Origin of the sequence: Gillisia hiemivivida (assembly GCF_007997295.1) — a bacterium.
Classification (GTDB): domain Bacteria; phylum Bacteroidota; class Bacteroidia; order Flavobacteriales; family Flavobacteriaceae; genus Gillisia; species Gillisia hiemivivida.
In genome coordinates, this window is sequence record NZ_VORY01000004.1 from 1 (window position 1) to 57,671 (window position 57,671).

Sequence of the window (57,671 nt, forward strand, 5' to 3'; positions counted from 1 at the left end):
TCAGCAGAATCATTCAACGCAAAAATAAAAGCCTTTAGAGCACAGTTCAGAGGAGTAAAAAATGTAGAATTCTTCCTCTACAGATTAACCACAATTTTTGCATAAACACAACAATTAGTCATGATCCTGGTTTATACCATTCCTCATTTAATTTTTACTGTTTTTTATTCATTAAAAAACCCGAGACTAAAAGTTTCGGGTTTTAAAAAATCATTTATTTTAAATGTCCTTCAAATAATACAAGATTAAAAAAGAAAGCATTTAAAATTTTTAATAATCAATATGGGGAGATGCTGTAGTAGTTATCTCTCAATTTTATTAATCGAAAAAATAAGGGTGTAATAGAAAAGGCTGTGAATTGTAATCGGCGGTGAGTTTAATATGAGAAGTTATTCTACAATTGTTACACACTTCTACATAATAAATTACAACCTGAACATTTAAAGCTGCTCAGGTTGTAATTATTGTTCTTATTTATAATACCAAATGCCATTTACAAGTTTTACAGCTCGCATACCGTAAGGACCGCTGTAATACCATCCATTGTAGAAACGAAGAACTGTCAAACCTTCAATGGTGTAATATTCTCCGTTAATATAAGTTGGTGCAACGGGTTCAGTACCTCCTGAAGGATACATAGCATTAATACCAGTTTTATCTCCGGAAGAAAGTGCATTTCTCTGCGTACTATATGTACTTCCGTCTACTTTTACTATAGTAGGTTGACCATTGTTTGAGAAGGAATAAGAACTATATAACATGATAGATCCAAAATCTAGATTTGAAGTGAATTCGTCTCCATCAGATCCGTTTTCTGCATACGTTTTAAAATTATGCTCTCTCCCACTTTGAATGTTAGAGTAATTGATCTTGATGTGGCTGTCACGATCTACTCTACTCTGCTCATGCCATAGACCAACTGCGTGACCAATTTCGTGAATAGTGTTCCCTGTGGAACATGCACTGGCTAAGGTAATATTCTGTCTACCCCCAACCATTCCAACATATGAAGAACATCCAGATCCTGGTGTAAAGTAAATATAATTGGATTGACTTGATCTTTGAACAAATTTAAGATTTGTATTTGCTTCCCAGTGCTTAATAGCGTCTGTCGCTCTATTTTTATCTGGAAGATTACTATCTATGGAGTAGTAAACAGTGTTATCCGTCCATCTTGCTGAAGTTCTCCCTACACTCTTTTGGGCAGGAATCTCCTCCCCTTTCTCAAAAACTAATTTTACATCTTTTGATGTAATCATATCATTTGAGAAGATAATATCTCCTTCGTAAATATAATCGCCATCTATTTCTTCTACCGTAATTTTCTGGCCGGCAAAATAAACTTCAGATAGCATCCCGAAGTCCTCTGGATATGCCATTTCAACGTTTGCAGATAATTCTTTAATTTCATTTAATTGCTCTTCTGTGTTTGGGGTGATTTCATCTTTACTACAAGACAGAATAGCTAAAGCCGGCAGTAAATACAATAAATTTGATCTCTTCATAAATCGGGGTTTTAAAATTTAAATGAACAAGTTCTTTTTATTAAATAATTCTTGTTCTGGTTATTAACAAATTATTATGAGTTTGTTTTTATTCAAAGTTCGTTCCAAAAAAAACATCATCACTTCATAAATATTTAAACATCAGATATTTATAATTACAAATTATTTTATTATTTATATCTCTTAATGATATTAATTATTTATTTCCAATAAATATTAGTAAAAATTTATGGATTCAATTCCTTTTTTAGAACCGAACTCCAAACAACAGCTCATGAGGGGGAGATATGAGTGTTTCCTATTAACAATCGCTAAAATACATAAATAAACGTTAAACGGTATCTTTTTTTAACTTTTTTTTAACTTTAACATTTTAAGCAAAAGAAAAGCTGTCCGAAATAAATCGGACAGCCCCTTCTATTAACACCTCTAATTATTATTAAAATAACTACTGGTGTAACAAAACTAACTCAGTGAACAAGTCATCCCCCCGGTTGACAAAGCCACTAGAGCTAATTTTTAAGGAAAACTAATTACAAATATTTGCAGAAACTTCTACTTCTAGAGGATAATCTATTCCTCCTTCACTTACAACAACTACATTGATAGAAAAATCATTTGCATTTATATCAGTTTGACATTTTTGAGCACCAAGAACTGGCAAAGAAACTTCAGCATCTGAAGCTATCAAACCTTCAAAGAGATCTATAGAAACCGTGATATTATTAGCATTTGAAGTTTCTAAGTCAAAATTTATTGTTCCTACCTGTAGACCATCAATCATTAAAGGATAAAACGGATCCTGTCCTACAGGAAAGCCTACTAATGATACCGTTTCTGTAAAAGATAGTTTATCACATCCAGCACCTGGAGCAGGAATACAATCTGTTGGATCTACACCACAATTAGGGTCTGTATTTAATCTACACCCTGTATTTTCATCAGCATCAAGAATTCCATCACCATCATCATCAGTATCACAAGCATCTCCTAAACCATCTTCATCAAAATCTGCCTGACTTGGGTTTGAAGTACTTGGACAATTATCCACACCATTCAAAAATCCATCATTGTCACAATCATCACCGGGATTAGCTGGATCACATTCTCCATTTCCTCCACCAGGGATTGTTCCATCACCATCAAGTGCATTTTCACATTCCCCAACTAATAGGTGTAAATATTCATTTGTAGTTCCATCATCATTTAATAGTTCATTAACCATATTCCAAGATAGAGCAACTGGTACTGGTGTATTATCTATATCACCATAATTACCTGTTCCGCCCCAATCTTGTGGATAAATAACTAAATATAAATACGGAGCATCATTTCCTAAGTTTGCTGGTGGTCCAGGAATTACTAAACATAATGGATCTGCAAAATATCCGCCATCACCGGTTCCTGTTGTTGCCATTGCATTAGGATTATTATGATTGTATATCTGAATTCCAGTAGCATCCAGACCAAAATAAAGATCAATTGCGTAATCTGCTACCCAGTGTCTTCCATCCTCGTTACAATAATTAACAAATAAGCACAACGGATAAATTGTTTTAGGAACAATATCAAAGAATACATATCCATATTCATTTACCACTCTTCTATCAAAACATAATACTTCAATGTCAAAATATGGTTTTGTGCCTGGGAATACTTCAAACATTTTAGGTAAAGCATCCTCTACATATCCATCAAATTCTGCATCATCTCCTTTAGGAGCAATCCATATTAAATTTCCATTAACCGCGCTGTAAAAAGCGTCACTAGCAACAGAAGTATCTCCATCGTATACCATAAAACTAGTTACGGTAACCATTGTAGAACCATCAGACGGAACAGGAATTTTCAAATCTTCAGAGTAGTCTGTAAAATAACCAGAATCATCTGAAAAGATATCTACCGTGGTCGAGTAGTCTGAACCTCCATAAGAAAATTCAATAACGGCAACCGCAGGTTCTGCATCTGCACATGTAGGAACTTGATCAAAATGGCCTTTTTGCATGGATCTATTAGCAAGATCATTAAGCAGTGCACCAAAAGTTATAGTAGTAAATTGAGAATCTGCATCGTCAATAGGACCTTCTACTTTCTCTGTACTACAGCTGGCAAACAATAGCATTAATATCGCTACCATCGCGTATATATTCGTATATTTTTTCATCTTTAAAATTTTAAATTAATGTGTTGCGTAATATTTCAATTAAATAAACCACTCGATTAAAATTAACCGAGTGGTTATTTATTAAAATTTAATTACACGTATCACCTGCATGAACTATTACCCAGAAACTATCATCATCACTTGTTCTAGTTAAAGTAAAGCTAGTTTCGCTATCTCCAACCTCATCATTTCGGTTGTATTTACCAGGACTCTTAGCTGTATTTCCAGGTTGTTCTTCGCTTAAATAAACGTGAAGATCTGAGATGCTAAATCCTGAGGCTAAATTTATTGTGAACTGAACTTGGTCTCCTGTAGCTGTAATTGTTACAGTTCCGGCTTTTACACCTTTAGAAGTATCATTCTGTCCTGCACCTCTCCAGAAGTCAAAAGTCTGTGTTGCACCATCGTCAGTATTGAAATTTTCTGCCCAGCCCCATCTATTGGAATTAGAGATATCATTAATTTCTGTGTCTCCAAACATAAATGCTGTTCCACAACCACTAGGTGGAGTTGTTTCTGGACATCCATTATTGGTTAAGCTATACTCTGATGGACATCCATCAATACAGTCGTTCAATCCATCACCATCGGAGTCTGCGATACAAGCATCTACTGGACATCCATTATTGGTTAAGCTATACTCTTCTGGACAATTATCACAAAGACCAAAGAATCCATCTCCATCGGGATCGCTTCCTATACATGGTTCATTTTGCGGACATCCATTTGCTTCTGTTCCAGCTCTAGTTGGGCATTCATCACATACATCTCCAACTCCATCATCATCGCCATCAGCTTGACCTGGATTGTACGTAGTTGGGCAATTATCATCATCATTAGGAATACAATCTCCGTCTAAATCTCCAGCCGTTGAAACTCCTGGAATACATCCGGGTATTACATCACATCCTATAAAAACATGGATATATTCATTTGTTTCTCCATCTGCATTCAATAATGCGTTTACATCATTCCAACTTAAACCTTCTTCGGCTAATGGAGTATTATCTACATCTCCGTAATTTCCAGTCCAATCTTTTGGTGTAATCACATAAAATAAATAATCTTGAGAATCTAAGAAACCTTCTGGTTTATCCGGAACCTCCAAACATAAAGGATCGGCAAAATAATTATTGTTTGCAAGAACTCCTGTATTTGGCATTGCATTAGCATCACCGCTAGTATATAATTGGATTCTACCTGTACCATCATCGTAATAAAGATCTAAAGTATAATTCCCAACAAAATGTCTATCTCCTACACATAAGTTAGCAAAGAAACATAGTGGATAAATTTTACCTGGTACAAGATCAAAGAATGGATAACCGTATTCGTTTACATCTCTTCTATCAAAACATAAAACTTCTACATCTATATATGGCTTTGAATTAGCATATACATCAACATCAAATGGTAGTGGCTTAGTTATATAACCAGCAAAATCTCCTGGTGCTATTGGTGCTACCCAGATTAAATTGTCACTTGAATCGTAAACTCTAAATCCCTTTAAAGTAACTTTTGTAAAGGCTGCACCTTGTGCAATAGGAATTTTTAATAGCTCACTATATTCTGTGAAATAACCATCAGAATCTTCTGAAATTCCAACTTCTACAACTTTATCCCCACCACTTCCAGGATAGGAAAAAGTTACCATAGCCATATCAGGCTCAGCATCTGAACAAGTTGGTACTTGACTAAAATGATCTTTGTTCATTGACCTATTTGCCAAATTATCTAGCAATGCTCCAAATGTGAGCTCTGCAGAATTTTTAGCCTCTGGTGATGTATCCACAGCAGTTTCTTCTGTGGTACATGAGGTAAAGAGCAAAGCGACAAACGCAAAAATGCTCCAATAATAATTAATAGTTTTCATAATTAAATAGTTTAGATTAATAATATATTTAGAATGGTTAATAAAATTTGTGTAAGAAAAAACTGCATGATATTATCATGCAGTTTCTTTAGATTTAATTTAATTCCAGCTGTCCACATGCAATAGGAAGCGTGGCTATGTAATCACTACCTACATCCTTCCCGTGAAGAACAATGGTCTTTTTATCTAATGGTGTCATATCTGCCATTGATGGGAACCCAGAAGCCCCTAGAGTTACTGTTCTCTCATACATTAAAACACCTGTTGTGGTTACTGGGAAATTAGAATTGGTACCATCTCCCGCACCGGCTAGGGTAAGGAATAATTGCGGACCTCCATAGGCACTCAAACCTTCACCAATTTCTAACAGACCATTACCATTTCCACCGTTTATAACAAGATCTGCGCTCATATCTGGACAGGTAGAATCAAAGGAATCATCTGTTTTACCATGAATATGTTGTGGATGTAAACCGTTATCTAGACCGAATCCGGCAATTTGAGTTTTTATCGTATTCCCATCTAAGGTTACATAAGCTACAGCAGCAACTTTAGAGTTATTAAGTTCTCTTAAACAAGCGTAATACGTTGTAGTATTGCTTGTTGGATCATTAAAAACTGGAGGCGTATCGTCATCATCACAACCTTCCATAAAGTGATAGTATTCTAATTTATCATCACCCACAAATAAGGTTTTAGCTTCAAATTCAGTTAAAACTCCAGATCTAATTATTGTTCCCACGCGATCTGAATCATATTCAGGAGAGTCCAATAATGTGATTTCAAAATAATAGGCGTCATCATCAGAATCTGGATCATCTGGAAGAGCTACACATAAAGGAGATTCCTGATACACACCATTATTTAAAGTCGCGATTGACGTTGAATTTGCTTCATTCTTAGTATATAATCGGGTTCCACGGGTCTCAGTAGATGTATCATAAGTCCAAACGTCAATAGTATAATTAGCAACATAGTGTCTACCCTCTGGAGTACAAAAGTTACCAAATAAACAGAAGTTGAAGATTTCTTTTTGATCTATATCAAAGAATACATAACCGTACTCATTAACCATACGTCTATCAAAACATAGAACTTCTATATCTATATATGGTTTTGTACCTGCATAAACATCAACATCAAAAGGTAGCGGCTTATCCACATATCCAGAGAAGTCTCCAGGAGCTACAGGAGCTATCCAAATTAAATTGTCACCAGCATCAAAAACTTTAAATCCTTTTAAAGTAATTTTTGTAAAATCTGTTCCTTGTACAATTGGAATTTTTAATAGTTCACTATATTCTGTAAAATATCCACTGGCATCTTGAGAGATACCTACTTCGACAACTTTATCCCCACCACTTCCTGGATAGGAAAAAGTAACTTCAGCCATATCAGGTTCTGCAGCTGAACAGTCTGGGACTTGATCAAAATGACCTTTTTCCATTGCTCGGTTTGCCAAGTTATCCAGCATTGCTCCAAACGTAAGCACTGCAGATTCCGTGGATGCATCATCTATAGGAGATGATGTTTCCTCTTTACTACAGGAGGTGAAAAGCATTGCAATTATCGCAATGAAACTTAAAGAGTAATTTAACTTTTTCATGATTAAATAATTTAGATTAATAATATATTTAGAATGGTTAATAAAAGATTTCACACGAACAGCCCTAAAGGGGCTATGATATTTTCAATTTAATTTGATTTTTTGTGGGGAAGTATTATTCAACAAGAAAGGCGCAGTTGGGGGTGACATTCTTGATTAAAGTAAAGATATCGAGATATCTAGGTTTGTACCTATGGGGAATTTCCCCCATATTTGGACACTATAGCTTATACCTTATTATGCTGTAAATCGATTAAATTATGATTTATAGCGTATATGATACTTTCCAAGATGGTATCAGAATTTGTACGCTTAACGATATTTGCCCTATGCTTTTCTATGGTCTTAGGTGATATAAACAAGGTGTCAGAAATTTCTTTCGTCTTGTAACCTTTACACAATAATTGAATAATTTCTTTTTCTCTTTTTGTAAAGCTAAATTCTGCTAGATTGGAGTTTTGTTCGAAACAATTCTGTACGTTTTCAGAATTACTCCCTACTTTATCTTTTATCATAGGAGCTTCATCATAAAAGTGAATCATCATAATGAATTGGCCGTGTAGCATTTTATCAAGTTTACTAAAGCTTATCTTAGCATTCCTAGTTTTATTATTTTTCAACTGTAAGGAAGTTTTAGTTACAGCCTTCATATGCTTTCCTCTGGCAAAATTCCTTAAACTAGCCCTCACTTTTGTTTTATTTTCACAATTCACAAAATCTGTCAGTTTTAAGTCTTCTATATCTTCCACGTCGAATTTAAATGTTTCTTTAAATGAATCATTCATGGCAATTATAGTATCCTGCTGCAATAGAACCACAGGGTTTACCAATAAATTAAATAAGCCTAGAAAAGAGTCTTTCCAATAATTTGTGATAGAAAATTTTGAATGTACCTGCTGTAAAATTCTACTATAAAGAATTGATTCCGTGCAGGAGTTATAAATGACTTCATTAACCTCATTTTTGTATTTCTCTTCTATAATGCTTCTAAAATTTTTATCTGCATACATCACCAACCAGCACTTATTAAGGAAATGTGTAGATTTAAAATTTGAAATATTCTTTAAGCTTTTTGAACTCATTGAAGTTTGATCTACCAAAATAATATCTGGAAGTAGGTCTAAGGCTATGTTATAGCCTGTATGAAGTGAATTCACCGTACTTATTTCACAATGAACACTTAGATTTTCTTTAATTTGTGTAATAAACTTAAGTTGATTACTAATAATTAATAGTAGTTTTTTTTCCGTCTTCATTCCTCTTATTTTGTATTAACATATAACTCACGTAGGTAAAAAATGAGATTTTGGGCAATACGAAATCATATCGATAGTTCGATTGGATTTCTAGGGGGAATGGGATAATAGGATTGTAAAAAAATGGGGTATTCAACTAAATAAATAATGGGGGGGAATCTAATATTAAATATAAGGGAATACCCCCATATAAAATAAAATAAATAGGTACTATTACGCTTACATTCAGCGATTTAAACTATCGTCAAAAAGTGACTTTTTAAAGTTGAAATCCGTTTTATTGGCAAAAAATTATGTGATTCATATATTTAACTTAAGCAAATGTTAATTTTGATTATTTCTCAAAAAAAGGATAATTTGAGTCTAATCCATGAATTTATCTCTTAGTTTTACATTTAAATTAACATGCCATATTTGATGCTTACTTTTTAGTTTGCAACAGTTTAAGTACCTTTGCCAACTTGACAAAAAATATGGCTAAAGCTGAAGAAAACATTGAGGTATTAGGGGCTCGCGTTCATAATTTAAAGAATATAGATGTTACGATTCCCCGCGAAAAATTAGTAGTTATAACCGGTCTCTCCGGATCTGGAAAATCATCCTTAGCATTCGATACCATTTATGCTGAAGGACAGCGCCGTTATATTGAAACTTTTTCATCTTACGCAAGGCAATTCCTAGGCGGAATGGAGCGCCCAGATGTAGATAAAATTGAGGGCTTATCTCCCGTTATTGCTATAGAGCAAAAAACAACCAGTAAAAATCCAAGAAGTACTGTTGGTACTATTACCGAAATATATGATTTCCTAAGGCTGCTATTTGCCAGAACCGGGGATGCGTTTAGTTACAATACTGGAGAAAAAATGGTGAGTTATAATGATGAGCAAATCAAAGAGCTTATCATTAAAAACTTCATCGGTAAAAAAATAAGTATTCTAGCCCCAGTTGTACGATCCAGAAAAGGACATTATAGAGAATTATTTGAGCAAATAGCAAAACAAGGTTTTGTAAAAGTAAGAACCGATGGAGAAGTTCGGGATCTTATTAAGGGAATGAAACTCGATAGATACAAGATCCACGAAGTGGAAATTGTTATTGATAGGCTTCAAATAGACGAAAATGCAGAATCTGATAAGCGCCTAGAAGAAAGTATAAAAACGGCCATGTATCATGGTGATGACGTACTAATGGTCTTAGAGCAAGATTCTAATGAAATTAGATATTTTAGTAGAAATCTAATGTGTCCTACTTCTGGAATCTCCTATCCTAATCCAGAACCAAATAATTTCTCATTCAACTCTCCAAAAGGAGCATGTCCTAATTGCAACGGAATTGGAACTCTGCATAAAATTAATGTAGACAAGGTTATTCCGAAGAAAAACCTTTCCATTAAAAATGGAGCTTTGGCACCACATGGTCCGCAAAAAAAGAACTGGATTTTCTCTCAACTGGAACTTATTGCTGAACGATTTGAATTTAAATTAAGTGATCCTATAGAGAAAATACCAGAAGCTGCGTTGGAAATGATCCTTTTTGGAGGTAAAGAAAAATTTTCTAAGCAATCTACTACTTTAGGTATCACCCGCGATTTTAAAATTGATTTTGAAGGAGTTGCAACATTTATAGAGAACACTTATAATAATAACGAATCTACCTCTCTAAGACGTTGGGCAAAAGAATATATGGATAAAATAGACTGTCCAGTATGTCACGGCAGTAGATTGCGTCAAGAATCGCTGTATTTTAAGATCAATAATAAAAATATTGCAGAATTAGCTAATAAGGATATTACTGATCTTGCCAGCTGGTTTGCGAATTTAGAATCAAGCCTTTCAGAAAAACAATTAAAAATAGCTTCCGAAGTTATAAAAGAGATCCGGACTCGTTTACAATTCTTGATAGATGTTGGGCTTACCTATTTATCGCTGAATAGAAGTTCCAAATCCCTTTCTGGAGGAGAAGCTCAAAGAATTAGACTGGCCACACAAATTGGATCTCAGTTGGTTGGAGTGCTTTATATTCTAGATGAACCTAGTATTGGCCTACACCAACGTGACAATGATAAGCTGATTAATTCCTTAGAAGCGCTTAGAGATATTGGAAACTCTGTAATTGTTGTAGAGCATGATAAGGATATGATAGAGCGAGCAGATCATGTAATAGATATTGGTCCTAAAGCCGGAAAACATGGGGGAGAAATTATAAGCCAAGGGACTCCTGCACAAATAAAAGAGAGCAACACCATTACCGCTGCCTATCTTAATGGTACTATGGAGATCGAAGTTCCCAAAAAGCGAAGAAAAGGAAATGGGAAAAATATTACACTTAGCGGGGCTACAGGTAATAACTTAAAGGATGTCACTGTAAAGATCCCTTTAAGTAAAATGATTGCAGTTACAGGGGTTTCAGGAAGTGGAAAATCTACTTTGATCAACGAAACCTTGTACCCTATCATGAATGCCTTTTACTTTAATGGCGTTAAGGTTCCTATGCCTTATAAAAGCATTAAAGGTCTAGACCATATAGATAAAGTAATAGATATTAACCAATCTCCTATTGGAAGAACACCTCGATCTAACCCTGCAACCTATACCGGGTTATTTTCTGAAGTGAGAAATTTGTTCGCTAAAACTCCTGAAGCTTTAATTAGAGGTTACAAACCTGGAAGATTCAGTTTTAATGTAAAAGGGGGAAGATGTGAAACTTGCAGAGGTGGAGGCCTTCGGGTTATAGAGATGAATTTTCTACCAGATGTTTATGTAGAATGTGAAACCTGCCAAGGAAAAAGATTCAATAGAGAAACCTTGGAAATTCGTTACAAAGGGAAATCTATTTCAGATGTATTGGAAATGACGATTGAAGAGGCTACAGATTTCTTTGAATTGATTCCGAAGATATATAGAAAATTAAAAACAATGAGAGACGTAGGTTTAGGTTATATTACACTTGGCCAACAAAGTACTACGCTCTCTGGTGGGGAAGCCCAGCGAATTAAACTATCGACAGAACTTTCTAAGCGCGATACCGGGAATACTTTTTATATATTAGACGAACCTACCACAGGTTTACATTTTGAAGACGTTCGAGTACTAATGGACGTTCTCAATAAATTAGCAAACAAAGGAAATACGGTTCTTATCATTGAACACAATCTGGATGTTATTAAATTAGCCGACCATATTATTGATATAGGCTACGAAGGTGGGAAAAATGGAGGTGAAGTAATTGTTACAGGAACTCCAGAAGTAGTTGCAAAACATAAGACAAGTTATACTGCACAGTATTTAAAAAAGGAATTAAAAATTAAATAAGATTTTGAACGATACAGAAATGAGAGCTAAGCAAGGTAATAAAGCATGGAACGGAATTAAAACAAACGATTCTTGGGCTATTTTTAAAATAATGGGTGAATTCGTAAAAGGATATGAAAAGCTCAGTCAAATTGGACCTTGCGTCTCTATTTTTGGGTCTGCACGTACAAAACCAGATCAAAAATATTATAAATTAACTGAAAGGATCGCTCAAAAAATTGTGGATCATGGTTATGGTGTTATTACCGGGGGTGGACCTGGAATTATGGAAGCTGGAAATAAAGGAGCACATCTTGCCGGAGGAACTTCTGTAGGTTTGAATATTGAATTGCCTTTTGAACAACATGACAATCCTTATATAGATCATGATAAAAGTTTAGATTTCGATTATTTCTTTGTTAGAAAAGTGATGTTCGTAAAATATTCTCAAGGTTTTGTAGTTATGCCTGGTGGTTTTGGAACATTAGATGAGCTTTTTGAAGCAATCACGCTAATACAAACAAATAAGATAGATAAATTCCCAATTATACTAGTTGGAACAGAATACTGGGGAGGATTAATTGATTGGATAAAGTCTACTTTATTGGCTGGCTTTCAGAATATTAGTGATGGCGATATAGATTTAGTTCAAGTTGTAGATACTGAAGATGAAGTAATAGCTATCCTTGATGATTTCTATGACGAATATAATCTGAGCCCTAACTTTTAGGTTTAGGAAACTTAGAAATTCTTGTATTAATTTTTTAATTTATTTTGACCCTTGAAAATTAAATTAATTTCCTTTTTTATTATTGGTTTGTGCATAACTCATTTTAGTTTTGGGCAAACCAATATGGATATTATTGCGGTTTTGAATGATTCTACCCATACTTTTAATATTCAACATAAAATTGAATATGAGAACTCTAGTCCAGACACCTTAATTTCAATTTATTTAAATGATTGGGCCAATAGTTATAAGGATAAGTCTACTCCTTTGGCAAAACGTTTTGCTGAAGATTATATAAGAAGGTTTCATTTTGCTAAGACAGAAGAACGCGGAAACACTAGAATGTACAGTGTGTCTAATGCAAACCTGATGCCTTATAATTGGGAAAGGCCAGTTGATGCAGCAGATATTATAAGAATAGATCTAGACAAGCCTTTATTGCCTGGAGAAAAACAAATAATAAATCTCTTATACTCTGTAAAAGTACCTTCAGATAAATTCACCAGGTATGGTTATGATGATGAAGGAAACTTCAAATTAAATTATTGGTATGTAACTCCTGCAGTTTACAAAAAGGGATGGCAAATATACAGTGATAAAAACTTAGGAAATCAATATACTCCTCCTGTAAACATTTCAATTAAGCTGTCTACCCGGCCATACTTATATATTGCATCTCCATTAAAAACAGACAGATTAGTAACAGAAGACCTCTATAAGACCACCTATTTATCTGGAAAAAATAGTGTCTCTTCTCAACTATACTTAACCAAATCCTACAGGTTTGAATCTATACAAGCCAATAAAACAGAAATTATTTCAAATTTAGATGATGAAGGTTTAAGTAAGGAGATTAAAGCCACGCTTCTCTCCAGAATTATGAAGTTCTTGGAAATTAGACTAGGAGAATATCCTCAAAGTTCTCTAATGGTTACTAGGGATGAATATTTAAATAACCCTGTTTATGGTCTCAACCAACTTCCAAGTTTTTTAAGACCTTTTCCTGATGGTTTTCAATATGACATTAAGCAGTTAAAAACCATAACCAATCAATTTGTAAAGAATACCATCCTTGTGAACCCTAGAAATGAACAATGGGTCTATGATGCATTGGTGGTCTCGCTAATGATGGATTATGTAGACGAATATTATCCTAACACGAAACTGCTAGGGAGTTTAAGTGATTTTCTTATTATTGAATGGTTTCACGCTTCAGATCTTGAATTCAATGATCAATATCCATTTATGTATTTACATATGGCTAGGAAGAATATAGATCAGTCATTATCTACAGCTCAAGATTCTCTGGTAAAATTCAACAAGAATATTGGTAATGCATACAAGGCTGGAGCAGGATTAAAATACCTGGATGAATATCTTCAATCTAATACCGTAAAAAAATCGATTTCAGAATACTATAAAAATTATGTTCTAAAACCATCTAGCGAGGAGGATTTCCTTAATATTCTTCAAAAGAACACAGAAAAAGATATTTCCTGGTTTAAGCAAGATTATGTTCGGACTAATGAAAAGATAGACTTTAAAATAAGCAAGCTAAAGAAAACCCCAGATTCTTTAAGGGTCACCATTAAAAATAAGAGAGATAATAATATGCCTATTTCTCTTTATGGCCTGAATGATGGAAAAGTTGTTTATAAAACTTGGGTAGGAAATATCCAAGAAAGTAAGCAAGTGACCATTCCAAAAGATAGTATAGATAGACTTGCATTAAATTACGAAGGAGTTGTCCCAGAAGTTAATCAAAGAAATAATTATAGAAGGGTAACTACCCTGCTTAATAAACCGGTACAATTTAGATTGTTTCAGGACATTGAAGATCCTAGATATAACCAATTCTTCTTTATGCCAGAATTTAATTATAACCTATATGATGGGATTTCTATTGGTCCTAAACTGTATAACAAAACATTTTTGGATAAAAATTTTGAATGGAAGGTTTCTCCAAAATATGGTTTTACAAGCCAGACAATCGTTGGATCTGTTTCAGCAAATTATACGAACTATCTAGATGATGAAAACCTATTTGCCATGAAATTTGGGTTTGGAGGAAATCGTTTTTCTTATGGCTACAACTTGTTTTACGAAAAATTCACTCCTTTTGTGGGGCTTTATTTTAGAAATTCATACCTAAGAGATAATCAGCGGCAATCATTAACTTTTAGAAATGTTAATGTAAAACAAGATATAGATCCTCTTGATCCGGTAGAGCAACCTAAATATAATGTGGTTAATTTGAGTTATAATTTTAGCGACACCAACCTAATAGATTATTTTAGAGGAGGTGTAGATTATCAGATAGCCAAAAATTTCAGCAAGGTTTCTTTAACTTTGGAATACAGAAAATTATTTAAAAACAATCAGCAATTAAATCTTAGATTCTTTGCAGGAACCTTTTTATTTAATGATGAAACAGATAACGACTACTTTAGTTTCGCATTAGATAGACCTTCAGATTATTTATTTGATTATAACTACTACGGAAGAAGTCAAGATAGCGGATTATTCAGTCAGCAAATAATTGTTGCAGAAGGAGGTTTTAAATCTCAGTTAGAACCAGAATTTGCAAACCAATGGATCACTACTGCCAACGCTAGTACAAATCTTTGGAAATGGATCTATGCTTACGGTGATGTTGGTCTTGTGAAAAATGAAGGTTTTAAACCGAAATTTGTTTATGACTCGGGAATTCGAATGAGTTTTGTAGCCGATTATTTTGAGGTTTTCTTACCCGTTTATTCTAATCTTGGTTGGGAAATAGGTCAAAAAGATTATGACCAAAAAATAAGGTTTATTGTAACTTTAGATATAAATACTCTTATAAGATTATTTACAAGAGAATGGTACTAAGGCAATAATTGAAAAAATAATTTCAATTATATTTTAAAGAACAAATAGAACACAGATTATTAGATTCATAATTAATCTTTAATTACAACTTAATAATTATCAATAGTTTAACTAATTCAATATTTTCTGCATTTTTATATTAATTATGCCAATTTCATTGAATTGTTTTTACCCCTAGTTTTAGCTATATTTGTAACAATTCAAACTTTATTTCATGCAAAGCGAAACACAATCCAAAGAATCTATATCCTTCGAAGATTTTAAAACTCAGGTTTTAGAAGATTATAAAATTGCTGTTACTAGTAGAGAATGTAGTCTATTGGGAAGAAGGGAAGTTTTAACAGGAAAAGCAAAATTCGGGATCTTTGGGGATGGAAAGGAGATTCCGCAGCTTGCAATGGCTAAAGTTTTCAAAAATGGAGATTTCCGCTCTGGTTATTATAGAGATCAAACCTTTATGATGGCTATTGGCGAACTTAATATAGAGCAGTTCTTTGCAGGATTGTATGGAAATACCAATATTGAGGACGAGCCAATGTCTGCAGGTAGACAAATGGGAGGACATTTTGCAACACACAGTTTGGAAGTAGATGGAAGCTGGAAAAACTTAATGCAACAAAAGAATTCCAGTGCAGATATCTCTCCTACTGCTGGGCAGATGCCAAGACTTCTTGGATTGGCTCAAGCTTCAAAAATATATAGAAATGTTGAAGGAATAGATGCCGAAAAATTTTCGGATAACGGAAATGAAATAGCTTGGGGAACCATAGGAAATGCAAGTACCAGTGAAGGTCATTTTTGGGAAACTATAAATGCAGCCGGAGTTTTACAAGTACCAATGGTAATGAGTGTTTGGGATGATGAATATGGAATATCTGTTCACGCCAAACATCAAACTACTAAAGAGAACATCTCAGAGATCCTTAAAGGTTTCCAAAGAGATGAAGAGAAAAAAGGATACGAAATTATTGTAGTGAATGGCTGGAATTATGTAGCGCTTGTAGAAGCTTATGACAGAGCTTCAAAAATAGCAAGAACTACCCACTCCCCTGTTCTTATTCATGTAAACGAACTTACGCAACCACAAGGTCACTCTACATCCGGTTCTCACGAGCGTTATAAAGATGAAGATAGATTGGCTTGGGAAAGAGAGTTCGATTGTAATGTAAAGTTTAAAGAATGGGTTCTTGAGAATAATTTTTCTACTGAAGAAGAATTAGATAATATAGATAAGGACATTAAAAAACAGGTAAGGGACGGGAAAAAAGCGGCTTGGACTGCTTATAGCCAACCCGTGAAAGATAAATTTTCAGACCTGCTGCCTTTTCTAGAAAATGCAGCTTCTCACAGTGAAAATAAGGATGCTATCGAATCTTTGATAAAAGAACTTTCCGAAATAAAAGATCCTCTCAAAAAAGATCTTCTGGTAGTTGCTAGAAAGAGTTTACGATATATGATCGGTTTAGAAAATACTGCGAAATCTGATCTAATAGAATGGATTGAAACTTATACTTCTACTTCTCAACCAGAATATAGCAGTCATCTATATAGTGACTCTGCAAATAATGCACTTTCTATTCAGGAAGTTGAAGCAACCTATGATGAGGATGCTAAAGATGTAGATGCCAGAATTATTTTAAGAGATAACTTCGATAAGATCTTCGCTAATAAACCTGAGACACTGATCTTTGGAGAAGATAGTGGAGCCATTGGAGATGTTAATCAGGGTCTGGAAGGACTTCAGGAAAAATATGGAGAGCTAAGGGTTGCAGATGTTGGAATTCGTGAAGCAACTATCTTAGGCCAAGGTTTAGGAATGGCTATGAGAGGCTTACGTCCAATTGCTGAAATTCAATATTTAGATTATATTCTCTATGCCTTGCAAATAATGAGCGATGATCTTGCAACTGTTCAATATAGAACTAAAGGAAAACAAAAAGCACCGCTAATTGTTAGAACCAGAGGTCATAGATTAGAAGGAATCTGGCATAGTGGATCCCCAATGGGAGCATTAGTACATTTATTAAGAGGTATTCATGTTTTGGTGCCTAGAAACATGACCAAAGCTGCTGGGTTTTACAATACTTTATTAGAAGCAGATGAACCTGCATTGGTAGTAGAATGCTTAAACGGATACAGACTTAAAGAGAAACTACCAAACAATTTTGGCGAGTTTAGAACTCCGTTAGGCGTTGTAGAAACAATCAAAGAAGGAAAAGATATCACCTTGGTTTCTTATGGCTCTACCTTAAGATTGGTGGAAGAAGCCGCGAAAGAATTAGAATTGGTTGGAATAAATGCTGAAGTGATTGATGTTCAATCGCTTTTACCTTTCGATCTAAATAAGGACATTGTAAAAAGTGTGGCTAAAACCAACAGGCTTTTAGTTATAGATGAAGATGTTCCTGGTGGAGCTTCTGCCTACATTATGCAGGAAATTCTTGAGAATCAGAATGCATATATACACTTGGATAGCAAGCCGCAAACTTTAACTGCTAAAGAACATAGACCTGCTTACGGAACCGATGGCGATTATTTCTCTAAACCTTCTACGGAAGATATTTATGAAAAAGTTTATGAGATCATGAACGAAGCGAATCCTTCTAAGTTTCCAAAGCTGAGATAGACTTCAAAAAATCATACTTATAAAAAGCCCCGTTCTATAAATTAGAACGGGGCTTTTTAATTCTTAAGAGTTTTCCCGTTTTTGTACCCCTAAGCGGAGTCGAAGGGTCTAAAAATAACATCTCGACTGCGCTCGATATGACATTTATTTGAAAACAAGCTTGGTAAGAAGACGGATATAAATAATTAGAAACATAATTCCTCAAGCTGTCTAATAAATAGAAGCATAGTTTAAATTTCCAAATTGAATTTGATGACTACTTAAAAATAAAATTGTACCAAGAAATAACCCCAAGCCTACATCCAACTTCGTGAATTTGATTCAATTTTATAAAACATATAATTTATATACGGGAGGATATTCTTGCTTACAGCTCTAAATGAAATATCTCCCCCAGCAGTATGAAAAATAATATTAACCAAGTTCCTTTTTTTATACCACAAAGGCTGAAATATACTTATGGATTGAGTTTTGTAGATCTCAAAACGCTTTTCTGTTTTATTCCAGACCCCTGATTTTTTATAAATAAAATCTTCAGAAATAATCAAGCTTAAGGATCTGAACATCAAAATCTGCCAGATTACAGCAATTACGGTATATAAGCCGACCAGCAAAAGCCAGGATGAAAAAGATAAAGCATCCACAAAAAACACTACAAAATAACTTACCAGGGCAGGAATCAGCGCAATAATTAAGTGTCTCATCAGCAAGATCCTATCCGGCACAAAGGTTTCCTCAAAACCGCTGAGCTGGTCTGTATACAGGAATGAATTCACCTTCGCAACTGTAGCTTGATCCAGACCAGGAATTTTAATTTTACTTTTCTGAAGTTCATCTTCACTGTTTGCAAGTGAAATACGAACTTCATATAAATTCAGCCATTTTTGGACAGGATTTGTGATCACCTGCAATAATTGCACACGCCTTGGCTGTAAAGAAATTTTCGTATTGGTTTTTAGGCCCATTTCCAATTCAAGACTCTCCTTAGTTTGAGTTAATTTTAAGTTGAAATATTTTATAAAAACTTCAGCGACAGTTATTAAAACACTCAGGAAGAGCACAATGACAGCAATGAACAAGAAAATGGAAACCGATTCCATAGGACCGGGCAATTCGTTTAAATATTCCTGAATGGTTTCAGAATGTTCCTCAGATACTGTTCTTACTTCATTGTAGATAGTAGAGAAAAATGCGACAATCAATATCAATCCCCGCAAATAATTAGTGCTTATTCCTATTTTTAGTAAAGTTAAAAAACTCAATTCGTGAGTCCAGAATTGCTTGTTAGGTGTTTCTCCGGTAGTTTCTGTATTGGTTATTTCTTCGGAATATTTGTCCTTTACCTTTATTAGAATAGCCAAAAGCTGGTTTGCATTTTCGTTGGAAATAGCCTTAATGCTAATTTCCTCCTTCTTGCTTCCAGCTGTTTCAATTACAAAACTGTTAACATTCAGAAGGCGCTGCAGAATGGAGCGTTTAATATATACCTGCTGAATTCTATCAAAAGGGATCGCAATATCTTCTGTATTGAAGACTCCTTCCTGGAGCACAAATTCCTGATTTTCATAATCTATATGAAAAAGGAATCTGCGATAATACACATAGCTGTATATTAGAACCAGAACTGAAATCACTCCCGAACCTGTCACTATGTAAACTAGGCTTTCCACACTTGGTCCGGTGAATAAAAAATATACGATAATTGCCCAAAACCCTTTTAATAAATTAAAAATTCTGGTGAGAAAAATTAGAAGGATCCCAATTTCAGATTGCCTTTGCGGAACTCCAAACAAATTAGAATTCATTTGCAGTGAGCTTTGCGGCCAAAGCCTCTTTTAACCGGAGTGCTAGATCTGGGGCCAATCCGGGAATTATAATATCACTGCCGCTACCGCCAGCAGTAAAAATTTTAAGGCTTGAGATCTTAAGCATCTTATCCAGAACATCCCGGGAAATTGAGGCGTGCTGAATTCTATTAAAGGGAACAACCGTAGTTTTATTTACCAAATAGCCCCTCCTGTACAAAATATCCTTTTGCCTGAGCACAAATCCATAATTCTTCTGTAGCTGGAAAATGTTCCAAAATTTGAAACCAAAATATAAAACGATCCCTATAAGGAGTATGTTTAATTGAAACTGAATTATTTCGAAATAAAATAAAACCACCCAACCAATCACCGCCAGGCAGAAAAAAACCAGATTTTGAAGACTGGCTTTTATGAGATAAGCCTTTGAAATCGGTTCAAAAGAAACTTCTTCAAATTGAGGAAGTGAAGCAATATCAATTGATCTATTGGTGAAATTTTCCATTACGGAAGCCATTTCTTGACAAAGTTAGGCTTGCGCTTTTCCAGGAATGCGTCTCTTCCTTCCTTTGCTTCCTCTGTCATATAAGCAAGTCTGGTAGCTTCTCCAGCAAAGACTTGCTGCCCAACCATACCATCATCGGTAAGGTTCATTGCAAATTTCAACATTTTAATAGAAGTTGGAGATTTCGCTAAGATTTCCTGAGCCCATTCGTAAGCAGTATTTTCAAGATCTGCATGCGGAACTACAGCGTTTACCATTCCCATTTCAAAAGCCTGTTGAGCAGAATAATCCCTTCCTAAGAAGAAGATCTCTCTGGCGCGTTTTTGGCCTACCATTTTTGCTAGGTAAGCTGACCCATAACCACCATCGAAACTAGTTACATCTGCATCTGTTTGTTTAAAAATTGCATGTTCTTTACTGGCAAGAGTCATATCGCACACTACGTGTAAGCTATGCCCTCCTCCTACTGCCCAACCTGGAACTACTGCGATCACTACTTTTGGCATAAATCGAATTAAACGTTGAACTTCAAGAATGTTAAGTCGATGCATTCCATCTTCTCCCACATAACCTTGATGCCCTCTTGCTTTTTGATCTCCTCCACTACAAAAAGAATACACTCCATCTTTAGAGGAAGGTCCTTCTGCAGAAAGTAAAACCACTCCAATTGAGGTATCTTCTTGTGCATCATAAAATGCATCATATAATTCACTTGTTGTTTTTGGCCTGAACGCATTGCGTATATCTGGTCTATTAAAAGCGATTCTGGCTACACCATTCGCTTTTTTGTAGGTTATGTCCTCGTATGTTTTAGCAGGCTTCCATTCTATCTTGCTCATCTTTCTAATTTTTTATAAAAATAGAGTTTTTACAAAACTGTACATAATATTAGACAAAGAAGAATTCGTTTAAAATTATTTGTCATCCTATTCCGAAAGCTTTCGGAATCGTTTCAGGATCTTTTATTAAATAAAAGAAATAATTCAAACTAATGTGCATCTCGGGACAGGTATACCGATTAAGCATTATTTAAAATACGGCAAAAAATTACAGCCTAGAAAGTACTGTCCACGTCAAGCTGAACTTGTTTCAGCTTCCAAATAATCCGAATTACTGGATTGTAAAGATCCTGAAATAAATTCAGGATGACGATTTCAACTTTTTAGGCTGTCTCTTTTAATGTTCTTCTAAAAATTTATTTTGAATATTTAGCCATTAATGGTTGTAATTGCATACCCCATTGTTGACCAATTTGCATAGACTTTTCAGTAATTACAGGTAATTCTGCAGTCATTTTTTGTCCAACAGGAGTTGCATAAAATGCAAGAATTTCATCTAATTCAGCTTCAGTGAAACTCTCCATGTAAACTACAGCAAGTTTATCAAATAGGCCTTTCATACTTTCTTTAACTTCCGCTTTAAAAGCATCACGGTTTTCTTCAGCAACCATACCTGCTAAAGGCTTAAGCATTACATCGAAAGTTGCTCCAGAATTAATTTCAATCAATTGAACGGCTTTAGCTTTGTATTCTGAATCTGATTCTTGTGCAAAGCCTGAGAATCCTACCAATAAAAATACGACTGCGTAAAAAGTGTTTTTCATAATTTAGTTTTTTTTGAAATTCAAAATTAGAATTATTTAGCTATTATAGAACTAAAAATTAAAATTTTTAAGCGGTTTAAATTAATGTCTAAAGAAATCATTTCAAAACATAGTAATTGCACAATTCTTGATACCTTTAAGATCAATAACTTCGTGGCAAGCTTACGAGTTATATTGGAAATACTTAAAAAAAATCAAGCAAGCCACAGTAATCAAACCCTCTATGAGGAATTAAATGAAAATGATGAAATTCTTAGGGCTGCTTGTATTATTATTGATTTCTTCAACTTATGGCGTTGCACAGGAGATCCCTGTATTAAATTCGCCTGATGATTTTATAATACAACGCACAGAGATAATACCTTCCTTATCTATACTTGCTCCAGAAAATCCATATGTCGGAAAATTTAAGATACGAACCGTAAATTTTGATGTTAAAGACCAACCTATTCAGGTAAATATTTCTGAAATAATGCGGGAAGAAGAACAAATGAGATCTAACAGTTATGTAGAACTTTCTCCACCTGTGCAGCTCTCTCAAAAGAAGGCTTCAGTTAGCTTCTCTGCGAATCCAAGAGAAACTGATGCCAGATACTTCAACCAGAATTTCAATCCTTCTTTGCCAAGAACTGGAACACGAAATACGGTTTATAAAGATGCTTCAGAAACTACAAGACCTATTTATTATAGTAGATACTCTCCTTTTTACAGAAGATATTATTAAGAGTCTTCCTTTAGATAGATTCCGTCATCTTTAATTTCGATCATTCGCTGCTTATAAAGTGTTCCGATAGCCTTTTTAAAGCTCTTCTTACTCATTTGCAAAACACGTTGAATTTCGGTAGGATCAGATTTATCTGTAAGTTTTAAATGCCCGCCTTTCAAAGAGATCTCATTTAAAATGCTTTGTGCATTAGGCTCGATACTTCTATATCCAGGACGTTGTAGCGTCACATCCAATTTACCGTCTGGTCTGGTTTTCTTGATCCATGCTTTTAAACGATCTCCAGGATTTAGATCCTGAAATATATCATCCTTATATATTAGTCCTTGGTGTAATTCATTTACAATCACATTTACGCCAAGATCAGTAGGATTTACCACTATGATGTCTACTTCTTCATAAGGTTCTACTGTGATCTCTGAATTGTCCATGAAAGCATTGGTCTTGCTGGACGCGACAAGCCTATCTGTATCTTCATCTAAATAACAGAAAACTAGATACCAACTGTCTTTACGCATCTTAGATGCCATTTCACGGTAAGGAACAAAAAGATGTTTTTCTAATCCCCAGTCTAAAAATGCCCCAATATCAGATACCTCTACACATTTCAAATAAGCAAACTCATCCAATTTTACATAAGGACGTAGTGTAGTTGCCACCGGACGTTCAGAATGGTCTAAATAAACAAAAACGTCTATTTCGTCTCCAATATTAAAAGATTCCGGTTTGTATTTATTTGGTAATAATACCTCATCATCTCCAGACCCGGTTAAAAATAATCCAGGTTCGGTATCACGATCTATTATTAATGTATGGTATTGTCCTATATTAAGCATAACTGAAATTTAAAATGCAAAGATACTTTATATTTTATGGGGAAACTCAAAATCCTATTGCTTTATAAAAGGCCTTTAAATCTAACTTATTTCAACTCTCAAATTGTTGAATTTTGAGCTACAATTCCAGTGAATTAAGATTTAATAAAGTCGAAATATTCCAACAATACCTCATCATTCAGTGATCTTGGAGTCATAATTTCCAATAATTTTGGTTTTTCTGAAGGATTAAAGAATTCTTTCAATTCAGCATTCACTTGGTTTGAATCCTGGGCACGGGCATATTCAAAACTGTACATTTCACAAAGGGCTTTCGCATTAAGATCGTGTATTGTTTCAAAATAAGTATCAAAATTTTCGGTATTCTTATTCCCAGGGAGAATTCTAAAAATCCCTCCGCCGGAATTGTTAATTACAATAATTCTGAAATTTACAGGAATATGATTGTTCCAAAGACCATTGCTGTCATATATAAAACTAAGATCTCCACAAATAAGCAAGGTAGGTTCTTTCTTTACCAGGGCTGCACCCACAGCGGTAGAAACGCTTCCATCTATTCCGCTGGTGCCGCGATTACAAAATATAAATTGCGAGGCATCCCAATTAAAAAGTTGTGCATAGCGCACGGTAGAACTATTTCCTAGCTGCAAATTATAATGCTTAGGAATCGCCGAAACTATAGATTGCATAGCCTTAAAATCCGAATAAGGGATCTTATTCACGTAAATATCATGACGCTGTTTTCGTTGTTCATTTATCTTTTTCCAATGCACTGCATAATCACTTTTTACTGAAGTGGTTTCTGGCAAGAACTTCTGAAAAAATGAATTCACTGAAGTTTCAAAATGTTTATTTAAACAGAAGAAGGTGTTATAAGCCTTTTTTGGATCTATATGCCAGTGCTGTTTTGGCTGAAAATTTCTTAAGAATGATTTTATCTTTTTAGAAACGATCATTCCTCCAAAGGTCAATAGAATATCTGGCTGTAATGCTTCAAATTGCTCATTAGCATCTGCAGACTTCTCTATGGGGCCAATCAAGGTGTCTATTCTGGTAAAGAATTCAGCATGATCTACATTAGAAGTAGTTTCCGTTAAGATAATTACGGTAGGGTCTTCAGCTAAAAGATCCAGGTATTGTTGTTCTACACTATCTGGTGCCATCACTCCTACAATGATCATTTTTCGCTTCGCGGTATTCCAAAGATCTAGATAGGGCTGCAGCTCCACTTTAGAATATTCTCGCTGACTAAGGTCTGGCAGAATTTGAACTGGATCTGTGATCTTATTTTCTTCTACGGAATATAACGGCTCATAAAATGGTACATTTATGTGTACTGGTCCATTATTCTCTAGAGCACTGTTCAATGCTAGGTTGATTTCTCGTTCATTATGCCTACGACTTTCAAATTGCTTCTGAAGCAACTTTTTGTCTGAAGCCATATTTTCTAATACCAACTCAGAATATAAGTTTGCTGAATATAAAATATGATTTTCAAAAACATTCTTTTGTCTAATGGTTTGTCCATCCCCAATGTCGATGCGTTCTATAGGCCTGTCTGCAGAGATCACTACCAAAGGAATATCACTATAATAAGCTTCTGCAATTGCGGGATAATAATTTAGTAAGGCAGATCCTGAAGTACATACTACCGCTACAGGTTGTTTTATTTGCTGAGCGATGCCCAAAGCAAAAAATGCAGCACAACGTTCATCTACAATACTGTAAGCTTTAATTTCCGGATGATTGGTAAAACCAATAGTCAAGGGAGCATTTCGTGAGCCCGGAGAGATCACAACATGTTTTATGTTCTTTGCAACACACAATGCAACTATCGACTGTGCAACCGGTATTTTGGAGTATTTCACAAGTTCTGTTTAAAAATGAGTCAAGCATTTCAGACTTTAAAAGAAATATCTTGACAGTCTATTGAATCCAAAATTACAATTTTTAACTACTATTCTTTCAAATTACCTGTTTATAACGCCGCTTTAATAGTACGAGTCTTATTTACGGTTTCTTCCCATTCTGAAGTAGGATCTGAATCTTTTGTAATTCCACCACCAACATATATCTCGACTTCTCCATCATTGAATTTCAAGCAACGCAAATTTACAAATATGGATGAGTCTTTTCTAATACTGGAATACGCCTGATTTTCCTGATTTCGGGTTCTACTGCTTCGCTTGATCGCAGTAGTCATATTTAATAAGCCTAAATAACCTGTATAAAACTCCCGATCATAGTTTTCATGATCATTTATAAATTTATAAGCAGCCTTTGTTGGTAATCCGCAAATTGCAGGAGTTGGATGCAAGGCTTTTATAATCGCTCCTATTTCAGTAGTATTATTTTTGACAGTACCCGAAATATCTGTTCTTAAATGAAGTAAACTCCCGGCCTCACTGGTGTAGGTTTCTGAAACTTTTAATGTCTCATCAGTATGTCCTAATTCTTTTAATTTAAAAACTATAGAATCGGTTACGATTTGCTGTTCTACTATTTCTTTCTGGGTCCAATCATTTTCAGAAAAATTCTGAAGTTTTCTCGTTCCCGCAAGTGCCATAGTACTAAACTTTGTTCGTTCAGTTTTTAATAAGGTTTCTGGAGTTGCCCCAATCCAAACTCCTGTTTCCGGATGACTCCATATATAAACGAACGCATTTGGATATAATGAGAGGAGATTCTGAAAGATTTCAGAAGCAGAAATACTTACTTTTTGAAGTTCTTTTCTGGAAAGCACCACTTTCTTTAATTCGGTTTTTTTTATAGTTTCAACACCTATCCTAACTAAATTTATATGATCTGATTTCGCTTTAGCATTAAAATCTGTTGCAGTTTTTTCTGTAGAATCTAAATCTGCATTTGTACTATTAAAAAAAGCTAAAACAGTTTTAATACTTTCTTTTTCAGGAATAAAGAGTGGATTTTCAGTGTTTTTAAAAGGCGAAAAGATGAATCCGCTTTCAGCAAAATCCTTAATTCTAAAGGATCCACTTCTAGTTTGCGATAAAAGCTGTACAGACTCTTTTCCCGGAAGTCTATAACTCACCATCGCTTTTCCTTCTTCTAGAGTTTGTTCTAGTAATTGGAAAAAATCTGAAACGTTCATTAACTATTTTTAGGTAATGAAAGTGTGGTAAGCTTTACCAAAGAGATGAGATTATCCGCTTCATCTGTGATCTTAATTTCCCAAAGTTGAGTTGTTCTACCTTTATGTATGGCAGATGCTTTTGCGAAAACCCAACCTTCCCGAATACTTTTTATATGATTCGCAGAGATCTCTATTCCACGAATTACAAATTCTGTAGAATTATTTAATAAAAATGAAGCCATGCTTCCAATTGTTTCCGCAAAGGCTACAGAAGCACCTCCATGTAAAACACCATCTGGTTGGTGCACTTTTGGCGTAACTGGCATTTTACCCAGCACATAATCTTCTGTAATATCGATAATCTCAATATCCAAAGTTTCCATTAAGGTATTCTTGAACATTTGACGACAATTTTCGAGGATTTCCTCTTTCTGTATATTATCCATATAGAATGTTTTACTTTGTAAAAATACAAAACCAAAAAGGATGAATCCAACCCAAAAACAGGTTTCTTATAAAATCACCAATTCCTATTGCACCTTAAATGAAAAGACTCAATACACAAAGAATGTATGGGTGGTTTTTCATGGAATAGGATATCTCTCTAAATACTTTCTGAAATATTTTAAAGGATTAAATTCTGAAGAAAATTATATAATCGCTCCACAAGCAGCTTCCAAGTACTATCTGAATGGCAAGTACACACATGTCGGCGCTTCCTGGTTTACCAAGAATAACACCCAGCAGGAAGTAGAAAATGCTATGAATTATTTAGATGAAGTGTTTCAGGCAGAAGATCTAGAATCTGTAACAAATCTTATTGTTCTGGGTTATTCTCAAGGGGTTTCTGTAGCCACAAGATGGGTAGCCAGAAAAGGAATTAGTCCTAGCCAATTGATCCTATGCTCTGGCGGACTTCCAAAAGAATTAGAACCTAAAGACTTTTTACATCTAAAAGAAGCGAAGATCTCTATGATCTATGGTACCAGAGATTCATATTTAGATGAAGAGCGAGTACAGAATGAGAAGATCAAATTAAAAGAACTTTTCCCGGAAAATCTGTGCGTGATTCCTTTTGAAGGAATTCATGAAATGAAACCGTCCATACTAGAATCTTTAGTTTAGATTTATCCCTTATAATTTTATTGGATGAAAAGAAAGAATGCAGTTTCTAAAAAATCTAAAAGCTCCTTGTTAAAAAGCCTTGGTCCAGGATTTTTACTTGCCGGAGCGGCCATTGGAGTTTCTCACTTAGTGCAATCTACACGTGCTGGTGCCGATTATGGATTTATTCTTATTTGGGCATTAACACTCGCCTGTGTCACCAAATATCCTTTTATGGAATTCGGGCCAAGATATGCTGCTGCCACTGGAAACCACCTCATCACAGGTTATAAAAAATTGGGGATATTTCCATACTGGGCATTTATCGTGTTTACCGTGGGTACGATGTTTATTATTCAAGCTGCGGTAACTATTGTAACTGCTGGATTAGCAGAGAGATTATTTAACTTTGGATGGTCACCCTTTGTTTGGAGCCTGGTCATTTTAATTTTCTGTATCTCACTTCTTCTCATTGGAAAATATCCCGGATTGGATAAAAGCATGAAGATCATAGTTAGCTTTCTTACCATAGCAACCTTAGCCGCTGTTATTATGGCTTTAGGTGCTGGAACTATGACCAAGACAATTCAAACTCCTATTCCCTCCTTATGGACTACTGCAAGTGTCGGTTTTATTATTGCATTTATGGGTTGGATGCCAATTCCACTAGATGCCTCGGTCTGGCATTCTATCTGGACTCGGGAAAAAGCTAAACAAACCAAGCATAGACCAAGCATAAAAGAAGCTTTTACCGATTTTAATATTGGATACCTTTCTGCATCCTTTATTGGATTGCTATTTCTAACATTAGGTGCTTTGGTTATGTTTGGCAGTGGCACTTCGTTTTCTTCTAACAGTGTAGAATTCTCTTCTCAATTAGTAGACCTCTACGGAAAAACTTTAGGATCATGGAGCACACCAATAATTTCAATCGCAGCATTTGTTGCCTTATTAAGTACTACTTTAACAGTTACAGATGCATTCCCACGTGTCATCTCAGAATTATTAAATATAGAAAAGAAGGAGCTTCAAGTAGAAAAGAAAAAATGGAAAGATTATAAAATTGGGATTTTTGTTATACCCATTCTCTCTTTGTGTATTCTATTCTTTCTTTCTGGTTCCTTTATATTTCTAATAGATTTCGCCACCGGACTCTCCTTTCTATCGGCTCCGTTTCTCGCATGGTTCAATTATAGATTGGTGACGGGGGATCATTTAAAAAAAGAAGATCAACCAACAAAGGCTTATAGAATTTTTAGTTTGTGCTGCTTCGCTATTTTAGTGATCTTCACTTTCGTTTATCTCTATTATATAATATTCATGTAATGTTTTATACAAAAAATCTTGACTTTCATCAGGATCTTTTTTTGTTTGACCTTATTTGCAAATCCCAACTGTTAAGTCTCATTTTGTTTCTTTCTAAGCATTTGTCAGGCACAAAAATCGTTTTATTTATGCTGTGGTATTCTTTAATAATATACTTATAGCTAATTTCATTTTTATAATTGTAAAAAATTATTTCTTCAAATATTCCATTAGGAATATTTCTCTCTTTTTTCCATTCTTCAAAAGCTGTTGAGTGAGTTAAAATTGGTAAATGAAACTGTGTCGAATCTCTAATAATGTAATGATTTGTACCAACAGGAAAGGATTTTTTTCTTTTACGCTTTCCTATATATTGAAGCTTATAGTGCTTAAAATATTTGTTGTCCATTAGTGTGTCAGCCAACATATTAAACTCATATTCTTCAACTCTAAATTTAAAATCATTTTTGTATAAAAAGTCACTCTCACATTCTAAAGTCAATGATTCCAAATTGGAAAAATCTTCCTTTTTTAATGAAATTTTAGCCCATATTAGATCTTGAACTATGAATTCTATTTCAAAATTTAGACTATCTAAACTTTCTATTTTTGCATAGTAACTATTGTCTTTAGAATTCGTAATGTAATAAAGAGTTTTGTTGGAAGAAGAATCTTCGTAAGATTCAAACTGATATTCTATTAAATGATCAAACTGATATTTTTTTTGGCCAAAACAAGAATTATTTATAATAAATGTTAAAATTAACAAATACCCTATAAAAGGATTTGTAACTGGAAAGAAATAGAAAGTAGTAAAGAACATTTGGGTAAATTTTTTCACGTGAATTGGGGTTTGAATTTATAAAATCCTGCAATCTACAATGTGTTCCTGCAGGATTAGTTAAGCGGTTAAGCACGGAACTAGGAAAATAAAAACCAAATAGAAAATCGGCGAGGATTTTCTTAAGGACTCTAGAACTAAACAATTGAATTAAAATGCGTTAGCTACGTATTTGTTATTCTCGCTATTGCTTTTTGAATTCTTTTTTTCGTTTGTTTATTGTTTAATGGACTTCCATTAAATTCATATCGGTCTACAGATTCAATAATTTTATTGTAATTATTTATAACACAAAAATAAATGACTCCGTTATTTGTATCCCCATAACGTGCTGTCATTGTAATTAGAATTGTATACTTTTTTTCGCTTATTAATATTTCTTCTGGTGCCTTAACAATCCACTCTGGATTTTTAAATTTGTGGTATGTGATCATCTCAAGAATCTTGTTAACAGTCAAATAGTCTTCTGACATTAGTTTTAATTCGAAATGCTCAGCTTTATTTAATTCCGATTTCAAAGTTTTAATCACGAATGTTTTTATAACCTCTCTATCGTCATATTTTCTTTCACTAATATTATTTACTCTATTGTAAATTTCAATATTTGGAGTTACAATATTAAGACTGTCTTTATCAAATATCTTTTTCTCGATATTTTCATTAATTCCTAATACATAATCAGGATATGATTTTTGTTTAGTAGTTCCGCAACTTAATATAATTGTGCTCGTCAAAAGTAGAAGTAAGGTTTTTTTCATATGTAGCATAACTAGGGATAGTAAAACATCTAAAAGATGCAAAATAACAAAATCTTTTAAAGAGACATAAAAATTAATGAGAACAAAAAAAGATCCCGATTTTCATCGGGATCTTTTCATTATGGATCTTGTAGGGAAGATCTATTATTTAGATGCTTATTTAACTTCTTCGAAGTCTACATCTTCAACATCATCTGCCTGTTTAGCATCATCTGCTCCACCTGCATCTCCTTCTGGAGCTCCGTTTGCACCTGGTGCACCTTGAGCATCCGCTTGCGCTTTATACATTTCTTCTGAAGCTGTTTTCCATGCTTCATTCAATTTGTCTAAAGCAGGAGAAATTGTTTCAATTTCCTTAGTTTCGTAAGCTTTCTTCAATTCTTCTAAAGCATCTTCAACTGGTTTTTTCTTATCCTCAGATATTTTATCACCAAATTCCTTCAATTGCTTTTCAGTTTGGAAGATCATTCCATCAGCCTCATTCAACTTGTCTACTTTCTCTTTTGTTTTCTTATCAGATTCAGCATTTGCTTCAGCATCTTGCTTCATCTTTTGGATCTCTTCTTCAGTTAATCCAGAAGAAGCTTCAATTCTAATATCCTGAGATTTGTTAGTAGCTTTATCTGTAGCACTTACTTTAATAATACCATTCGCATCAATATCAAAAGTCACTTCAATTTGTGGAGTTCCTCTTTGTGCTGGTGGAATACCATCTAAATGGAATCTACCAATGGTTTTATTATCTGTTGCCATAGGACGTTCTCCTTGCAATACATGGATCTCAACCGATGGTTGATTATCTGATGCTGTAGAGAATACCTGAGATTTTTTAGTTGGAATTGTTGTGTTAGACTCAATTAACTTAGTCAATACACCACCCATAGTTTCAATACCAAGAGAAAGAGGCGTTACATCTAGTAACAATACATCTTTTACATCTCCTGTTAATACTCCACCTTGAATAGCTGCTCCAATTGCAACAACCTCATCTGGGTTAACTCCTTTAGAAGGTTTCTTTTTAAAGAAAGCTTCTACTTCTTCCTGAATTTTAGGAATACGAGTAGAACCACCTACTAAAATAACTTCATCTATATCACTTACAGAAAGACCAGCATCACTTAATGCCTTTTTCACAGGATCCATAGAACGTGTTACTAGCTCATTAGCTAATTGCTCGAATTTAGATCTAGATAGAGTCTCTACCAAGTGTTTTGGTCCACTTGCAGTAGCCGTAACGTATGGTAAGTTGATCTCTGTTTGTGTAGAAGAAGATAATTCGATCTTCGCTTTTTCGGCAGCTTCTTTTAAACGTTGTAAAGCCATAGGATCTTTTCTAAGATCGATGTCTTCAGCTTTTATGAAAGATTCTGCAAGGAAATCTATGATCACCTGGTCAAAATCATCCCCACCTAAGTGAGTATCACCATTTGTAGATAACACTTCAAATACACCATCTCCTAATTCAAGGATAGAAATATCAAAAGTACCACCACCAAGATCATAAACAGCGATCTTCTGGTCAATAGATTTTTTGTCTAATCCGTAAGCCAATGCTGCTGCAGTAGGCTCGTTGATTATTCTTCTAACTTTAAGTCCTGCGATCTCACCAGCTTCTTTAGTTGCATGACGTTGAGAATCGTTAAAATATGCAGGAACAGTTATAACCGCTTCAGTTACCTCATGTCCAAGATAGTCTTCAGCCGTTTTTTTCATTTTTTGCAAGATCATTGCAGATAATTCTTGTGGAGTATACATTCTCCCGTCGATATCTACTCTTGCAGTATCATTATCTCCTTTGATCACTTTATAAGGAACTCTTCCTGCTTCCTTAGAAGATTCAGAATATTTGTTCCCCATAAATCTCTTTATAGAAGATATAGTTTTTGTTGGGTTTGTAACAGCCTGACGTTTTGCAGGATCTCCCACTTTAATCTCACCACCTTCTACAAATGCAATTACAGAAGGAGTTGTTCTTTTCCCTTCAGCGTTAGGGATTACCACAGGCTCGCTACCTTCCATTACAGATACACAGGAGTTAGTAGTACCTAAGTCAATTCCAATTATTTTACTCATAACAGTATACGTATTTAAATTTTATATATTCAATTTCACAAACACAAATAGTCAATCATTATGCCAGCGGTTTAGTTCTGACAGGTTGTCATAAATATTGTTTTTATTGGCATTCCATCTTTATTGCGCCTCTAAGTAGCACAATAAAGCTGTCGGGCTTTGCGCTTAATCTTTTAATTTCTCAAAAAAATTAAAAGGATATCGCTGCAATCCCTAATGCAAAATATTCTTAAACATTTCTTAATAACAAATTCATAAAAATGAAGCCTTAGACTAACAAATCCTTATTTTTGCGTGTAAATTTTGTAGTAAAATGCGAGAAATAGAATGTATTAGTGTTTTTGACATGTTAAAGGTTGGGGTTGGTCCATCCAGTTCTCACACCTTAGGGCCTTGGCGAGCAGCCCAACGATGGATCCAAGAACTCAAGGACAATAAATGTTTTGAAGAGGTAGATTCTGTTCATATAGATCTTTATGGTTCCCTTTCGCTTACCGGAAAAGGTCATGCTACAGATCTAGCCGTAATGCTTGGTTTAGCGGGATTCGATCCGGTTAAAATGGAAATAGATCAAATAGACCCGGAGATCTTTAATATTAAAACCACAAAATCTATCATTTTAAATGGAGAGAATGCCATTCATTTTGATCCAGAGACACAGATCAAATTCAATAGAAAATTCCTGCCTTTCCATCCTAACGGGCTCACTTTTAGAGCGACCTTAATAAACGGAAAGAAAACCTCCTCTTCTTATTATTCTATAGGCGGAGGTTTTGTGGTGAAAGAAGAGCGAAAAAATGCTTCAAAAAAAATGAAGAGCTTTCAGGAATTTCCCTTTCAAATAGAAAAAGCGACAGAGCTTCTGGCTTATTGCAATGCAGAAAATAAATGCATTTCAGAAATAGTAATGGAAAATGAAAAATCCTTACGCTCTCCAGAAGAAATTCACCAAGGGCTAAAAGAAATTTGGGATGTTATGCTGGAGTCTATGTACATAGGTTGTCATACAGAAGGTTCACTTCCTGGAGGGCTCAATGTGCATCGCCGCGCTTTCGACATGAACAAACGTTTATTAGGTGAAGCAACTTATAATTCTCCGCAAGAATGGCTGGAAACCATTAGAAAGACTGAGGTGAAATTTAGACAGATCCTTAAATGGGTGAGTTGTTTTGCGATAAGTGTGAACGAGGTAAATGCTTCTTTAGGAAGAGTAGTAACCGCTCCAACCAATGGTAGTGCAGGAACTGTTCCAGCAGTGCTCATGTATTATATGGTAATAGAGAATCACAAGGCTACTTTCGAGGATATAAAGAGATTTATGTTGGTAGCAGGAGAAATAGGAAGTTTATTTAAAAAGGGAGCTACCATCTCTGCGGCCATGGGTGGCTGCCAAGCAGAAATTGGGGTATCATCGGCTATGGCGGCCGGTGCCTTGACAGAAGCTATGGGAGGAACTCCAGCGCAAGTTTTAATGGCAAGTGAAATTGCTATGGAACACCATCTAGGTTTAACTTGTGATCCTATTGGAGGCTTAGTGCAAATTCCTTGTATAGAACGAAATGCCATGGGAGCTATTAAGGCAATTAATGCTGCAGAAATCGCTATGGATAGCGATGCTTCAAAAGCAAAAGTGCCTTTAGATAAGGTGATAGAAACCATGTGGGATACGGCAAAAGATATGAATTCTAAATATAAAGAAACTTCAGAAGGTGGTCTCGCAGTAAGAGTGAATTTGAGTGACTGTTAATTTTAAAACAAACTCTTGGTAAATTATCCTAACTTTATTTTCTACTAGCACTACCATATTGTTTAAAGCAAGGCATATCACATTATTTAAAATCAAAAATCTGTTCCGAAATTATGGCTGGATGCTGGGTTCTTACTTTGTGTTTTTCGCCTTTCTGGGAATACTTCAAGCAGTTTTTCCGAATTTAGATTTTATAAAATATCAGCAATCAGACCTTAATGCCTTAATGTCTGAAAATCCATGGAAATTTGTTTTATTGGCAGTTGTTATAGCTCCTGTTTTGGAGGAGGGAATGTTCCGTAGCCTTATTAAACCATCCCCAAATGAATTTATTTTTTTTCTTTGCAGCTGGATTCTTGTGGGGGCCGCTATTCTTATTCCAGTAGATGTTCATTGGACATTAAAATTTGGTTTCCTACTACTCTTTATCACTTTGATCTATTTTTTTCTGAAAGAATTAATTCCAAGAGCATTTCAGTATAAAGCATGTAGTTTTTTGAATAGGAATTATATATCCATCTGGATGATCACCTCAGTTATTTTTGGCTTGGTCCATATCTCCAATTATGTAGATGGCTTTCGTTTAGATTTTTTATTATTCTTAATGATAGTTCCAAGAATTATAGCCGGTTTTTACTTTGGAAAAGTAAAGGTTGAAAATAAAAGTATGATTTGGCCTATCGCGATGCATGCCATGAACAACGCAACTGTAGTTGTATTTCTTATTCCTAAAATGATTTAAATTCAAATTTTTTATTCTGAAACACAGCCTTTCTTAGTTCGCGTGTCTATAATATAAATAATCTTCCAAGCATCTTTTTTCTTGAATAACTGAAAAGTATTCACCCCACAATGACTTAGCTCCCCATTTACATAAAATGAGTAGGGAGTAGAAACATTTGCCATTGGCCCATCTACCTGAACTTTAAAGGAATGTATCTTTTCCTGAAATTCTGTAGTTTTTGGAATGGCATAGATCGCTTTCAAAAAGTTAGAATAATCCGTGGTAACTAGATCTGAATCTACTCCCTCTTTAACACTTATAGAATGCATTTCTACCATTGGGTCTGCCATTACCCTAAGCGCCGTGGTGTCTTGCTTATGAAAAGCAATAAAAAAATCTTCTATTAAGGTCTTTGCTGAAACCTCATCTATGGTTTCTTGTGCAGTGCCTATAAAACCAATAAAAAAAATAAGAACACTTAAATATTTCTTCATGATTCTAAGTTTTGAATGTGGAACTCTAATTTACTACTTTTACTCATCTAAAAAAAAGCTAATGTCAGTTGCCAAGAAACAATACAAAAGAATTACAGTTAAATCGTTGGTGGAAATGAAAGCCAATGGAGAAAAGATCGCTATGCTAACTGCATACGATTATACCATGGCTCAAATTGTAGATGGCGCGGGCATAGACGTGATCCTTGTAGGAGACTCTGCCAGTAATGTTATGGCGGGGCACGAAACCACCCTTCCTATTACCTTGGATCAAATGATCTATCATGCAGCTAGTGTGGTGAGAGGTATAGAACGTTCATTAGTAGTTGTAGACCTTCCTTTTGGAAGTTACCAGAGTGATCCAAAGGAAGCACTTAGGTCTGCTATTAGAATTATGAAAGAAAGCGGTGGACACGCAGTGAAGATGGAAGGCGGAAAAGAAATTAAAGAATCGATCAAAAGGATTCTGAATGCTGGAATTCCTGTCATGGGACATTTAGGACTTACGCCACAATCTATATATAAATTCGGAACATACACAGTACGTGCAAAGGAAGATCAAGAAGCTATAAAATTAAAAGAAGATGCTCTTTTATTAGAGAGATTGGGCTGTTTTGCGATGGTATTGGAAAAAGTGCCGGCAAAACTTGCTAAAGAAGTGGCAGAAAGCGTGAGCATTCCAGTTATTGGTATTGGTGCAGGAAATGGCGTAGATGGACAAGTTTTGGTGACTCATGATATGTTGGGAATGAATCATGAATTTAATCCGAGATTCTTGAGACGCTATGCAGATCTTCATGGAGAAATGACAAAAGCTTTTGAAGGTTATAAAAATGATGTGAAAAGTAAAAGTTTTCCAACAGATGAGGAGCAATATTAAATCCTATTTCTGCCTGATATTTATATACGATGTTGCATCAATCTAGTTTAGCAGCCATCAAAAACGAATAAAACTATTTCTACCCAATCCGGTATCCGGCTAGTAGTAAATCCTAATACCCAGAATTTGAATTCAGAAAAAATTCTTTCTACAAAACAAAATCTTCAAGTTTTATATGAAGACAATCATCTTATTGCAATCAATAAGAGACCCGGAGATATTGTGCAAGGAGATAAGACAGGAGACACTCCTCTAAGCGAGCATGTAAAAGAATACATAAAGGACAAATACGATAAACCGGGAAAGGTCTATTTGGGAGTTGTACATCGCTTAGACAGACCTACCAGCGGTATTGTGATCTTTGCCAGAACTTCTAAAGCGCTGCCTAGATTAAATCAATTATTTAAGGATCGGGATGCACAGAAAACCTATTGGGCACTTGTAAAAAATATGCCTCCAAAAGAAGAAGATACACTTATACATTACTTAAAAAGAAATCCCAAACAGAATAAATCTTACGCTCACATTAAAGAAGTGCCAGAGAGCAAAAAAGCAATTCTAGATTATAGGATCATCCAGAAGTTGGATAATTATTTTCTTTTAGAAATCGCATTGCATACAGGAAGACATCATCAAATAAGAAGTCAATTATCTGTTATAGGATCTCCAATTAAAGGAGATCTTAAGTATGGATTCGACAGAAGTAATAAAGACGCTAGTATTTCCTTGCATGCCCGTAAATTATCTTTTAAACATCCAGTGAAAGATCTGGAGTTAAACTTAGTGGCCCCAGTACCAAACGATCCGATTTGGAACGCAATAAATATTTTATAAATAGCTTAACATTATAAATATTACTTTTAAATAAAAACCATGAAATGGAAAGGTAGGAGAAAAAGCTCCAATTTAGAAGATAGAAGAGGTTCCTCTACAGGTGGAAAAGTAGCTGTTGGCGGTGGAATTATAGGGCTCATTTTTTTAGCAATTCAACTTTTTTCTGGTGGTGATATTACTGAAACTCTTCAGCAACTAGAAAATCAAGTTCCAGCAACAACTGAATCTAGAGAATTAACTGCTGACGAAATAGAATCCCAGGAATTTATTAATGCCGTTTTAGTAGATACCGAAGATATTTGGAATAAGATATTTTCAGAAAATAACATAAATTATCAGGAACCAGGATTGGTTCTCTTTACAGATGGTGTAAGAACAGCTTGCGGCGGAGCTTCTGCCGCATCAGGACCTTTTTATTGCCCGGCAGATCAAAAAGTATACATGGATCTTTCCTTTTTCGAAGAGTTGAGAACTCGATTTGGAGCACAAGGTGGTGACTTTGCCATTGCTTATGTTATTGCCCATGAAGTTGGGCATCATGTTCAAACCATACTTGGAACTTCCGGGAAGGTAAGACAACTTCAACAAGAACAGAATCAGACGGCTGCAAATCAACTATCTGTAGCTTTAGAATTACAAGCCGATTTCTATGCTGGCGTATGGGCCTATCATAATAAAGAGTATTTGGAAGAAGGGGATATTCAGGAAGCTATGAGCGCTGCGAGTGCTGTAGGAGACGACGCTATTCAAAAGCGTACTTCCGGGAGAGTGGTTCCAGATGCTTTTACACATGGAACTTCTAAACAACGAATGGAGTGGTTTATGAGAGGTTATAATTCTGGAGATATTAGACAGGGTGACACTTTTAATGGACGACTTAATTAATCTTAATATACCTAATCGATCCCTTCAACTACTGCATTTTTCCGAAGGGATCTGATACTTTCTATTATAACTGCGCTTATAATAAGCACACCTCCTATGATCGTTTTTAAGCTAGGATATTCAGAAAGAAATAGTATCCCTAAAATTATAGCGTATAAAGGCTGAGCACTGCTCATAATACTCGCCGCAGTTGTTGAAAAATTTCTTAGACTCAGCAAGAAAAGTGTATGGCCTATGCATGTAGTAACAATTGCTAGCGTTAAAAGAGGCGCCCATTGTAAAATTACCTCATTAAAATCGCTGAAAAATACTACGGGTGAAAGAACTACCGCCACCACTACTATTTGGTACATCATTAAAACAGATCCATTATACTTCTCAATTTCCTGCTTCATTAAAATATTTCGGAGCGCGTAGAATATTCCAGATAATATTCCTAGTAAAACCGCAATAGTATAATTATTTTGAAAACTGATTTCCGGTACCAGAAAATAGACTCCGAATAATACCAATACCCCTAATGCTAAATGAACCTTACTGAATTTGGTTTTTAAAATTAATGGTTCTAAAAATACGGTAACTACAGGATATGTGAAAAGTGAAAGTATCCCTATAGCCACATTAGAATACTGAAGAGCAAAAAAATAAGCCACCCAATGTCCTGCCATTAGTAATCCAGACAATACAATTTTTAAAACATCTCTTTTATTAGAAATTCTAAGATCTAATTTTTTAAATCTACAGAATATATAAAATAGGATTGCCGCTAATAATGTTCTGTAAAATATAGTTACAAAAGGGTTTAAGGTGATATATCTTCCCAATACTCCCGAGGTGCTAATAAAAAGCACGGCGAGATTAAGTTCCAGTATTTTCGAATATTGTAAGTTCTTTTCAGCCAAGTTTTGAAATATGGAGCAAAATGCAATTTTTAAAGGAACTTTCTTTACTTGTGGAGATTAATCTTAAGCTGGTATATTTTCTCACTACTATCCTGAAGTTATTTTTTCAGTCCTTTTTTGTAGAAAATATGTAGAAATTCACGTGATTCAGGAGCGGCGATTTTTTCAATCGTTGTTCCGCGGGAATTTCTACATGGTTTTTGGCTTTTTTGCCAAAAAATTCCTCAAAAAAGGCGTCTTTCCTTCCCGAAATTCACATGCGTGTTTTTTGCTTCGTTTCTGATTGCTTTCGACGAGCGAAGCGAGAGGAAAGCATAGTAAAAGAAACGGAAGGTTCACGAACTCCATTAAAATAGAAATATTGAGCTAAATGAAAGGCCAGATAATAAAAGACAATGGATTTAAGATTTTAGACTAAAAACAAAGGACTTGTTTTACTTACACAATGAGAACAATTGCCTATTAATAATGCTTGTAAACCACTTTCCTAAAATTTAGAAAAACTCTCGGATAATAGTGATTTTTCTATTTCCTTAATTTATACAAATATGAAACCCATTGAATGAATTTTTCTTTTGAGTTATAATGCTTTCTTATTTTTGGGTAAGTTGATTGAAAAATTTACAAGTAATACCTATATTACCTCAATAGATGTTCCTTTAGGATATTCTACCTAATAAAATTATTATGAATCACAATATAAGTAGTGTGTTAACTTCCCAAAGATCTTTCTTCAAAGAAGGCAAGACCAAAGAAGTAACTTTAAGGATAGAAAAATTGAAGTTGCTTAAATCGGTTATTGAAGAGCATGAATCTGAAATATGCGAGGCACTGTTTCAGGATTTCAAAAAACCTGAATTTGAAAGTGTTTTAAGCGAAACTGCTTTTATTATAAGTGAGCTTGACTATATAATTAAAAAGTTGAAAGGCTGGTCTAAACCCAAAAAGGTTTCCAGTTCTTTAATAAATTTCCCTTCTTCAGATTATATCTATTCTGAACCTTACGGAGCCTGTTTGATCATTGCCCCTTGGAACTATCCTTTTCAATTAGCCATCTCACCCTTAATGGGAGCAATTGCTGCAGGAAACACGGTAGTTTTAAAGCCCAGTGAATTAGCACCAAACACCTCTCAAATATTAGCAGATATTTTGGCAAAGGTTTTTCCAACCGAAATCGTAGCTATAGTACAAGGAGGAGTGCCGGTTTCTGAAGCATTATTGGAAGAAAAATGGGACTATGTTTTCTTTACTGGAAGTGTTCCTGTTGGGAAAATAGTTGCAAAAGCGATCGCACCTCACCTCACTCCTTCTACCTTAGAATTAGGTGGAAAAAATCCTTGCATCATCCATAAATCGGCTAAAGTACAACTTGCAGCAAAGCGAATTGTTTGGGGTAAATTTTTAAACGGAGGCCAAACCTGCATTGCGCCAGATTATATCCTTGTCGATTCACCTATAAAAAAGGAATTTATAGATGCAGTTCAAAAGGAGATCACAGCAGCTTACGGAATCAATCCTAAGGAATCTCCAGATTATGCGCGGATAATCAATGAAAAGAATTTTGACCGATTAGCAGAAATGCTGGAGGGTGAAAACTGTCAAATTGGTGGTGAAACAAATAGAGAAAAATTATATATCGCTCCAACTTTAATAGATGAACCTAAATTGACTAGCAAGGTGATGGAGGATGAGATATTTGGTCCTATCCTTCCGGTTTTAAGTTTTTCTTCCGAAGAAAATATGGCTGATATTATTGCTAACTATTCCAAGCCTCTTGCCTTATATGTGTTTTCTGAAGACAAGAGCTTTTCAGAAAAAATATTAAAGTCCTACAGTTTTGGTGGTGGAGCTATAAATGATGTGGTAATTCAGATAGTTAATAAAAATTTGCCATTTGGAGGCGTTGGAACTAGTGGGAATGGAGCTTATCATGGCAAACATTCTTTCGATACATTTTCCCATAAAAAAAGTATTTCAAAAAGGGGAACATGGTTAGATGTTCCTCTGAGATATGCACCGTACGGTGATAAAGTAAGTTTAATAGCTAAGCTTATGAAGAAATTTTAATAAACGAACTTTTAAAGAACATTCTTCTTCAAGAATTCAATTTCTTTAAATAGTGCGAGGACGCAAGGAAGTTTTTTCTTTTAAAACATCTGCGACGGGTCTGTTCTCAATTTTGCTTTCCAGCCACGATAGGATATCTAAATATAAAAAGGCCCTTCTTTCATAAGGGTGATTTTCGTACTGTTTTAAAGTTGTATGGAGTTTTCTAAACTCCACTTTAATATTTAATGGAGAAACATCTGGTAATCTTCTTAAAAATTTAATCATCTCCTTCTGCACTTCATGCATATCATTCATGCGAATTAAAAACTTATACGTAGAACGAATTAATCTTTCCAAATGATAGTCCAATCCAGCTTCATAATGGGCTACAAGGTTCAATATTCTTGAAAAACACATTAAATCTTCCCGCATTTCTAGAGCCGTGTTATTTATTATTTTCTTCAAAAATTCAATACATTTTTTATTTTCCCCATTCCCAAAGTGCAGGCTTGCTATTTTATAATAAAAAACCATGATATGATGGCCATCTAGCCTATCCTCATATTTCTTTATTTTTTTCTGGATTTTATCTATCAATAATTCCCCTCCTTCAAAATCACCCGTCATAAACCTTAAATTCAATTTATTTGAATAGATATATAAAAAGGAAAGAGCAGCAATATTATCATCATCTGGAATCTTAGGGTCCTTAATTGTAGCTTCTAGATCTATAAGTACTTTTTCAAAAACTTCTACATGGTTCAGATAAAATAATGATTCTAATAAATAATGATTCCCTTTTAAATAGGATACCGGATGTAGGGACACCATATGTGGATTTTCATTAAATAGATCTATCCATTTTAAGGAGTAACGATAACTGGATAAAAAATTCTGAGTTAAAAAACTATACCACAAAAATGCCTTGTAAAGCAAAAGTTTTTCTCGAAAACCCATCTCATTAAAACTGTATTCAGGGAGATTTTTCTGAAAAATCTCCCTGATGCTGGTTGTTTCTTCTTCGGTACGAGCATAGCCCATTTTTAATAAAATACCATATAATTGAAGGGAGAGATTGGACAACCTACTTGCCAAAACATTCAGCCTACTAAGTATCTCGGTTTGTTTTATTAAACTCTCAGCTCGGTTATGAATACTGCGGGTAATATATTGGGATTCAATTATTTTTTCCCATTCCAGGATTTCATAGGCTACATTTTTTTCTTCATTATATAAAGCAATCGTCTTTACTTTATCAAGCAATTTCAAACTCTGATTATATAAGCCTTTTCTATACAAAATAAGTGCAAAATCCAGTTGTTCTCTAATTTGCACCGGGATACTCTGATGTGCAGGATTCAATCGAAGACTTACAAGGATTTGTTTATAAAGGTGAGCTTTGACATTGGATAATTGCAGCTTGCTAATGTTGGTATGCTCAAGGATTAACTTCTCGTTATATTGAGCTTGCTTCGCCATAACCTTAAATAATTTAAGGAATTTACTATCTGCATTTACGCCTATTCTTCCCACATATAATGAAAATTGCCTTTTTTCAGAAGAGGAAAGAGACTTTATAAGGGTAAAAAGATTATCGGTTAAGTCATTGGTCATTGTAACGATTATGTTTTCAACATGTTGATTATCAGTAACATTAACTTCCTTATTTTAAATCAATTGTCGTAATTACTCGGTATTTTAATCTATCAAGCGAAGATGTATCTGCTACTTTAGTTAAAGATAAAGCAAAATAAATCTGATATGAGTACAGAAAAGGTAGAAATTTTTGACACAACATTACGAGATGGAGAACAAGTGCCTGGTTGTAAATTAAATACAGCTCAAAAATTAAAAATTGCCGCACGACTCGATGAACTTGGAGTGGATGTGATTGAAGCTGGTTTTCCAGTTTCTAGTCCGGGGGATTTTAAATCGGTTTCTGAAATATCAAAATTAATTAAAAACGCTGCAGTTTGTGGACTTACCCGTGCTGTAAAAAATGATATTGAAGTTGCTGCTGAAGCTTTAAAATATGCTAAATACCCTAGAATCCATACTGGGATTGGCACTTCAGATTCCCATATAAAATACAAGTTCAATTCCACACGAGAAGAGATCATTGAACGAGCAATTATGGCTGTTTCTTATGCCAAAACCTTTGTAGAGGATGTCGAATTCTATGCTGAAGATGCCGGGAGAACAGATAATGAATTTCTTGCAAAAGTTTGTACCGCTGCGGTTAAGGCTGGAGCTACAGTTTTAAATATTCCGGATACTACAGGATACTGCCTTCCAGAGGAGTATGGTCAGAAAATTAAATATTTAAAGGAAAATGTAACAGGGATTCATAAGGTAAGACTTTCCTGTCACTGCCATAACGACTTAGGGATGGCTACAGCAAATGCGATTGCAGGTGTGGCTAATGGTGCCAGACAAATTGAATGTACCATCAATGGAATAGGAGAACGCGCAGGAAATACAGCTTTAGAGGAGGTGGTGATGATCTTAAGACAACATCCTAGTTTGAATCTAACTACCAATATTAATTCAAAATTGCTCTATGGTACCAGTAAAATGGTTTCTCAAGAAATGGGAATGTTAGTACAACCAAACAAAGCGATTGTAGGAGCAAATGCATTTGCCCACAGTTCTGGCATTCACCAGGACGGGATGATAAAAAATAAAGCAACCTATGAAATTATAGATCCTGCAGATGTAGGTGTAACAGAATCGGCTATTATACTTACCGCAAGAAGCGGAAGAGCCGCTTTAGCGTATAGAGCAAAGAAAATGGGTTATGAATTAACCAAACTTCAATTAGACACTGTGTACATTGAGTTTTTAAACTTTGCTGACCACAGAAAAGAAGTCGTGGATAATGACATTCATATTATTATGGATTTATCAAGAAAAAGAAATAGAGCTATTGCCTAATGAAAAAAACACTTTTTGATAAAATCTGGGATGCACACGTGGTAGAATCAATACCCGCAGGTCCGGATATTTTATATATAGATAAACATCTTATCCATGAGGTAACCAGTCCTCAGGCATTTAACGAATTAAAAGAACGAGGTATATCTATTTTAAGGCCAAAGCAAATTGTTGCCACAGCCGATCATAATACTCCAACAGAAAATCAGCATTTACCAATAAAGGATCTTCTGTCGAGAAATCAACTCAAACAACTTACTAAGAACTGTGAAGATAACAACATAACGCTTTATGGCTTAGGTCATCCTTATAATGGGATAGTTCATGTAATGGCACCAGAATTGGGAATAACCCAGCCTGGAATGACCCTTGTTTGTGGAGATAGCCACACCTCTACTCATGGAGCATTTGGTACCATTGCCTTTGGTATTGGGACTAGCCAAGTAGCGCAAGTATTTGCTAGTCAGTGTCTATTAGTGGATAAGCCAAAGAAGCTCAGGGTAAATGTTAATGGAGAATTAAGGTACGGAGTGCTTCCAAAAGATGTGATATTATACATTATCAGCCAATTAGGAACTAACTCAGGAACTGGATATTTCTGTGAGTATGCAGGAAATGTTTTTGAGGATATGTCTATGGAGGGCAGGATGACAGTATGTAATATGAGTATTGAAATGGGAGCCCGAGGTGGACTAATAGCTCCAGATGAAGTTACTTTCAACTATTTAGAAGGAAAGGAATTCGCTCCTAAAGGAGAAGATTTTGAGATGATGAAAATCTATTGGAAAACCCTTAAAACCGAGGAAGGAGCTAAGTTTGATCAGGAATATTTTTTTGATGCCTCCGATATAGAACCAATGATCACTTATGGTACAAATCCTGGAATGGGAATAAAACTAAGTGATCCAATCCCTAAGAACACAGGGAAAAGTGATGAAAAAGCACTGGAATATATGGGTTTTAAAGAAGGAGAATCATTAATTGACAAACCTATTAATTATATTTTTATTGGTAGTTGCACCAATTCCAGAATTGAAGATTTCCGTACCGCAGCAAGCTATATTAAAGGAAAACAAAAAGCGGCTAATGTAAACGCTCTTATAGTTCCCGGTTCAAGGCAAGTAGCAGAACAGATAAAGGCAGAAGGTTTACAACTTATTTTTGAAGAAGCTGGTTTTTCCTTACGCCAACCAGGATGTTCTGCATGCCTCGCAATGAATGACGATAAGATCCCAGCTGGGGAATATTGTGTTTCCACAAGTAACCGGAATTTTGAAGGCAGACAGGGCCAAGGTTCCAGAACGCTATTAGCTAGTCCACTTACCGCTGCTGCTACAGCAATTGCAGGGAAAATTACAAACTTTACTCAAAATTTAAACTAGATGGAAAAATTTATAAGTCTTACAGACACTGCGGTTCCACTAGAGATTGAAAATATAGATACTGACCAAATTATACCTGCCAGATTTTTAAAGGCTACAGATAAAGAAGGTTTTGGAGAGAATTTATTTCAAGATTGGAGGTTTGACAAAGCCGGGAATCCTAATTCAGAATTTAATTTGAATAATAAAAAATATAAGGGTTCCATTTTGGTTGCTGGAAATAATTTTGGTTGTGGTTCCAGTAGGGAACATGCCGCTTGGGCATTGAAAGCTTATGGTTTTAAGGTAATTATTTCCAGTTATTTTGCAGATATTTTTAAAGGAAATTCGTTGAATAATGGGTTGCTCCCTTTACAGGTAAGCCCGGAATTCCTTAAAAAGATATTTACAGCTATTAATTCAAATCCTTCAGAAAAACTTCATGTTGATCTAGAAAATCAGCTCATAAAGATTACCAGCACAGAAGCATCAGAAAAATTTGAAATAGATCCTTATAAGAAGAATTGCATGATAAATGGCTATGATGACATTGACTTTTTAGTGAGCCGAAAAGAAGCCATTCAAAAATTTGAAGAAAAAACATTCCAGTTCTAGAGGTCTCTACGGGAGACAATTTAAACTAAATTGATTATCCGTTTATTTTTTTAGAATTAGTAGTTTTCAACTAATATATACTAGATAATTTACCTCATTCTGTTTCAATTGTCATTCTGAAAATAGCGTAGCGGATTGAAGAATCTCAAAGAAGCAGGATTAAAGTTTAAAAGAGATCCCTCCTTATGTCGGGATGACAAATAGAAATGTTGTTTCGTACCTAAGGTTATAAGAATAGGCTAATGTGATCATTTCAAAGAGAACAATTGGTCATCGTACCTATAACGATGTACAAGGATTAAAAAATAAATAAGAAAAGAAAAAGTATTTCCCTAAAAAATTCGATGAAGATGAAACTAAAAATAGCAGTATTGCCCGGAGACGGGATAGGTCCAGAAATAACAGAACAAGCAGTTAAAATGTTAAAGTCTATAGCGGACAGATTTGATCATGATTTTCACTTTGAAAAAGCCTCAGTGGGAGCAACAGCTATAGATCAATTTAACAATCCATTACCAGAAGCTACCTTAGATCTATGCAAGGAATCTGATGCTGTATTATTTGGGGCCATAGGGCATCCAAAATATGACAATGATCCCAGCGCCAAAATTAGGCCAGAACAAGGTTTACTTAGATTGAGAAAAGAACTGGGATTATTTGCAAATATCCGACCTGTAACAACTTATTCAAAATTAATAGACTTGTCCCCTTTACGCCGTGAGCGCATCGAGGGGGTAGATATGGTGATCTATCGGGAGTTAACCGGTGGAATTTATTTTGGCGAGAAAAGTTTAAATGAAGAAGATACCAGTGCTACAGATGTTTGCACCTACTCTGTTATGGAAATTGAAAGAATTACTCACCTGGCATTTAAAGCAGCTCAAAAACGCCGTAAAAAACTAACATTAGTAGATAAGGCCAATGTGCTGGAAACTTCCAGGCTTTGGAGAAAAACGGTAACCGCCATAGCCAAAGAGTATTCCGATGTTCAACTTGATTTTCTGTTTGTAGACAATGCAGCCATGCAAATGATCTTAAATCCCAAACAATTTGATGTAATTCTTACCGAAAATTTATTCGGTGATATTCTATCTGACGAAGCCAGTGTGATTTCAGGAAGTATCGGGCTATTAGCATCTGCATCGGTTGGTAAGAAAAACGCCTTATTCGAACCTATTCATGGGTCTTATCCTGAAGCAACCGGTAAGGGAATAGCAAATCCATTGGCAGCCATTCTCTCGGCAGCTATGTTATTGGATCATTTCCACTTAACCGAAGAAGCTAAAGCTATTAGAGATGCAGTAGAAATTAGTATCAACCTGAATATTTGCACTCAGGATATCAATAATGAATACCACTACTCTACTGAAAAGGTAGGAGATTTTTTAGATGGTCTTATAAGCGAGGTAGACAATTCTTTTATAAATAACGAAAATCTAAATTTAGGTCAGATGACCATTATCTAATAATTTGTTTTTTAGCTAGATTGCAAAACCTCCATTGTCTTGGTTAGTCTTTGGAGGTTTTATTTTTTTAGAGTTATTATAAATACTTCTTTTTTGCAATTTGGTCCAGTGCCAAATTATCCTTACTTCCAATATGCGTGTGTTTTTTAATATATGCGGGAATATAAGTTCCATTTTCAACCTGCCCTCCTATATCTTTATATGCTTCCCGAAAAGACTTTCCCTCTATCACCAGATCATTAATACTATCTACCGTAAAGAGATATTTATACTTCTCGTCCTGCATATTTATATCCTTTACTTTAATAAGCGAAATGGAATGAATAAATACATCTAAAATTTCCTTGATATTTTCAACTGCATAAATACTATTCTCTTTAATTAATTGAAAATCTCTATGATAACCACTTGGGAGATTATTGGTGATCAAGATCATTTCATTAGCAATAGCCTGAAGTTTGTTACATTTCCCTCGTATCAACTCGAAAACATCCGGATTCTTTTTGTGAGGCATAATACTGGATCCTGTGGTGAGTTCATCTGGAAAAGTGATAAAATCAAAATTCTGACTCATATATAAGCAGATGTCCATAGAAAATCTTGAAAGCGTGTTTGCAAGGGAAGCTATATTGGAAGTTACCGTACGCTCACATTTTCCTCGGCTCATTTGGGCTGCAACCACATTATATTTTAATGTTTTGAAACCTAATTCCTTAGTGGTGAATTCTCGATCTATAGGAAATGAAGAACCATAGCCCGCAGCAGAACCCAATGGGTTTTGATCTACAATCTTTAATCCTGCTTGCAACAAATACAAATCATCTATCATTATTTCTGCATAGGCTGAAAACCATAATCCGAAGGATGAAGGCATTGCCACTTGTAGATGAGTATAACCCGGAAGTAATTTATCCTGATGCACCTTAGCAAGCCCTAAAAGGACATCAATAAGGTTTTCTGTTTTCGAATAGATCTCTAATAAATTCGCTTTAAAATAAAGCTGCATTGCCACCAATACCTGATCGTTCCTGGAGCGTGCGGTGTGAATTTTCTTTCCAGTATCGCCTAGAGTTTTTGTGAGTTCAAATTCTATTTTAGAATGTACATCTTCAAAATCCTCCTCGATCACAAAACTACCATCTGTTACCTGAGCTTGAAGTTTATTAAGCTCTACTAGAATTGACTCCACCTCATCTGAGGTTAAAATTTCAATTTTTCCAAGCATTTTAGCATGTGCTTTCGAGGCCGTAATATCATATTCAGCTAGAAAAAGATCCAATTCCCGGTCGTTACCAACAGTAAATTTTTCAATCTTCTTATCTATAGAAATGCCTTTATCCCAGAGTTTCATAATTTTCAAATTTTAACCCTCACTGAGGGTTTTAATTAATATTGGCATACTTCAATTGTTAAAAGTATTTTCCTCCCGAACCATCGGGATATACCTAGTTGTTTTGTACCAAGGTGCTTTATTTCTTTAATGCTTTTTCAAGCAAACTAATATACATTTCAATCCCTTCCTCTATTTCGTTCACGTAAATAAATTCATCTGCAGAATGTGATCTGGTAGAATCACCAGGCCCTAGCTTTAAAGAAGGACAAGATAACATTGCCTGGTCAGACAGGGTTGGGGAACCGTAAGATGACATCCCCAAGTCGGCTCCGGCCAACACCAATGGATGTTCCATGGAGATAGAAGAAGAATTCAATCTAAGAGAACGAGGAGTAATTTCATCTACAGGAGCATTTTTTTCTAAAATTTCTGCAACCTCTGCATTGCTATATCGGTCGTTCACTCGTACATCTATCACAAGATCTACAGATGCCGGCACGACATTATGCTGGCTTCCCGCATTTATTTGAGTAACAGTAAGTTTTACTTCTCCCAATGCTTCAGATACTTTTTCGAATTTGAAATTCTTAAACCAATCCAGTACAGAGATACATTTATAAATAGCACTATTATTATTAGGGTGCGCTGCATGAGAAGGCGTTCCTTTTACCTTGGCATCAAAAACTACCAGCCCTTTTTCTGCAACAGCCATTTGCATTAGCGTTGGTTCTCCCACAATAGCAACATCAATTTTTGGAATTAATGGCAATAAGCTTGCTATCCCATTTTTGCCATTTATTTCCTCCTCTGCAGTACCTGCAAAAAGCAAATTAAAATCGAGATCTTGTGCTTCAAAGAAATATGTAAAAGTCGCCAGTAAGGAGACCAAACAACCTCCGGCATCATTGCTGCCTAATCCGTATAATTTTCCGTCTTCAATAATCGCAGCGAAAGGATCACGAGAATAGGCAGAATTAGGTTTAACGGTATCGTGATGAGAATTCAATAACAATGTTGGTTTCTCATGATCAAAATATTTATTCACCGCCCAAACATTATTCCCACTACGTTGAAATGGGATTTCAAATTCCTGAAGCCAATTTTCCAACAATACTGCAGTCCCCTCTTCTTCAGAAGAAAAGGATTGAGTCTCTATAAGATCTTGCAATAACTTTAAGGCCTTCTTTTGAAGCTTTGAAATTTCCATTATTTTATGATTTTTGTATGTTGAGTCCCTTTTTTAAGCAAGTTTGGGCCTCCTAAAGAAACTTCAGAAACTGCATGCTCTAAGGCACAAAAACAATTATGCAATTTTGGAAGCATCCCTTCACTAATTATATTCTCCTTCAATAAATGCAGATATGTCTGGGTATCTAATACCTCGATCACCGAATTATCATCCAAAGGATCTTTTAAGACTCCATTTTTTTCAAAACAGAAAAATAATTCAGTTTGATAGTTTTCAGAAAAAGCAATGGCAATTTCTGCTGCCACTGAGTCGGCATTCGTATTAAAAAGCACCCCTTCTCTACTACATGAAATAGCTGAAAATACCGGGATGATATCATTTTCCAGAAGTGATGAAATAAAAGAGATATTGATTTCTTCTACATCTCCAACAAATCCAAAATCAATTTCTTTATTAACACGTCTTTTAGAGATGATACTTTTTCCATCTGCACCACAGAGCCCTACAGCATTACTTTTTAAACCCTGTAATTTGGCAACAATTTTCTTATTAATAAGTCCAGCATATACCATTGTGATCACATCCATTGCATCGGCATCTGTTATTCTTCTCCCATCAATCATATTTGTCTTAAAACCTAATCTATCAGACAATTCGGTGGCCATCTTACCACCACCGTGAACTAATATTTTAGGGCCCTCCAATTGAGAAAAACTATGAAGAAAAGCACTTAGACTCTCCTCATTTTCAATGAGCTTCCCTCCTATTTTTACAATTTTTAAAATTTGTTTTTTCATTCTGATAGTTCTTAGCCTTGCAATAATTTTTTCAATACCGCCTGCGCAGCAAAAGTTCGGTTATTAGCCTGATGGATCACCACAGAATTTTCACTGTCCAGCACGTCATCTGCAATTACTACATTTCTTCTTACTGGTAAACAATGCATCACCTTAGCATTGTTTGTAACTCGTAATTTTTCCTGATTAAAAGTCCAGTCGCCATCAGTTTTAAGTGCTTCCCCATAATTTTCATAACTACTCCAGTTCTTCACATAAACAAAATCTGCATTTTTTAATGCTTCCTCCTGATCATGAAATACCCTTGTGTTTTTAGTGATTTCAGAATTCAAATTATAACCTTCAGGATTCGTAATGCATAGCTCAACATCCATTTTCTGCATCATTTGTACAAAAGAATTGGGTACTGCATGTGGTAAGGCTTTTGGATGAGGAGCCCAAGTTAGAACCACCTTAGGACGTTTCACATTCTTAAGTTCTGTAATTGTGAGTGCATCTGTAAGTGCCTGCAAAGGGTGGCCCGTAGCACTTTCCATATTTAAGATAGGCACAGAAGCATATTTTTTAAAACCATTCATCACCATTTCGGCATTATCTTTTTCTTTATCTTTTAATTCTGGAAATGCACGTACCGCAATAATATCGCAATATTGAGAAAGCACTGCGGCTCCCTCTTTAATATGTTCAGCTTTATTAGAATCCATTACCTGCCCGTCTTCAAACTCCAAAGCCCAGCCGTCGCTATTTACATTTATAACCATTACTTCCATTCCCAATAATTTAGCAGCCTTCTCTGTGCTAAGTCGGGTTCTTAAACTTGGATTGAAAAACAGCATGCCCAAGGTCTTTCCTTTTCCCAGCTCTGGGTCGGAGTTGATCTTCTTAAGTTGTAATGCCTCCTGAAGCAATGCCGGAAGATCTTCTATATCGAATAGATCGATGTAATTCTTCATACTTATTTAATTTCTTAGTACAATAAACCTAAATGCAAACGAGCTAGGATTCTATTATTTTAAATGTTTATAATCTTTCTTATCAGTTTTAACTTTCAACTATCTATATTTTGGTTTTTCGTCATCCTACGTTTGTACCAAACATTAGCTCAGTTTAACAGAACAGAAAAATGTCACCCTGAGCCTGTCGAAGGGTCTCAATGGAGTAAAATCTCTTCTAGAAGAGATCCCTCCTCAGGTCGGGATGACAACACAATGTCGTGATGTTACAAACCAATGAGAGTCTCAACATCCCAATTAATCGGGAGAAGACCCTTCGACTTTAATTTACCCTGAGCGATAGTCGAAGGGCTCAGAGGGACAAAACAACGAACCAATAAAACTGTTAAGCTTTCGGCATAAAACCAGATTCAGCTATTTTTAATTAATAGTTTTTCAATTCAATTTTCAGCGCTTCAAACAACATTTCAAAATGTTGCTGCTCCACATTTAATGGTGGCAAAATTCGAAGCAACTTTTTATTAGATGCAGCTCCAGTAAATATGTGGTGATTAAAAAGCAAGGATTTTCTCAGTGCTGCGATCTCAAAATCGAATTCTAAGCCCAACATTAATCCTCTACCTTTTAGCCTTTTTATCTGAGGGATCTTTGCCACTTCTTGCTGAACAAATTCATATATTTTTTTCGCATTATCCATGAGTTGCTCTTCTTCAATAACATCTAAAACTGCAATTCCTGCAGCACAGGCCAAATGATTTCCTCCAAAAGTGGTTCCTAACATTCCATGTTTTGCAGGAATAGAACTATCTATCAAGATTCCACCAATTGGAAAGCCATTTCCCATGCCTTTTGCTATAGAAATGATACCCGGCTGTATATTATGTTTTTGATAGGCGAAGAAATCTCCTGTCCTACCATATCCCGCTTGTACCTCATCTGCAATTAGAACTGAATTATATTGTTCACATAATGCTGCTGTTTTCTGATAAAATCCGGTACTTGCTTCATCCAGTCCTCCAACTCCCTGAATAAATTCAATGATCACTGCAGCAGTTTCTCCTTTTTTCAATTGCTCTTCCAGCCCTGATATATCTTCAAAGGCAAGTTTACAAACGCTATGTGTTTTATTTAAAGGCGCCTTGATACCTTCATTATCTGTAACTGCAACTGCAGACGAAGTTCTTCCGTGAAAAGCATTTTCAAAATAAATAATATTACCTTTCCCGGTATGGAAGGATGCAAGTTTTAAGGCGTTTTCGTTAGCTTCTGCTCCAGAATTGCACAAAAACAGACTGTAATCTGTAATTTTTGCCGCTTTTTCTAACTTTCTAGCTAATTCTTCTTGTAAAGGATTTTTTATTGAATTTGAGTAAAACCCCAATTGCTTCAATTGTGCCTCAAGCTTTTCTAAATAATGAGGATGGGAATGGCCTATAGACATCACAGCATGACCACCATATAGATCCAAATACTTTGTACCTTTTTCGTCATATACAAAACAGCCTTCGCCTTTTACCGGAGTAATATCGTATAAGGGATAAACGTCAAATAACTCCATAGTTAAGCTTTTGTGATTGAATTAATTTTTTTAAATGAAGCTTGAATCCCTCTGATGAGTGAAGAACTTAGGCCTCCGTGCTCCATTTCGTTCAAACCTTCAATAGTGCAGCCTCGAGGCGTTGTTACCTTGTCTATTTCTTCTTCCGGATGATTCCCTGATTCTATCAAGAGACTGACAGCACCTAAGCAGGTTTGCATAGAAAGCTCTTGTGCTTCCTTAGCATCAAAACCAAGTTGTACAGCTCCTTGAGTAGTAGCTCTTATTAAACGCATCCAAAAGGCAATTCCACTGGCGCAAATCACTGTTGCCGCCTGCATCTTTGATTCGGGGATAATTACACTTGTTCCCAGTCTATTAAAAATAGCTTCGGCAATTGCAATTCGTTTCTCCCCATTTACATTACTACAAAGGCAAGTCATCGATTTTCCTACTGCGATCGCAGTATTAGGCATTGCACGAATTATGAATTGATCTTTCCCTACAATTTCTTCGATCCTTGGGATATTAATCCCCGTAACTGTAGATATCAATATGTGCTTCTCTGTTAATGAATCCCTTATTTCATGTAGGATTGCTTCCAGCTGCAGCGGCTGTACTGCAAAAATGATCACATCTGAATTTATAACTGCCTCTTTATTATCTGAAGTCAATTTCACTCCTGAATACTCTTCAAGATCCTTGATACTTTCAAGCTTTCTTTTAGAAAGATACAGCGTGGTAATTGCATTTTTTACAATTAGACCTTTTGCTATAGATTTTCCCAGATTACCCGTCCCTATAATTGCTACTTTCATACTTTATTGGTTTTATCACAATTCATTGTGTGGTAGTTTAAATTCTAGAAATAACTGGCTTTTAACTGAAGTCCTTGATCTTCCGGAAATCCAAACATTAGATTCATATTTTGTACTGCTTGTCCGGAAGCCCCTTTCAATAAATTATCTATAACACTTGTTATCAATAATTTACTCTTATGCTTCTGAAGATTCATCAAGCACTTATTGGTGTTCACTACTTGTTTCAGATGAACCTCTTCCTCTATTACAAATGTGAATGCCGAATCTTTATAATAGGTATCATACATAGCTTTTGCATCTTCCAAGCTTCCATCGAAATTGGTGTAGGTAGTTGCAAATATTCCTCTGGAAAAATTTCCTCTATTCGGAATAAAATTTATTTCAAAATTAAAGTTTGGTTGAAACAATTGAACGCTCTGACCTATCTCCTTCAAATGTTGATGTTCAAATTCCTTATAAGCTGAAAAGTTATTATCCCGCCAGGTAAAATGTGAGGTAGCCGAAAGTGAAGTCCCTGCTCCTGTTGCTCCGGTAACAGCATTTATGTGCAACTCATCTTTAAGCAACTTCTCCCCCGCCAATGGAAGAACTGCTAAACTAATTGCTGTAGCAAAACACCCCGGATTCGCTATAAATTGTGCTTTTTTAATTTCTTCTTTTTTAAATTCTGGCAAGCCATAAACAAAAGAATGATCGTTAGAATGCATTCTATAATCTGTACTTAGATCTATGACCTTTGTATCCTTAGAAAATGGGTTGTTTTTTAAAAATTCGATCGAATTCCCATGACCTAAACATAAGAACACCACATCTACTTCAGGATTGATGTTTCCGCTAAACCTAAGCGCTGTTTCTCCCATTAGATCTTGATGGATACTTGAAACCGGTGAACCCGCCTGAGACGTACTAAAAATAAAATCTAGACTTACATCTGGATGTCTTAATAGGATCCTGAGTAATTCTCCGGCCGTATATCCGGCACCTCCAATTATTCCTGCTGATATCATACCTGATTTTTTACGTGTTGATGGATCTTCCCTGTATTTGAGAGAATCTTAATAAAGCCTTTAGCATCAGTTGCAGTCCAGGCTGTATTCTCTTCGCCATATTTCCCGAAACCGTTATTCATAAGATCAAACTTAGATTCAATTCCGTTAAGAGTAAATCTATAGGGATGTAAATTTATAGATACTGTTCCGGTAACTTGTTCCTGTGAACTTTGTAAAAAAGCCTCAAAATCTCTCATTACAGGATCTAGATATTGACCTTCGTGCAAATGTGTTCCATACCAATTAGCTATGTAATCCTTATGTTGTAATTGCCATTTACTTAAGGTGTGCTTCTCTAATAAATGATGTGCTTTTATAATGATCGTTGCCGATGCTGCCTCGAAACCTACTCTCCCTTTAATTCCAATAATGGTGTCCCCCACGTGAATATCCCTTCCTATTGCATATTTAGAGGCAAGTTCTTCTAAGGTCTCTATGATATTTTCTGGTGTGTCTTCTTTTCCATTAATTGCAGTTAATTCTCCCTTATTAAAGCTAAGACTAATTTGCTTAACATCGGTTTCTGTAAGTTGAGATGGATAGGCAGCTTCTGGTAATGACTTGTGTGAAGTAAGCGTTTCTTCACCTCCAACACTAGTTCCCCACAGCCCCTTATTAACAGAATATTTCGCTTTTTCCCAGTTCATATCTACCCCATGGGATTTAAGATATTCTATTTCCTCCTGTCTTGTTAACTGCTTATCTCTAATAGGCGTGATAATTTCTATCTCTGGTGCTAATATTTGAAAGATCATATCAAATCTTACCTGATCATTTCCTGCACCTGTACTTCCATGTGCAATGGCATCTGCTCCTATTTTCTTTGCATAATTCACAACCTCAATGGCTTGTATAATACGTTCAGCACTTACAGATAAGGGGTAGGTGTTATTTTTAAGAACATTACCAAAAATTAGATACTTTACAACCTTATTATAGAAGGTTGTAATCGCATTGATATTCTTATAGGATTTTGCTCCCATCTTAACTGCTTTCTCGCCTATCTCTTTTATTTCCGCTTCAGAAAATCCTCCGGTGTTTACACTTACTGCATGAATCTCCGTTTTTTCTTCCTGAGACAAATACTTTGCACAATAAGAAGTATCTAAACCTCCGCTATATGCTATTACTATTTTTTTCATTCTTTTATTTTTTTAAACTAAGCCATCATACCTTTTGATCGCTAATTGAATTATTTCCAGCTTCGAGTTGCTGAGATCCTTCGACAATTCCGATAGCTATCGGAACGGGATGACAGTTAAAGTTTTGTCACTTCGAGCGTCCCGATAATTATCGGGAGAGAAGTCCTTAAATTAACAAGTTGCTTCTTTGAGATTCTTCCCTTCGCTCAGAATGACATCGAATTATGTTTTTTACTCCTTTTTATCTTTTTCCTTTTTATAAAAAAGCGTTTGCTTAATATTCTTCAATCTTCTATAAGTTTTTTCATTAAAGGTTTCATGTCTTGGCTTTTCACTTTTCGTCTTATTGGGATCGTACATCATGCCTGTACATAGGCACATTTTACGCTCTGTACGGGTAAGTATATCGTAGTTTTTACATGTTTGACAGCCTTTCCAGAAACTTTCATCATTGGTTAATTCAGAAAATGGAACAGGTTGGTATCCCAATTCGTAATTTATCTTCATTACCGCAAGACCTGTAGTTATTCCAAATATCTTAGCTCCGGGAAATTTATTTTTGGAGTGTTCGAAAATGGCTTTTTTAATATCTTTTGCCAATCCCTGATTTCTATACTCCGGACTTACAATTAGCCCGGAATTGGCGACAAATTTATCGTGTCCCCAGACCTCGATATAACAGAATCCTGCAAATTTATCTCCATCTAAGGCAATAATAGCGTTGCCATTCTCCATTTTGGTGATAACATATTCTGGAGTCCTTCGAGCTATACCCGTGCCCCTAACTTTAGCAGATTCTGCTATAGTTTCACAAATGATCTCCGCAAAATTTGCATGAGATTTATTAGCAATGAGTATTTTCATCTGCTAAAAGATTAAAGATTGAATTAATAAAGTTTTGATATTTCTGAAGGAAGAACCGGACTCACCTTAGTTCCATAAAATTATATACGCACAAGGCGGCGCGGAAAACTGCGTACGGGAGAATTTTCAGAAGTAATTCTGAAATTGTTTAAAGTATATAGAGAGAATGTGGTTTTCAAGATTGTAAAATGTAAAATAATATTAAAAAAAGGGAATGCGCAGCCTACCGACTGAAGCGGGGCCTAAAGCGCAAATTGAATATTATTTCTGTAGTTGAAATCACATGGTAAATTTAAACAATATTTTAAAAACACCTACTTTATTATATTAAAAATTGAAATAGATCCGGATTATCGTTTAAATATTGTCCGTAAAACTTATACTCTTTCATACGCTGTACCAAGGGATCAAAGTCTTTTGGATCTTTAAGTTCTATTCCCACAACGGCCGGACCATTCTCTCTATGGTGTTTTTTAGAATACTCAAAATGAGTAATATCGTCGTCTGGACCAAGAACTTTTGCCACAAA

46 protein-coding genes (1 of these 46 running past the window's edge) are annotated in these 57,671 nt (G+C 35.2%); 17 read left to right on the top strand and 29 right to left on the bottom strand.

Annotated features, from left to right (window positions below; all coding sequences use genetic code 11):
- Positions 1-470: 470 nt before the first annotated feature.
- The 5 genes from ES724_RS05475 to ES724_RS05495 form a co-directional block, all read right to left on the bottom strand.
- Complete coding sequence (locus ES724_RS05475) at positions 471-1,505, bottom strand: M12 family metallopeptidase (RefSeq protein WP_146930657.1); 1,035 nt, start codon at positions 1,503-1,505, stop codon at positions 471-473.
- 529 nt (positions 1,506-2,034) lie between these two features.
- Positions 2,035-3,669, bottom strand: a complete 1,635-nt coding sequence (locus tag ES724_RS05480; RefSeq protein ID WP_146930660.1) for a thrombospondin type 3 repeat-containing protein — start codon at positions 3,667-3,669, stop codon at positions 2,035-2,037.
- A gap of 88 nt (positions 3,670-3,757) precedes the next feature.
- Entirely contained in the window at positions 3,758-5,542 is a 1,785-nt protein-coding gene (locus ES724_RS05485; protein ID WP_146930663.1) for a thrombospondin type 3 repeat-containing protein, read from the bottom strand.
- 94 nt (positions 5,543-5,636) lie between these two features.
- Positions 5,637-7,148, bottom strand: coding sequence for a hypothetical protein (locus tag ES724_RS05490; protein ID WP_146930666.1), 1,512 nt, complete (start codon positions 7,146-7,148; stop codon positions 5,637-5,639).
- 227 nt (positions 7,149-7,375) lie between these two features.
- Positions 7,376-8,404, bottom strand: coding sequence for a response regulator transcription factor (locus ES724_RS05495; protein WP_146930669.1), 1,029 nt, complete (start codon positions 8,402-8,404; stop codon positions 7,376-7,378).
- Positions 8,405-8,877: 473 nt separating this feature from the next.
- On the opposite strand from ES724_RS05495, the gene uvrA reads away from it, so the two are divergent.
- The 4 genes from uvrA (at position 8,878) to ES724_RS05515 (ending at position 17,918) form a co-directional block, all read left to right on the top strand.
- The gene (uvrA, locus tag ES724_RS05500) at positions 8,878-11,715 is read left to right on the top strand and encodes an excinuclease ABC subunit UvrA (RefSeq protein WP_146930672.1); all 2,838 of its coding nucleotides are present in this window, start codon (positions 8,878-8,880) and stop codon (positions 11,713-11,715) included.
- A 19-nt stretch (positions 11,716-11,734) separates the two neighbouring features.
- Complete coding sequence (locus ES724_RS05505) at positions 11,735-12,424, top strand: LOG family protein (RefSeq protein WP_146931034.1); 690 nt, start codon at positions 11,735-11,737, stop codon at positions 12,422-12,424.
- Between the two features lie 51 nt (positions 12,425-12,475).
- On the top strand, positions 12,476-15,292 hold the full coding sequence (locus ES724_RS05510; RefSeq protein ID WP_146930675.1) for a gluzincin family metallopeptidase: 2,817 nt from the start codon (positions 12,476-12,478) through the stop codon (positions 15,290-15,292).
- Positions 15,293-15,506: 214 nt separating this feature from the next.
- A complete protein-coding gene (locus ES724_RS05515) occupies positions 15,507-17,918 on the top strand; it encodes an alpha-ketoacid dehydrogenase subunit alpha/beta (protein ID WP_146930678.1) in 2,412 nt (803 codons plus the stop codon).
- A 296-nt stretch (positions 17,919-18,214) separates the two neighbouring features.
- Here ES724_RS05515 and ES724_RS05520 read toward each other — a convergent pair whose 3' ends face one another.
- The 4 genes from ES724_RS05520 to ES724_RS05535 all read right to left on the bottom strand — a co-directional run bounded on the left by ES724_RS05520 (position 18,215) and on the right by ES724_RS05535 (position 21,831).
- The gene (locus tag ES724_RS05520) at positions 18,215-19,723 is read right to left on the bottom strand and encodes a PH domain-containing protein (protein ID WP_146930681.1); all 1,509 of its coding nucleotides are present in this window, start codon (positions 19,721-19,723) and stop codon (positions 18,215-18,217) included.
- Positions 19,713-20,228, bottom strand: coding sequence for a PH domain-containing protein (locus ES724_RS05525; RefSeq protein WP_170249851.1), 516 nt, complete (start codon positions 20,226-20,228; stop codon positions 19,713-19,715). Before ES724_RS05525 ends, ES724_RS05520 begins: the two co-directional genes overlap by 11 nt.
- Entirely contained in the window at positions 20,228-21,067 is an 840-nt protein-coding gene (locus ES724_RS05530; protein ID WP_026838035.1) for a 1,4-dihydroxy-2-naphthoyl-CoA synthase, read from the bottom strand. Before ES724_RS05530 ends, ES724_RS05525 begins: the two co-directional genes overlap by 1 nt.
- A 356-nt stretch (positions 21,068-21,423) precedes the next feature.
- On the bottom strand, positions 21,424-21,831 hold the full coding sequence (locus ES724_RS05535; RefSeq protein WP_146930686.1) for a DUF2059 domain-containing protein: 408 nt from the start codon (positions 21,829-21,831) through the stop codon (positions 21,424-21,426).
- 241 nt (positions 21,832-22,072) lie between these two features.
- On the opposite strand from ES724_RS05535, the gene ES724_RS05540 reads away from it, so the two are divergent.
- Positions 22,073-22,555: a hypothetical protein gene (locus ES724_RS05540; protein ID WP_146930689.1), complete on the top strand. Its 483-nt coding sequence runs from the start codon at positions 22,073-22,075 to the stop codon at positions 22,553-22,555.
- On the opposite strand, the gene ES724_RS05545 is transcribed toward ES724_RS05540, so the two are convergent.
- From ES724_RS05545 to ES724_RS05560, 4 genes are all read right to left on the bottom strand, one after another.
- Positions 22,552-23,391, bottom strand: coding sequence for a CvfB family protein (locus tag ES724_RS05545; protein ID WP_146930692.1), 840 nt, complete (start codon positions 23,389-23,391; stop codon positions 22,552-22,554). The genes ES724_RS05540 and ES724_RS05545 overlap by 4 nt on opposite strands.
- 134 nt (positions 23,392-23,525) lie before the next feature.
- Positions 23,526-25,259 carry a 2-succinyl-5-enolpyruvyl-6-hydroxy-3-cyclohexene-1-carboxylic-acid synthase gene (gene menD / locus ES724_RS05550; protein WP_146930695.1) on the bottom strand — a complete coding sequence of 578 codons (1,734 nt, stop codon included), beginning with the start codon at positions 25,257-25,259 and terminating at the stop codon, positions 23,526-23,528.
- 110 nt (positions 25,260-25,369) lie between these two features.
- Positions 25,370-26,503 (bottom strand): chorismate-binding protein, encoded by a 1,134-nt coding sequence (locus ES724_RS05555; protein WP_146930698.1) that lies wholly within the window; start codon positions 26,501-26,503, stop codon positions 25,370-25,372.
- A complete protein-coding gene (locus ES724_RS05560) occupies positions 26,503-26,886 on the bottom strand; it encodes a hotdog fold thioesterase (protein WP_146930701.1) in 384 nt (127 codons plus the stop codon). Before ES724_RS05560 ends, ES724_RS05555 begins: the two co-directional genes overlap by 1 nt.
- 85 nt (positions 26,887-26,971) lie before the next feature.
- Here ES724_RS05560 and ES724_RS05565 point away from each other — a divergent pair, with 85 nt between their 5' ends.
- Positions 26,972-27,610, top strand: coding sequence for an alpha/beta hydrolase (locus tag ES724_RS05565; RefSeq protein WP_146930704.1), 639 nt, complete (start codon positions 26,972-26,974; stop codon positions 27,608-27,610).
- A gap of 24 nt (positions 27,611-27,634) precedes the next feature.
- The gene (locus tag ES724_RS05570) at positions 27,635-28,915 is read left to right on the top strand and encodes an Nramp family divalent metal transporter (RefSeq protein WP_146930707.1); all 1,281 of its coding nucleotides are present in this window, start codon (positions 27,635-27,637) and stop codon (positions 28,913-28,915) included.
- Between the two features lie 28 nt (positions 28,916-28,943).
- Here the strand turns inward: ES724_RS05570 and ES724_RS05575 are convergent, their stop codons facing one another.
- From ES724_RS05575 to dnaK, 3 genes are all read right to left on the bottom strand, one after another.
- Positions 28,944-29,735 (bottom strand): hypothetical protein, encoded by a 792-nt coding sequence (locus ES724_RS05575; RefSeq protein WP_146930710.1) that lies wholly within the window; start codon positions 29,733-29,735, stop codon positions 28,944-28,946.
- A 164-nt stretch (positions 29,736-29,899) separates the two neighbouring features.
- Positions 29,900-30,493, bottom strand: a complete 594-nt coding sequence (locus ES724_RS05580; RefSeq protein ID WP_146930712.1) for a hypothetical protein — start codon at positions 30,491-30,493, stop codon at positions 29,900-29,902.
- Positions 30,494-30,649: 156 nt separating this feature from the next.
- Positions 30,650-32,566: a molecular chaperone DnaK gene (gene dnaK / locus ES724_RS05585; RefSeq protein ID WP_146930715.1), complete on the bottom strand. Its 1,917-nt coding sequence runs from the start codon at positions 32,564-32,566 to the stop codon at positions 30,650-30,652.
- Between the two features lie 313 nt (positions 32,567-32,879).
- Here dnaK and ES724_RS05590 point away from each other — a divergent pair, with 313 nt between their 5' ends.
- Positions 32,880-34,313: an L-serine ammonia-lyase gene (locus tag ES724_RS05590; RefSeq protein WP_146930718.1), complete on the top strand. Its 1,434-nt coding sequence runs from the start codon at positions 32,880-32,882 to the stop codon at positions 34,311-34,313.
- Between the two features lie 121 nt (positions 34,314-34,434).
- Positions 34,435-35,055 carry a CPBP family intramembrane glutamic endopeptidase gene (locus ES724_RS05595; RefSeq protein ID WP_146930721.1) on the top strand — a complete coding sequence of 207 codons (621 nt, stop codon included), beginning with the start codon at positions 34,435-34,437 and terminating at the stop codon, positions 35,053-35,055.
- Between the two features lie 11 nt (positions 35,056-35,066).
- On the opposite strand, the gene ES724_RS05600 is transcribed toward ES724_RS05595, so the two are convergent.
- Positions 35,067-35,531, bottom strand: a complete 465-nt coding sequence (locus ES724_RS05600; RefSeq protein ID WP_146930724.1) for a nuclear transport factor 2 family protein — start codon at positions 35,529-35,531, stop codon at positions 35,067-35,069.
- A 61-nt stretch (positions 35,532-35,592) separates the two neighbouring features.
- Between ES724_RS05600 and panB the strand changes: the two genes are divergently transcribed.
- From panB to ypfJ, 3 genes are all read left to right on the top strand, one after another.
- Positions 35,593-36,411, top strand: coding sequence for a 3-methyl-2-oxobutanoate hydroxymethyltransferase (panB, locus tag ES724_RS05605; RefSeq protein ID WP_026838019.1), 819 nt, complete (start codon positions 35,593-35,595; stop codon positions 36,409-36,411).
- Positions 36,412-36,537: 126 nt separating this feature from the next.
- Positions 36,538-37,245, top strand: coding sequence for an RluA family pseudouridine synthase (locus tag ES724_RS05610; protein ID WP_146930727.1), 708 nt, complete (start codon positions 36,538-36,540; stop codon positions 37,243-37,245).
- Between the two features lie 39 nt (positions 37,246-37,284).
- The gene (gene ypfJ / locus ES724_RS05615) at positions 37,285-38,130 is read left to right on the top strand and encodes a KPN_02809 family neutral zinc metallopeptidase (protein ID WP_146930730.1); all 846 of its coding nucleotides are present in this window, start codon (positions 37,285-37,287) and stop codon (positions 38,128-38,130) included.
- Between the two features lie 11 nt (positions 38,131-38,141).
- On the opposite strand, the gene ES724_RS05620 is transcribed toward ypfJ, so the two are convergent.
- On the bottom strand, positions 38,142-39,032 hold the full coding sequence (locus ES724_RS05620) for a DMT family transporter (protein WP_146930733.1): 891 nt from the start codon (positions 39,030-39,032) through the stop codon (positions 38,142-38,144).
- Positions 39,033-39,719: 687 nt separating this feature from the next.
- Between ES724_RS05620 and ES724_RS05625 the strand changes: the two genes are divergently transcribed.
- Complete coding sequence (locus tag ES724_RS05625; RefSeq protein ID WP_146930736.1) at positions 39,720-41,099, top strand: aldehyde dehydrogenase; 1,380 nt, start codon at positions 39,720-39,722, stop codon at positions 41,097-41,099.
- Positions 41,100-41,144: 45 nt separating this feature from the next.
- On the opposite strand, the gene ES724_RS05630 is transcribed toward ES724_RS05625, so the two are convergent.
- The gene (locus ES724_RS05630) at positions 41,145-42,695 is read right to left on the bottom strand and encodes a hypothetical protein (protein WP_146930739.1); all 1,551 of its coding nucleotides are present in this window, start codon (positions 42,693-42,695) and stop codon (positions 41,145-41,147) included.
- A 147-nt stretch (positions 42,696-42,842) separates the two neighbouring features.
- On the opposite strand from ES724_RS05630, the gene ES724_RS05635 reads away from it, so the two are divergent.
- From ES724_RS05635 to leuB, 4 genes are all read left to right on the top strand, one after another.
- Positions 42,843-44,015 carry a 2-isopropylmalate synthase gene (locus tag ES724_RS05635; protein ID WP_146930742.1) on the top strand — a complete coding sequence of 391 codons (1,173 nt, stop codon included), beginning with the start codon at positions 42,843-42,845 and terminating at the stop codon, positions 44,013-44,015.
- Positions 44,015-45,397 (top strand): 3-isopropylmalate dehydratase large subunit, encoded by a 1,383-nt coding sequence (leuC, locus tag ES724_RS05640; protein WP_146930745.1) that lies wholly within the window; start codon positions 44,015-44,017, stop codon positions 45,395-45,397. Before ES724_RS05635 ends, leuC begins: the two co-directional genes overlap by 1 nt.
- Entirely contained in the window at positions 45,398-45,991 is a 594-nt protein-coding gene (gene leuD, locus ES724_RS05645) for a 3-isopropylmalate dehydratase small subunit (RefSeq protein ID WP_146930748.1), read from the top strand.
- 350 nt (positions 45,992-46,341) lie between these two features.
- Complete coding sequence (gene leuB / locus ES724_RS05650; protein WP_146930751.1) at positions 46,342-47,457, top strand: 3-isopropylmalate dehydrogenase; 1,116 nt, start codon at positions 46,342-46,344, stop codon at positions 47,455-47,457.
- Between the two features lie 76 nt (positions 47,458-47,533).
- On the opposite strand, the gene argH is transcribed toward leuB, so the two are convergent.
- From argH to ilvA, 10 genes are all read right to left on the bottom strand, one after another.
- A complete protein-coding gene (gene argH, locus ES724_RS05655; protein WP_146930754.1) occupies positions 47,534-48,808 on the bottom strand; it encodes an argininosuccinate lyase in 1,275 nt (424 codons plus the stop codon).
- A 118-nt stretch (positions 48,809-48,926) separates the two neighbouring features.
- Complete coding sequence (locus ES724_RS05660) at positions 48,927-49,997, bottom strand: M20 family metallo-hydrolase (protein WP_146930757.1); 1,071 nt, start codon at positions 49,995-49,997, stop codon at positions 48,927-48,929.
- Positions 49,997-50,776, bottom strand: a complete 780-nt coding sequence (argB, locus tag ES724_RS05665; RefSeq protein ID WP_146930760.1) for an acetylglutamate kinase — start codon at positions 50,774-50,776, stop codon at positions 49,997-49,999. The genes ES724_RS05660 and argB overlap by 1 nt, the downstream gene beginning before the upstream one ends.
- Before the next feature lie 11 nt (positions 50,777-50,787).
- Entirely contained in the window at positions 50,788-51,729 is a 942-nt protein-coding gene (locus ES724_RS05670; protein ID WP_146930763.1) for an N-acetylornithine carbamoyltransferase, read from the bottom strand.
- 424 nt (positions 51,730-52,153) lie between these two features.
- Positions 52,154-53,287, bottom strand: coding sequence for an aspartate aminotransferase family protein (locus ES724_RS05675; protein WP_146930766.1), 1,134 nt, complete (start codon positions 53,285-53,287; stop codon positions 52,154-52,156).
- A 2-nt stretch (positions 53,288-53,289) separates the two neighbouring features.
- On the bottom strand, positions 53,290-54,084 hold the full coding sequence (gene proC, locus ES724_RS05680) for a pyrroline-5-carboxylate reductase (protein ID WP_146930769.1): 795 nt from the start codon (positions 54,082-54,084) through the stop codon (positions 53,290-53,292).
- A 44-nt stretch (positions 54,085-54,128) separates the two neighbouring features.
- Positions 54,129-55,094, bottom strand: coding sequence for an N-acetyl-gamma-glutamyl-phosphate reductase (gene argC / locus ES724_RS05685; RefSeq protein ID WP_146930772.1), 966 nt, complete (start codon positions 55,092-55,094; stop codon positions 54,129-54,131).
- Positions 55,091-56,278, bottom strand: a complete 1,188-nt coding sequence (locus ES724_RS05690) for an argininosuccinate synthase (protein ID WP_146930775.1) — start codon at positions 56,276-56,278, stop codon at positions 55,091-55,093. The genes argC and ES724_RS05690 overlap by 4 nt, the downstream gene beginning before the upstream one ends.
- 231 nt (positions 56,279-56,509) lie before the next feature.
- Positions 56,510-57,142 carry a GNAT family N-acetyltransferase gene (locus ES724_RS05695; protein ID WP_146930778.1) on the bottom strand — a complete coding sequence of 211 codons (633 nt, stop codon included), beginning with the start codon at positions 57,140-57,142 and terminating at the stop codon, positions 56,510-56,512.
- Between the two features lie 322 nt (positions 57,143-57,464).
- Positions 57,465-57,671, bottom strand: partial view of a threonine ammonia-lyase IlvA gene (ilvA, locus tag ES724_RS05700; RefSeq protein WP_146930780.1) — the final stretch only. The gene runs 1,068 nt beyond the window's last position; 207 of the gene's 1,275 nt are visible here — the last part of the coding sequence; the start codon falls outside the window, past its right edge; it ends in the stop codon at positions 57,465-57,467.

Bases quoted from the DNA above. Each gene is read 5' to 3' on its own strand.
- ES724_RS05475 (WP_146930657.1), bottom strand. From the start codon at position 1,505: ATGAAGAGATCAAATTTATTGTATTTACTGCCGGCTTTAGCTATTCTG.
- ES724_RS05480 (WP_146930660.1), bottom strand. From the start codon at position 3,669: ATGAAAAAATATACGAATATATACGCGATGGTAGCGATATTAATGCTA.
- ES724_RS05485 (WP_146930663.1), bottom strand. From the start codon at position 5,542: ATGAAAACTATTAATTATTATTGGAGCATTTTTGCGTTTGTCGCTTTG.
- ES724_RS05490 (WP_146930666.1), bottom strand. From the start codon at position 7,148: ATGAAAAAGTTAAATTACTCTTTAAGTTTCATTGCGATAATTGCAATG.
- ES724_RS05495 (WP_146930669.1), bottom strand. From the start codon at position 8,404: ATGAAGACGGAAAAAAAACTACTATTAATTATTAGTAATCAACTTAAG.
- uvrA (WP_146930672.1), top strand. From the start codon at position 8,878: ATGGCTAAAGCTGAAGAAAACATTGAGGTATTAGGGGCTCGCGTTCAT.
- ES724_RS05505 (WP_146931034.1), top strand. From the start codon at position 11,735: ATGAGAGCTAAGCAAGGTAATAAAGCATGGAACGGAATTAAAACAAAC.
- ES724_RS05515 (WP_146930678.1), top strand. From the start codon at position 15,507: ATGCAAAGCGAAACACAATCCAAAGAATCTATATCCTTCGAAGATTTT.
- ES724_RS05520 (WP_146930681.1), bottom strand. From the start codon at position 19,723: ATGAATTCTAATTTGTTTGGAGTTCCGCAAAGGCAATCTGAAATTGGG.
- ES724_RS05525 (WP_170249851.1), bottom strand. From the start codon at position 20,228: ATGGAAAATTTCACCAATAGATCAATTGATATTGCTTCACTTCCTCAA.
- ES724_RS05530 (WP_026838035.1), bottom strand. From the start codon at position 21,067: ATGAGCAAGATAGAATGGAAGCCTGCTAAAACATACGAGGACATAACC.
- ES724_RS05535 (WP_146930686.1), bottom strand. From the start codon at position 21,831: ATGAAAAACACTTTTTACGCAGTCGTATTTTTATTGGTAGGATTCTCA.
- ES724_RS05540 (WP_146930689.1), top strand. From the start codon at position 22,073: ATGATGAAATTCTTAGGGCTGCTTGTATTATTATTGATTTCTTCAACT.
- ES724_RS05545 (WP_146930692.1), bottom strand. From the start codon at position 23,391: ATGCTTAATATAGGACAATACCATACATTAATAATAGATCGTGATACC.
- ES724_RS05555 (WP_146930698.1), bottom strand. From the start codon at position 26,503: ATGAACGTTTCAGATTTTTTCCAATTACTAGAACAAACTCTAGAAGAA.
- ES724_RS05560 (WP_146930701.1), bottom strand. From the start codon at position 26,886: ATGTTCAAGAATACCTTAATGGAAACTTTGGATATTGAGATTATCGAT.
- ES724_RS05565 (WP_146930704.1), top strand. From the start codon at position 26,972: ATGAATCCAACCCAAAAACAGGTTTCTTATAAAATCACCAATTCCTAT.
- ES724_RS05570 (WP_146930707.1), top strand. From the start codon at position 27,635: ATGAAAAGAAAGAATGCAGTTTCTAAAAAATCTAAAAGCTCCTTGTTA.
- ES724_RS05580 (WP_146930712.1), bottom strand. From the start codon at position 30,493: ATGAAAAAAACCTTACTTCTACTTTTGACGAGCACAATTATATTAAGT.
- dnaK (WP_146930715.1), bottom strand. From the start codon at position 32,566: ATGAGTAAAATAATTGGAATTGACTTAGGTACTACTAACTCCTGTGTA.
- ES724_RS05590 (WP_146930718.1), top strand. From the start codon at position 32,880: ATGCGAGAAATAGAATGTATTAGTGTTTTTGACATGTTAAAGGTTGGG.
- ES724_RS05595 (WP_146930721.1), top strand. From the start codon at position 34,435: ATGCTGGGTTCTTACTTTGTGTTTTTCGCCTTTCTGGGAATACTTCAA.
- ES724_RS05600 (WP_146930724.1), bottom strand. From the start codon at position 35,531: ATGAAGAAATATTTAAGTGTTCTTATTTTTTTTATTGGTTTTATAGGC.
- panB (WP_026838019.1), top strand. From the start codon at position 35,593: ATGTCAGTTGCCAAGAAACAATACAAAAGAATTACAGTTAAATCGTTG.
- ypfJ (WP_146930730.1), top strand. From the start codon at position 37,285: ATGAAATGGAAAGGTAGGAGAAAAAGCTCCAATTTAGAAGATAGAAGA.
- ES724_RS05625 (WP_146930736.1), top strand. From the start codon at position 39,720: ATGAATCACAATATAAGTAGTGTGTTAACTTCCCAAAGATCTTTCTTC.
- ES724_RS05630 (WP_146930739.1), bottom strand. From the start codon at position 42,695: ATGACCAATGACTTAACCGATAATCTTTTTACCCTTATAAAGTCTCTT.
- ES724_RS05635 (WP_146930742.1), top strand. From the start codon at position 42,843: ATGAGTACAGAAAAGGTAGAAATTTTTGACACAACATTACGAGATGGA.
- leuC (WP_146930745.1), top strand. From the start codon at position 44,015: ATGAAAAAAACACTTTTTGATAAAATCTGGGATGCACACGTGGTAGAA.
- leuD (WP_146930748.1), top strand. From the start codon at position 45,398: ATGGAAAAATTTATAAGTCTTACAGACACTGCGGTTCCACTAGAGATT.
- leuB (WP_146930751.1), top strand. From the start codon at position 46,342: ATGAAACTAAAAATAGCAGTATTGCCCGGAGACGGGATAGGTCCAGAA.
- argH (WP_146930754.1), bottom strand. From the start codon at position 48,808: ATGAAACTCTGGGATAAAGGCATTTCTATAGATAAGAAGATTGAAAAA.
- ES724_RS05660 (WP_146930757.1), bottom strand. From the start codon at position 49,997: ATGGAAATTTCAAAGCTTCAAAAGAAGGCCTTAAAGTTATTGCAAGAT.
- argB (WP_146930760.1), bottom strand. From the start codon at position 50,776: ATGAAAAAACAAATTTTAAAAATTGTAAAAATAGGAGGGAAGCTCATT.
- ES724_RS05670 (WP_146930763.1), bottom strand. From the start codon at position 51,729: ATGAAGAATTACATCGATCTATTCGATATAGAAGATCTTCCGGCATTG.
- ES724_RS05675 (WP_146930766.1), bottom strand. From the start codon at position 53,287: ATGGAGTTATTTGACGTTTATCCCTTATACGATATTACTCCGGTAAAA.
- proC (WP_146930769.1), bottom strand. From the start codon at position 54,084: ATGAAAGTAGCAATTATAGGGACGGGTAATCTGGGAAAATCTATAGCA.
- argC (WP_146930772.1), bottom strand. From the start codon at position 55,094: ATGATATCAGCAGGAATAATTGGAGGTGCCGGATATACGGCCGGAGAA.
- ES724_RS05690 (WP_146930775.1), bottom strand. From the start codon at position 56,278: ATGAAAAAAATAGTAATAGCATATAGCGGAGGTTTAGATACTTCTTAT.
- ES724_RS05695 (WP_146930778.1), bottom strand. From the start codon at position 57,142: ATGAAAATACTCATTGCTAATAAATCTCATGCAAATTTTGCGGAGATC.